The sequence below is a fragment of the Streptomyces sp. NPDC056361 genome (genome assembly GCF_042262805.1).
Taxonomy (GTDB): domain Bacteria; phylum Actinomycetota; class Actinomycetes; order Streptomycetales; family Streptomycetaceae; genus Streptomyces.
On the sequence record NZ_JBHJQI010000037.1, the window covers coordinates 1 to 57307 of the forward strand.

General features: G+C 72.0%; 48 protein-coding genes and 1 tRNA gene (1 of these 49 cut by a window edge). 25 read left to right on the plus strand and 24 right to left on the minus strand.

Going from position 1 to position 57307, the window contains the following annotated elements; all coding sequences use genetic code 11:
• Positions 1 to 408: 408 nt before the first annotated feature.
• Complete coding sequence (locus ACFCY7_RS14795) at positions 409 to 1320, minus strand: MBL fold metallo-hydrolase (RefSeq protein WP_376484748.1); 912 nt, start codon at positions 1318 to 1320, stop codon at positions 409 to 411.
• A gap of 151 nt (positions 1321 to 1471) precedes the next feature.
• Here ACFCY7_RS14795 and ACFCY7_RS14800 point away from each other — a divergent pair, with 151 nt between their 5' ends.
• Positions 1472 to 2401, plus strand: coding sequence for an NADP-dependent oxidoreductase (locus ACFCY7_RS14800; RefSeq protein ID WP_376484750.1), 930 nt, complete (start codon positions 1472 to 1474; stop codon positions 2399 to 2401).
• Positions 2402 to 2411: 10 nt separating this feature from the next.
• On the opposite strand, the gene ACFCY7_RS14805 is transcribed toward ACFCY7_RS14800, so the two are convergent.
• The 6 genes from ACFCY7_RS14805 to ACFCY7_RS14830 form a co-directional block, all read right to left on the minus strand.
• Positions 2412 to 3800, minus strand: coding sequence for an FAD-binding oxidoreductase (locus ACFCY7_RS14805; RefSeq protein WP_376484752.1), 1389 nt, complete (start codon positions 3798 to 3800; stop codon positions 2412 to 2414).
• Positions 3801 to 4154: 354 nt separating this feature from the next.
• Positions 4155 to 4472 (minus strand): DUF202 domain-containing protein, encoded by a 318-nt coding sequence (locus ACFCY7_RS14810; protein ID WP_376484755.1) that lies wholly within the window; start codon positions 4470 to 4472, stop codon positions 4155 to 4157.
• A complete protein-coding gene (locus ACFCY7_RS14815; protein ID WP_367820671.1) occupies positions 4469 to 4864 on the minus strand; it encodes a YidH family protein in 396 nt (131 codons plus the stop codon). The genes ACFCY7_RS14810 and ACFCY7_RS14815 overlap by 4 nt, the downstream gene beginning before the upstream one ends.
• A 24-nt stretch (positions 4865 to 4888) precedes the next feature.
• The gene (locus tag ACFCY7_RS14820; protein ID WP_376484758.1) at positions 4889 to 5422 is read right to left on the minus strand and encodes an NUDIX hydrolase; all 534 of its coding nucleotides are present in this window, start codon (positions 5420 to 5422) and stop codon (positions 4889 to 4891) included.
• A gap of 52 nt (positions 5423 to 5474) precedes the next feature.
• A complete protein-coding gene (locus tag ACFCY7_RS14825; RefSeq protein ID WP_033204942.1) occupies positions 5475 to 6239 on the minus strand; it encodes a glucose 1-dehydrogenase in 765 nt (254 codons plus the stop codon).
• 21 nt (positions 6240 to 6260) lie between these two features.
• The gene (locus tag ACFCY7_RS14830) at positions 6261 to 6890 is read right to left on the minus strand and encodes a TetR/AcrR family transcriptional regulator (RefSeq protein WP_376484761.1); all 630 of its coding nucleotides are present in this window, start codon (positions 6888 to 6890) and stop codon (positions 6261 to 6263) included.
• A gap of 94 nt (positions 6891 to 6984) precedes the next feature.
• Here ACFCY7_RS14830 and ACFCY7_RS14835 point away from each other — a divergent pair, with 94 nt between their 5' ends.
• Genes ACFCY7_RS14835 through ACFCY7_RS14845 form a run of 3 tightly spaced genes read left to right on the plus strand, consistent with a single transcriptional unit; the run spans position 6985 to position 12460 of the window.
• The gene (locus ACFCY7_RS14835; RefSeq protein WP_376484763.1) at positions 6985 to 8640 is read left to right on the plus strand and encodes an FAD-binding dehydrogenase; all 1656 of its coding nucleotides are present in this window, start codon (positions 6985 to 6987) and stop codon (positions 8638 to 8640) included.
• Between the two features lie 32 nt (positions 8641 to 8672).
• The gene (locus ACFCY7_RS14840) at positions 8673 to 9092 is read left to right on the plus strand and encodes a hypothetical protein (RefSeq protein WP_376484766.1); all 420 of its coding nucleotides are present in this window, start codon (positions 8673 to 8675) and stop codon (positions 9090 to 9092) included.
• Positions 9089 to 12460: a HEAT repeat domain-containing protein gene (locus ACFCY7_RS14845; RefSeq protein WP_376484768.1), complete on the plus strand. Its 3372-nt coding sequence runs from the start codon at positions 9089 to 9091 to the stop codon at positions 12458 to 12460. The genes ACFCY7_RS14840 and ACFCY7_RS14845 overlap by 4 nt, the downstream gene beginning before the upstream one ends.
• Here the strand turns inward: ACFCY7_RS14845 and ACFCY7_RS14850 are convergent.
• The 3 genes from ACFCY7_RS14850 to ACFCY7_RS14860 all read right to left on the minus strand — a co-directional run bounded on the left by ACFCY7_RS14850 (position 12448) and on the right by ACFCY7_RS14860 (position 14918).
• Positions 12448 to 12879 carry an ASCH domain-containing protein gene (locus tag ACFCY7_RS14850; RefSeq protein ID WP_376484769.1) on the minus strand — a complete coding sequence of 144 codons (432 nt, stop codon included), beginning with the start codon at positions 12877 to 12879 and terminating at the stop codon, positions 12448 to 12450. The genes ACFCY7_RS14845 and ACFCY7_RS14850 overlap by 13 nt on opposite strands.
• Before the next feature lie 55 nt (positions 12880 to 12934).
• Positions 12935 to 14332, minus strand: coding sequence for a gluconate:H+ symporter (locus tag ACFCY7_RS14855; RefSeq protein WP_376484771.1), 1398 nt, complete (start codon positions 14330 to 14332; stop codon positions 12935 to 12937).
• A gap of 61 nt (positions 14333 to 14393) precedes the next feature.
• On the minus strand, positions 14394 to 14918 hold the full coding sequence (locus tag ACFCY7_RS14860) for a gluconokinase (RefSeq protein WP_376484774.1): 525 nt from the start codon (positions 14916 to 14918) through the stop codon (positions 14394 to 14396).
• A 157-nt stretch (positions 14919 to 15075) separates the two neighbouring features.
• Here ACFCY7_RS14860 and ACFCY7_RS14865 point away from each other — a divergent pair, with 157 nt between their 5' ends.
• From ACFCY7_RS14865 to ACFCY7_RS14880, 4 genes are all read left to right on the plus strand, one after another.
• The gene (locus ACFCY7_RS14865) at positions 15076 to 15777 is read left to right on the plus strand and encodes a FadR/GntR family transcriptional regulator (RefSeq protein ID WP_376484775.1); all 702 of its coding nucleotides are present in this window, start codon (positions 15076 to 15078) and stop codon (positions 15775 to 15777) included.
• A gap of 154 nt (positions 15778 to 15931) precedes the next feature.
• A complete protein-coding gene (locus ACFCY7_RS14870; protein WP_376484776.1) occupies positions 15932 to 17392 on the plus strand; it encodes an amino acid permease in 1461 nt (486 codons plus the stop codon).
• Positions 17393 to 17513: 121 nt separating this feature from the next.
• The gene (locus ACFCY7_RS14875) at positions 17514 to 18599 is read left to right on the plus strand and encodes an S-(hydroxymethyl)mycothiol dehydrogenase (protein WP_376484777.1); all 1086 of its coding nucleotides are present in this window, start codon (positions 17514 to 17516) and stop codon (positions 18597 to 18599) included.
• The gene (locus tag ACFCY7_RS14880) at positions 18599 to 19228 is read left to right on the plus strand and encodes an MBL fold metallo-hydrolase (RefSeq protein WP_376484779.1); all 630 of its coding nucleotides are present in this window, start codon (positions 18599 to 18601) and stop codon (positions 19226 to 19228) included. Before ACFCY7_RS14875 ends, ACFCY7_RS14880 begins: the two co-directional genes overlap by 1 nt.
• On the opposite strand, the gene ACFCY7_RS14885 is transcribed toward ACFCY7_RS14880, so the two are convergent.
• Both ACFCY7_RS14885 and ACFCY7_RS14890 read right to left on the minus strand, forming a co-directional pair.
• Positions 19212 to 20138, minus strand: a complete 927-nt coding sequence (locus ACFCY7_RS14885; protein ID WP_376484781.1) for a pseudouridine synthase — start codon at positions 20136 to 20138, stop codon at positions 19212 to 19214. The two genes, ACFCY7_RS14880 and ACFCY7_RS14885, sit on opposite strands and share 17 nt — an antisense overlap.
• A 52-nt stretch (positions 20139 to 20190) precedes the next feature.
• Positions 20191 to 20278, minus strand: a tRNA-Leu gene (locus tag ACFCY7_RS14890).
• A gap of 209 nt (positions 20279 to 20487) precedes the next feature.
• Between ACFCY7_RS14890 and ACFCY7_RS14895 the strand changes: the two genes are divergently transcribed.
• The 3 genes from ACFCY7_RS14895 (at position 20488) to ACFCY7_RS14905 (ending at position 23132) form a co-directional block, all read left to right on the plus strand.
• Positions 20488 to 21813: a M20/M25/M40 family metallo-hydrolase gene (locus ACFCY7_RS14895; protein ID WP_376484782.1), complete on the plus strand. Its 1326-nt coding sequence runs from the start codon at positions 20488 to 20490 to the stop codon at positions 21811 to 21813.
• 140 nt (positions 21814 to 21953) lie between these two features.
• Positions 21954 to 22187, plus strand: a complete 234-nt coding sequence (chpH, locus tag ACFCY7_RS14900) for a chaplin ChpH (protein WP_015032475.1) — start codon at positions 21954 to 21956, stop codon at positions 22185 to 22187.
• Positions 22188 to 22325: 138 nt separating this feature from the next.
• On the plus strand, positions 22326 to 23132 hold the full coding sequence (locus ACFCY7_RS14905; protein WP_376484784.1) for a chaplin: 807 nt from the start codon (positions 22326 to 22328) through the stop codon (positions 23130 to 23132).
• A gap of 70 nt (positions 23133 to 23202) precedes the next feature.
• On the opposite strand, the gene ACFCY7_RS14910 is transcribed toward ACFCY7_RS14905, so the two are convergent.
• Positions 23203 to 23391 (minus strand): DUF5703 family protein, encoded by a 189-nt coding sequence (locus ACFCY7_RS14910; RefSeq protein WP_017241661.1) that lies wholly within the window; start codon positions 23389 to 23391, stop codon positions 23203 to 23205.
• A gap of 47 nt (positions 23392 to 23438) precedes the next feature.
• Between ACFCY7_RS14910 and ACFCY7_RS14915 the strand changes: the two genes are divergently transcribed.
• Positions 23439 to 24170, plus strand: coding sequence for a hypothetical protein (locus tag ACFCY7_RS14915; protein ID WP_376484786.1), 732 nt, complete (start codon positions 23439 to 23441; stop codon positions 24168 to 24170).
• A 115-nt stretch (positions 24171 to 24285) separates the two neighbouring features.
• Here ACFCY7_RS14915 and ACFCY7_RS14920 read toward each other — a convergent pair whose 3' ends face one another.
• A complete protein-coding gene (locus tag ACFCY7_RS14920; protein WP_376484854.1) occupies positions 24286 to 26700 on the minus strand; it encodes a helix-hairpin-helix domain-containing protein in 2415 nt (804 codons plus the stop codon).
• A gap of 32 nt (positions 26701 to 26732) precedes the next feature.
• Positions 26733 to 27710: an aldo/keto reductase gene (locus ACFCY7_RS14925; protein WP_376484789.1), complete on the minus strand. Its 978-nt coding sequence runs from the start codon at positions 27708 to 27710 to the stop codon at positions 26733 to 26735.
• A 129-nt stretch (positions 27711 to 27839) separates the two neighbouring features.
• Between ACFCY7_RS14925 and ACFCY7_RS14930 the strand changes: the two genes are divergently transcribed.
• Together ACFCY7_RS14930 and ACFCY7_RS14935 are read left to right on the plus strand one after the other, a co-directional pair.
• Positions 27840 to 28889: an LLM class F420-dependent oxidoreductase gene (locus ACFCY7_RS14930; protein WP_376484792.1), complete on the plus strand. Its 1050-nt coding sequence runs from the start codon at positions 27840 to 27842 to the stop codon at positions 28887 to 28889.
• Between the two features lie 251 nt (positions 28890 to 29140).
• Entirely contained in the window at positions 29141 to 29926 is a 786-nt protein-coding gene (locus ACFCY7_RS14935) for a ferritin-like domain-containing protein (RefSeq protein WP_376484795.1), read from the plus strand.
• A gap of 12 nt (positions 29927 to 29938) precedes the next feature.
• On the opposite strand, the gene ACFCY7_RS14940 is transcribed toward ACFCY7_RS14935, so the two are convergent.
• Complete coding sequence (locus ACFCY7_RS14940; RefSeq protein ID WP_376484797.1) at positions 29939 to 30931, minus strand: magnesium and cobalt transport protein CorA; 993 nt, start codon at positions 30929 to 30931, stop codon at positions 29939 to 29941.
• Positions 30932 to 31027: 96 nt separating this feature from the next.
• Between ACFCY7_RS14940 and ACFCY7_RS14945 the strand changes: the two genes are divergently transcribed.
• From ACFCY7_RS14945 to ACFCY7_RS14970, 6 genes are all read left to right on the plus strand, one after another.
• Positions 31028 to 31717, plus strand: coding sequence for a histidine phosphatase family protein (locus tag ACFCY7_RS14945; RefSeq protein ID WP_376484799.1), 690 nt, complete (start codon positions 31028 to 31030; stop codon positions 31715 to 31717).
• 67 nt (positions 31718 to 31784) lie between these two features.
• Positions 31785 to 32375, plus strand: coding sequence for a DUF3090 domain-containing protein (locus ACFCY7_RS14950; protein ID WP_376484801.1), 591 nt, complete (start codon positions 31785 to 31787; stop codon positions 32373 to 32375).
• Positions 32372 to 33178, plus strand: coding sequence for an SCO1664 family protein (locus ACFCY7_RS14955; RefSeq protein ID WP_376484804.1), 807 nt, complete (start codon positions 32372 to 32374; stop codon positions 33176 to 33178). Before ACFCY7_RS14950 ends, ACFCY7_RS14955 begins: the two co-directional genes overlap by 4 nt.
• A gap of 151 nt (positions 33179 to 33329) precedes the next feature.
• The gene (gene mshC / locus ACFCY7_RS14960; RefSeq protein ID WP_376484806.1) at positions 33330 to 34559 is read left to right on the plus strand and encodes a cysteine--1-D-myo-inosityl 2-amino-2-deoxy-alpha-D-glucopyranoside ligase; all 1230 of its coding nucleotides are present in this window, start codon (positions 33330 to 33332) and stop codon (positions 34557 to 34559) included.
• 114 nt (positions 34560 to 34673) lie between these two features.
• Positions 34674 to 37730 (plus strand): NPCBM/NEW2 domain-containing protein, encoded by a 3057-nt coding sequence (locus ACFCY7_RS14965; RefSeq protein ID WP_376484807.1) that lies wholly within the window; start codon positions 34674 to 34676, stop codon positions 37728 to 37730.
• A gap of 102 nt (positions 37731 to 37832) precedes the next feature.
• On the plus strand, positions 37833 to 38807 hold the full coding sequence (locus tag ACFCY7_RS14970) for a superoxide dismutase (protein ID WP_376484809.1): 975 nt from the start codon (positions 37833 to 37835) through the stop codon (positions 38805 to 38807).
• Positions 38808 to 38878: 71 nt separating this feature from the next.
• Here ACFCY7_RS14970 and ACFCY7_RS14975 read toward each other — a convergent pair whose 3' ends face one another.
• The 6 genes from ACFCY7_RS14975 to ACFCY7_RS15000 form a co-directional block, all read right to left on the minus strand.
• Positions 38879 to 39997 (minus strand): PAC2 family protein, encoded by a 1119-nt coding sequence (locus ACFCY7_RS14975; protein ID WP_376484812.1) that lies wholly within the window; start codon positions 39995 to 39997, stop codon positions 38879 to 38881.
• A 153-nt stretch (positions 39998 to 40150) separates the two neighbouring features.
• A complete protein-coding gene (locus ACFCY7_RS14980) occupies positions 40151 to 41212 on the minus strand; it encodes an LLM class flavin-dependent oxidoreductase (protein WP_376484815.1) in 1062 nt (353 codons plus the stop codon).
• 100 nt (positions 41213 to 41312) lie between these two features.
• The gene (locus ACFCY7_RS14985) at positions 41313 to 42917 is read right to left on the minus strand and encodes an FAD-dependent oxidoreductase (RefSeq protein WP_376484818.1); all 1605 of its coding nucleotides are present in this window, start codon (positions 42915 to 42917) and stop codon (positions 41313 to 41315) included.
• A gap of 6 nt (positions 42918 to 42923) precedes the next feature.
• Positions 42924 to 44450 carry a glycerol kinase GlpK gene (glpK, locus tag ACFCY7_RS14990; RefSeq protein ID WP_376484820.1) on the minus strand — a complete coding sequence of 509 codons (1527 nt, stop codon included), beginning with the start codon at positions 44448 to 44450 and terminating at the stop codon, positions 42924 to 42926.
• A 35-nt stretch (positions 44451 to 44485) separates the two neighbouring features.
• Positions 44486 to 45244 (minus strand): MIP/aquaporin family protein, encoded by a 759-nt coding sequence (locus ACFCY7_RS14995; RefSeq protein WP_376484822.1) that lies wholly within the window; start codon positions 45242 to 45244, stop codon positions 44486 to 44488.
• Positions 45245 to 45522: 278 nt separating this feature from the next.
• On the minus strand, positions 45523 to 46287 hold the full coding sequence (locus tag ACFCY7_RS15000) for an IclR family transcriptional regulator (RefSeq protein WP_376484824.1): 765 nt from the start codon (positions 46285 to 46287) through the stop codon (positions 45523 to 45525).
• A 244-nt stretch (positions 46288 to 46531) separates the two neighbouring features.
• On the opposite strand from ACFCY7_RS15000, the gene metH reads away from it, so the two are divergent.
• The 4 genes from metH to ACFCY7_RS15020 all read left to right on the plus strand — a co-directional run bounded on the left by metH (position 46532) and on the right by ACFCY7_RS15020 (position 54621).
• Positions 46532 to 50044, plus strand: coding sequence for a methionine synthase (metH, locus tag ACFCY7_RS15005; RefSeq protein WP_376484828.1), 3513 nt, complete (start codon positions 46532 to 46534; stop codon positions 50042 to 50044).
• Between the two features lie 161 nt (positions 50045 to 50205).
• Positions 50206 to 50904: an HAD family hydrolase gene (locus tag ACFCY7_RS15010; protein WP_376484831.1), complete on the plus strand. Its 699-nt coding sequence runs from the start codon at positions 50206 to 50208 to the stop codon at positions 50902 to 50904.
• Between the two features lie 466 nt (positions 50905 to 51370).
• The gene (locus tag ACFCY7_RS15015) at positions 51371 to 52963 is read left to right on the plus strand and encodes an ABC transporter substrate-binding protein (RefSeq protein WP_376484834.1); all 1593 of its coding nucleotides are present in this window, start codon (positions 51371 to 51373) and stop codon (positions 52961 to 52963) included.
• A 77-nt stretch (positions 52964 to 53040) separates the two neighbouring features.
• On the plus strand, positions 53041 to 54621 hold the full coding sequence (locus ACFCY7_RS15020; protein WP_376484837.1) for an ABC transporter substrate-binding protein: 1581 nt from the start codon (positions 53041 to 53043) through the stop codon (positions 54619 to 54621).
• Between the two features lie 84 nt (positions 54622 to 54705).
• On the opposite strand, the gene ACFCY7_RS15025 is transcribed toward ACFCY7_RS15020, so the two are convergent.
• Both ACFCY7_RS15025 and ACFCY7_RS15030 read right to left on the minus strand, forming a co-directional pair.
• Entirely contained in the window at positions 54706 to 55380 is a 675-nt protein-coding gene (locus tag ACFCY7_RS15025; protein ID WP_367820603.1) for a response regulator, read from the minus strand.
• Between the two features lie 64 nt (positions 55381 to 55444).
• Positions 55445 to 56347 carry a RecB family exonuclease gene (locus tag ACFCY7_RS15030; protein ID WP_376484840.1) on the minus strand — a complete coding sequence of 301 codons (903 nt, stop codon included), beginning with the start codon at positions 56345 to 56347 and terminating at the stop codon, positions 55445 to 55447.
• Between the two features lie 180 nt (positions 56348 to 56527).
• Between ACFCY7_RS15030 and ACFCY7_RS15035 the strand changes: the two genes are divergently transcribed.
• Positions 56528 to 57307, plus strand: the 5' portion of a protein-coding gene (locus ACFCY7_RS15035) for a site-2 protease family protein (protein ID WP_376484855.1). It continues 354 nt past the right edge of the window; the window shows 780 of its 1134 coding nt (coding positions 1-780); its start codon is at positions 56528 to 56530; the stop codon falls past the right edge of the window.

Sequence of the window (57307 nt, forward strand, 5' to 3'; positions counted from 1 at the left end):
GGGTTCAGGCGCGGAAGCCTAGGCCCGGCAGGGGGCGCCGTCCGTTGTGCCCACCCGTTCCGCCCCAGCGGAACGATTGCCCACAACGGGGTGGGGTGGGTGTGGTGGGCCCGCCCCAGCGGAACGAAGGCCCGCAACGGGGTGGACGGGGGCGCGAGGGCGGGCACCGCCCCAGCGGACCGATTGCCCGCAGCGGGCAGGGTGGGAGCCAGGGGGCGCCGTCCCGGTAGAACTATTGACCGCAGCGGGGGTGGGCGCCGGCGCAGCGGAAGGAGAGGCGGCTTCGGGCGCGGGCGGGAGCCCGTAACGGGGCGCGGGCGGATGTGCGGCGCATCGCGCTGGCAGGCGCCCGTAGCGGGCCCGGGCGCAGCCCCCCGGAAGGCGCCCGGGCGCAGCGGGCCGCATGGCCTACGCGTGGCAGGCCACCGGCACGCCCCCGTTCATCGCGGCCATGTCGCCAAACACGGCGACGGGGTCGAGGGGCGCGCCTTCGGGGAGCCCGTCGAGTTCGGCGTAGGCGCGGTGGAGGTTGGCGACGAGGCGCTCGCTCTCGCGCCAGGCGGCGAATTCTCCGAGGTCGGCGGAGCGGGCGGTTTCGAGGGGGCTCGCGCCCTTGGCGTGGCCGGTGGTGGCGAGGTCGCGCACCCAGAGGAGGTAGCGCTCGGTGGCGTCGTAGGAGGAGGGGTCGGTGACGGGGCCGTGGCCGGGGACGACGGTCGGCGCGTCGAGCGAGCGGAGGAGGTCGAGGGCGCGGAGGGAGCCGGCGAGGGAGCCCATGGGGAGGAAGGGGGTGCCGCCGTGGAAGACGAGGTCGCCGGTGAAGACGACGCCGTGGTCGGGGAGGTGGACGATGGAGTCGCCGGTGGTGTGTGCGGCGCCGGGGTGGATGACGCGTACCTCGATGTCCCCGACGTGGAGGGTGAGGCGGTCGTGGTAGGTCAGGGACGGCGGGAGGATGTCGACGCGTCCGAAGTCGGTCTGGGGCCACAGGAGGTGGAGTTGGTGGCCGGCGGTGAGCTGCTCGGAGCGGCAGTTCTCGTGGCCGATGATCCGCGCTCGGGGGTGGAAGACCCCGTTGCCGTAGGTGTGGTCGCCGTGGTGGTGGGTGGAGACGATGGTCGACGGCAGGGGCAGGCCTTCGGCGAGGACGGCGTCGCGGAGGAGGAGTGCCCGGCGCTCGGTGGCGGTGGTGTCGACGAGCAGGGATTCGCCGGCGTCGCCGAGGAATCCGGCGTTGTTGAGGCACCAGCCGCCGTCGGGCTGGACGTAGGCGTGGACGTTCGGCGCGAGCGGGACGACATAGGGATCGGTGGCAGACAAGGGATTCCCCCGGTTGAGAGCCCGATTGGACAGGAGGGAAGCGTGCCAGTCGCCCCCGACCGGGGGGAAGTCGGAACGGACGGGTCCGCAAGGGCCCGAGGACCCTTCCCCCGAGTTGCGGACATCCGGGGCCCCGTCGAGGGTCGGGGGTATGAAGGCGATCAGCTACAACCGGTACGGCGGTCCCGAGGTGCTGGAGTACGGCGAGCGGCCGGATCCCAAGATCGGACCGGACGCCGTGCTGGTCAAGGTCCGGGCGGCGTCGGTGAACCCGGTCGACTGGAAGTGCCAGGCGGGGTATCTCGACGGGATGATGGACGCGGTCTTCCCCGTCGTTCCCGGCTGGGACGTCTCGGGCGTGGTCGTGCGGCCCGGGGTCTCGGTCACGGAGTTCGCGGAGGGCGACGAGGTGATGGGGTACGTCCGGGAGGACTTCCTGTCCCGGGGCACCTTCGCCGAGTACGTCGCGGCCCCCGTCCGCACCCTCGCCCGCAAGCCGCGCACGGTCGGCTTCGAGGAGGCCGCCGCGCTGCCGCTGGTGGGTCTCACGGCCTATCAGGTGCTCCACCAGGCGCTGCTCGTCGGTCGCGGTGACACCGTGCTCGTGCACGCGGCGGCCGGCGGGGTCGGGTCGATGGCCGTGCAGATCGCCCGGCATCTGGGCTGCCGGGTGATCGGCGCGGCGCGGGAGGCGGGTCTCGAACAGGTGGCGGCGCTGGGCGCCGAGCCCGTCCGCTACGACGAGGCGACCTTCGCCGACCAGGTCCGGGCCCTCGCCCCGCTGGGCCTCGACGCGGTGCTCGACACCATCGGCGGCCCGTATCTGAGGCTGTCCGCCGGGCTGCTCGCGCCGGGCGGGCGGCTCGCCTCGATCGCCGACGGCGAGGTCCTCTCGCTCGGCGGCCGCTACTTCTGGGTCCGGCCGGACCCCACGGACCTCGCGGTCCTCGCCGACCTGGTCGACGAGGGCGTCGTGACGGTACGGGTGGCCAGGACCTTCCCCCTGGAACGCGCGGCGGACGCGCAGCGCGCCAACGCCGCGGGCGGCCTCAACGGCAAGGTCGTCGTCACGGTCCCGTAGCCGCTCGCGCTCACCCGCTCGGCGGGATGTTCTGGTTGCGGGAGAAGACGTTCCCGGGGTCGTACCGGTCCTTGAGGGCGACGAGGCGGGCGTACTTCTCCGGGCCGTACGAGGCCCGCAGGCGCGTGCCCTCGTCGCTGAGGATGAAGTTGGGCACCGAGGTGCCGGTCGTCCAGGGCCGCAGGGCGGTGTGGAGGTCGCGGGCCCAGTCGATGTGCCGCTGGCGGCCCTCGTCGCCCCACCAGACGGCCAGGCAGAAGTACACCCACTTCGTCGGGGGGACGGTGAGGGCCATGGAGTCCCCGTCGAGCCGGTCCATGGCGCCGCCGAGCGGGCAGAAGATGAGCTGGGTGAGCGGCGAGGTGATGGATTCGGCCTGGGTGACGGCGGTGTCGATCGCCCCGTCCGGGAACTCGGGCAGATAGTCGATCTTGAAGTACTCGCTGACGCCCACGGGGGTGCCGTCGTCCAGCATCTTCTGGAGGGCGGTGTACGGCATGGGCCGGACCATCCGCACCCAGGGCTCGCCCCATTCGACGAGCGGCCGCAGGACCTCCTCGCCGCGCGCGGGGTCGCCGACGTACGCGACGATCACGGCGCAGGCGGGCTCGCCCCGGGCCTCCTCGGGCACGAACTCCTCGGGAGGGGCGGTCACGAGGGCGAAGGCGCCGGTGACCTCGTCGGGCGCCTGTTCCTGGAAGTCCCGGTAGAACCGGGCGAGGGCGCCGGCGGCCGAGCGGGGGTGCAGGATCATCCCGGCGTACAGGAGCGGTCCGACGGGGTGGAGCCGGAAGCCGAACTCGGTGACCACGCCGAAGTTCCCGCCGCCGCCGCGCAGTGCCCAGAAGAGGTCGGCGTTCTCCTCGGCGTCGGTGTGGAGGATCCGCCCGTCGGCGGTCACGACCTGCGCGGAGACCACGTTCCAGGCGGACGGCCCGTACATCCGTTCCAGCCAGCCGGAGCCGCTGCCGAGCGTCAGGCCCGCGACCCCGGTGTCCGACACCCGCCCGCCGGTCACGGCCAGGTCGAACTCCGCTGCCGCCGCGTCCAGTTCGCCCCAGGTGAGGCCGGCGCCGAACCGGCCGGTCCGGGCCTCGGCGTCGATCTCGACGTGCTTGATCGGACTCGTGTCGACGACGAGGCCGCCCTCGCAGGACGCGAAGCCGGCGGTGGCGTGCCCGCCGCCGCGCACCGCGATCCCGAGGCCGTTCTCCCGGGCGTACCCGAGGGCGGCGCGTACGTCCTCGGGGCTCGCGCACCGCGCGATCAGGGCGGGATGCTGGTCGTGGTCCCGGTTGAAGCACCGGCGGACGGTGTCGTAGTCCGGGTCGGCGGGCCCGACGAGTTCGCCCTGGAAGCCCGGGATGCGGTCGGTGGGGGTGGGGCGGGTGGTGGTCATGGTCGTGGTCCCTGGTGAGCCGTCGACGACGGCGGCCGCATGACCTCGGGCGCGGGCACGTCCCGGCTCGACCGACGCGGCCCCCGGCCGCCCTGCTGTACGCCGTCAGTATGCGACCGGACCCACCGGTAGGCGATTCGGCCGCCGGCCGGACGGATGTGGGCCGTCGGCCGGACGGATGCGGGCCGCCGGGCGGGCGGATGCGGGCCGCCGGGCGGACCGAGGCAGCCTCCCGACGGATCGAGGGGGTGGCCACGAAGCGGACCGAGGCGGCCTCCCGACGGATCGAGGGGGTGGCCACGAAGCGGACCGACGCGGCCACGAAGCGGACTGAGAGACCCCCGACCAGCCCCCTCACCAGATCAGCGCCGCCCCGAAGACGGCCAGCGCGATCGTGCACCCCGCCGCGAGCAGCGCGCCCCGGTGCGAGAGGGGTCCCGGCCGTGCCGCTCCGAGGGCGCGGATCCTGCGGTGGGCCACGGCGAGGAACGCGACCCAGACGAGGGCGGAGAGCGCGAGGCCGGTCAGCTCCTTGGCCCCGATCTCGTCGCTGGCGGTCAGCTTCACGGCGAGGACCGCGACGACCGTGCACGACAGGGTCGTACGCCGCCACGCGAGCCGGGTCCGCTCCGGCTGGAGTCCGGGATCCCGGACCTCGCCGGAGGCGGTCACCGTCCGGCCCAGCCGAAGACGACGAGGACGACCATGGTGAGCGCCACTCCGGCCACGGCGAGGCTCAGCACCGCCGGGAAGCGGGAGCCGGGGAGGTCCTCGCCGCGGCGCATCGCCCGTTCGCAGAGCACCCAGTGGTTCACCGCGCGCAGGGCGCAGAGCACGCCGCCGGCGAGGAGCGCGAGCGCGAGCCCGACGCGCACCCCCCACCGGAGGTCGGGAAGGAACTGGTCGACGGCGAATCCGCCGCCGACGAGCGCGAGCGCGGTCCGGATCCAGGCCAGGAAGGTCCGCTCGTTGGCGAGGGAGAAGCGGTAGTCGGGGGTCTCGCCCTCGTCCCGGACCCGCTGCGGCGCGAACCAGAGCCGCAGGGTCTGCACGAAATCGCTCACACGTGCACCCTAACGGCCGGGTGATCAGCCCGCCCGGCCGCCCGTGGCGGCCTCACGGGCCCGGAGTTCCTCGTAGGCGGCGAGCCCGTCCGGCACCCATTCCCAGGTGCCGATCCGCTCGCTCACCTCGTCGTCCGTGAGGAAGTCGTGCCAGGCGACCTCCTCCACCTGCGGGTCGACCGGCAGGTCGCAGTGCACCTCGTACACGGCGGACCACCACTTGCCGGCGACGCCCCCGGAGTCGTACAGGAACTTCATCACCGGTTCGGGCCGGGGCAGCCCGGAGACGCCCAGTTCCTCCTCGGCCTCGCGGAGCGCGGCGTCGTCGTAGGACTCGCCCGCGCCGACGACACCGCCGACGAACATGTCGTACAGGGAGGGGAAGACCAGTTTGGTCGGCGTCCGGCGGTGGACGAACATCCGGCCTTCGGCGTCGCGGACGCGGATGAAGACGCAGCGGTGGATCAGGCCCTGTGCGTACACCTCACCGCGCGGGGCCTGTCCGACCACCCGGTCGTGCTCGTCGACGACGTCGAGGATCTCTTCAGCGGCACTCATGCCGCCATCCAACCAGGGCCGGACGCCGGACCGGCCGGGGGAAGCGGGTCCGTCACTGCCCCATGACGTACTTGACCGTCGGGCCGGTGGTCCAGCCGCCGTCGACCGCGAGCTCGGCGCCGGTCACGTACGAGGCGGAGTCCGAGAGCAGGAAGACGACCGCGCCGGCGATCTCGTCGGCCTCGCCGACCCGGCCCATGGGCGTGTTGGGGTACTTGCCCTCGCCGCGCTCGATGCCGACGGACGCCGTCATCGGGGTGTAGGTCATGCCGGGGTGGACGGAGTTGACGCGGATCTTGGCCGTGCCGAGCTCCACCGCCCCGATCTTGGTCAGTCCGCGCACGCCCCACTTGGACGCGCCGTAGCCGGCGGTGAGGGCGAGACCCATCAGGCCCGCGGCCGAGGAGATGTTGACGATCGAGCCGCCGCCGGCCTCCTTCATGGCGGGGATCGCGGCCTTCATGCCGATGAAGACGCCGGTCAGGTTGATGTCGAGGACCTTGCGGAAGTGCTCGACGGACTCGGTCTCCAGGAAGGCGCCGGTGGATATGCCGGCGTTGTTCACCAGGCCGTGCAGCCCGCCGAACTCCGCCACCGCGTAGGCGACGGCCGCCGCCCACTCCTCCTCGGAGGTGACGTCGTGGTGGAAGAAGCGCGCCCGCTCGCCGAGCGCGTCGGCGGTCGCCTTGCCGTCCTCGTCGAGGACGTCGGTGACGACGACGTTCGCGCCGGCGGCCACCGCCTGCCGGGCGGCCTCGGCGCCCAGGCCCCGGGCGCCGCCGGTGATGAGCACGGTCTTGCCGGTGAGGTCGTTCATGAAGGGTCCCTTCGGGGTGTTTCAGAGGCTCCGGGGCTGTGCGGCCCGGAGAAGAGCGGTGGTGGTCTCGACCAGATCGGCGAGGAAGAGCGCCTCGCCGGTGAGGGGCTCGGTGCCGTCGAGGTACTGCCGGGCCCGGTCAGCCATGGCCGCGCCCACCACGGTGAGCGCCAGGTCGAGGCGCTCCAGGAGGAGCGGCTCGGGCAGTCCGAGGGCGGCCAGGCGGTCGGCGACGCGCTCGATCAGGCGCCAGTAGGCGGTGCCGGCGAGCGTGGGATGGGGGGTGCGGGTGCGTACGCCGCTCTCGTGGCTGAGCTGGGCGGAGATCCGCAGGCAGCGGCGGCCGCGGTCGGTGCGCAGTTCGCTCGCCTCGGCGGTGACGAGGGCGGCGACCAGGGCCTTCAGTTCGTCGCCGGCGGCTTCGAAGAGGGGGGTGAGCACCTCTTCCGTACGTGCCTGGCGGCCGGCCATCACCGCGTCGAGCAGCCCGGCGCGCGAGCCGAAGTGGTACTGCACCGCGGAGGGGTTCGCCTGCCCGGCCAGGGCCACGACGTCCCGCAGCTGTGCGCCGTCGACGCCTCGGGAGGCGAAGAGTTCCTCCGCCGCGCGGATCAGTTTGTCCCGGGTCTCGGGCCCTGACGTCCTTGCCATACATCCATATTAATGCCCGACATTAGAAAACGGGAGGGCCCCGGACGGGGCGAAACGGTTGACTCGATACATCCGTGTATCCAAGATGCGGTCCATGTCCTACGACGCTGATGTGATCGTGATCGGGGCCGGCCTCGCCGGTCTCGTCGCCACCGCCGAGCTGGTCGACGCCGGCCGCACCGTGATCCTCCTCGACCAGGAACCCGAGCAGTCCCTCGGCGGCCAGGCCCACTGGTCCTTCGGCGGGCTCTTCCTCGTCGACTCGCCCGAGCAGCGCCGGATGCGCGTCAAGGACAGCCACGCCCTCGCCCTCCAGGACTGGTACGGCACCGCAGGCTTCGACCGGACCGAGGACCACTGGCCGAGGAAGTGGGCCGAGGCGTACGTCGACTTCGCCGCCGGCGAGAAGCGCTCCTGGCTCCACGCGCGCGGGGTGCGCTTCTTCCCCGTGGTCGGCTGGGCCGAGCGCGGCGGCTACGACGCCAACGGCCACGGCAACTCCGTACCCCGCTTCCACATCACCTGGGGCACCGGCCCCGGCCTCGTCGCCCCCTTCGAGCGGAAGGTCCGCGAAGGCGTCGCCCGCGGCCTCGTCCGGCTCCGCTTCCGCCACCGCGTCACCGGCCTCGGCCGCACCGGCGGCGCCGTCGACACCGTCACCGGCGAGATCCTGGAACCCTCCACCGCCGCCCGCGGCACCGCCAGCGGCCGCGAGGCCACCGGCACCTTCGAGCTGCGCGCCCAGGCCGTGATCGTCACCTCCGGCGGCATCGGCGGCAACCACGACCTCGTCCGCTCCCAGTGGCCCGCCCGCCTCGGCACCCCGCCCGCCCGCATGCTCTCCGGCGTCCCCGCCCACGTCGACGGCCTCATGCTCGGCATCGCCGAGAAGGCCGGCGCCCACCACATCAACCGCGACCGGATGTGGCACTACACCGAGGGCATCGAGAACTGGGACCCCATCTGGGCCCGGCACGGCATCCGCATCCTCCCCGGACCGTCCAGCCTCTGGCTCGACGCCACCGGCAAGCGGCTCCCCGTCCCGCTCTTCCCCGGCTTCGACACCCTCGGCACCCTCGAACACATCATGCGGACCGGCCACGACCACACCTGGTTCGTCCTCGACAAGCGGATCATCGGCAAGGAGTTCGCCCTCTCCGGCTCCGAGCAGAACCCCGACCTCACCGGCAAGTCCGTCCGCGACGTCCTCGGCCGCGCCCGCGCCGACGTGCCCGCGCCCGTCCAGGCCTTCATGGACCGCGGCGTCGACTTCGTCGTCGAGAACGACCTCTCCGCCCTCGTCCGCGGCATGAACGCCCTCACCGACGAGCCGCTCATCGACGAGGCCGCCCTCCGCCGCGAGATCACCGCCCGCGACCGCGAGATCGCCAACCCCTTCACCAAGGACCTCCAGGTCACCGCCATCCGCGGCGCCCGCAAGTACCTCGGCGACAAACTCATCCGCACGGCCGCCCCCCACCGCATCCTCGACCCCAAGGCCGGCCCGCTCATCGCCGTACGCCTCAACATCCTCACCCGCAAGTCCCTCGGCGGCCTGGAGACCGACCTCGACTCCCGTGTCCTCACCCCCACCGGCGACCCCCTCGCCGGCGTCTACGCCGCCGGCGAGGCCGCCGGCTTCGGCGGCGGCGGCGTCCACGGCTACCGCTCCCTCGAAGGCACCTTCCTCGGCGGCTGCATCTTCTCGGGCCGCGCCGCCGGCCGCGCGGCGGCGAAGGCGGTCGGCTGACGCGGAGCACTCCGCCGGGGCAAGATGACGAGGTGACAAAACGTCTGGTGTTCACGCTCGTCGGCGCTGTCCTGGCTCTGGGTGGCCTGGCGGCCTTCCTGGTCCTCCAGGGCCTGGACGCGGCGGACAAGTGGAGTAGCGTCCTCAGCCTGTTCTTCACGGTGGCGGGCTTCGCGCTGACCCTCGTGGGCCTCCTCAACCGGGGCCCCGCGCAGTCGGCGGACCACGCCGTCACCGGGGGATCGCTGCATCAGATCACCAACGTCAAGGGGGACGTGGCCATTACGTCCGGAGGCGGCGGCACGGGCAGCCCGCCGACGGCCGCCCCCGCCGAGGGACAAGGCGGCGGAACGCAGTCGGCCCACGGCGCCCGCACGGCGGGGGACCTCCACCAGATCGACGGGGTGGGCGGCTCGGTCCGCATCGAACCGCCGACCTCCTCCACGCCATGAGGGGCTTCTTCAAGCGCCGGAAGGCGCTCCAGACAGCGTCCGAAGCAACCGTCCAGGGGCCCCTCACCCAGATCAGCCAGGTCCGGGGCGACATCCACCTCACCATCGGATCCGTCCCGCCCCAGCCCGTCGCGCCGGAGATCGAGTCGGCCCGCGAGGCCTACGCCACCCGCGTCCGCCAGCGCTACGGCCGCCTCGACCTGGAGGTCCTCACCCCGCTCCGGGAGCAGGACGAGCGCCCGGTCCTGCAGCTGCGGGACGTCTTCGTCCCCCAGTCCGTACGGGCCGACCCGCCGCCCGTGGAACTGCCGCAGGAACTCCTGCGCCGTCTCATGGACCCGGCCGAGGTGGAGCTCCACGACCTGCCGCCCGGCATCGACCGCGAGACGGTCGACCGTGTCCGCCGCGCGTACAAGGAGCGGCCGCCGCTGCCCGTACTGGACGTCCTGACGACTCCCGAGCACGACCGCGTCGTCCTGCTCGGCAACCCGGGCTCCGGCAAGTCCACCCTGGCCCGCTACCTGGCACTCGTCCTCACCTCCCCCGAACCCCCCGAGGGCCTCGACGCCCTGCGCGGCAGCCTCCCGCTGATCGTCGAACTCCGGGAGTACGCGCAGCCCGCCTGGCGCGAGCGGACGTTCGAGGACTACCTCGCCCACCAGTACGCGACGGAGGGCCTCGGACTTCCGCCGGAGACGCTGACGACGCTCCTGGCGGGGGAGGGCCCGTACACCGCCCTCGTGGTCTTCGACGGCCTGGACGAGCTGTTCGAGAAGGACGTCAGGGATGCGGTCACCCGCCGCATCGCGGGCTTCGCGGCCCGCCACCCCCGGGCCCGGATCGTCGTCACCTCACGCGGCTACGGCTACCAGCGGGCCGTCCTGGACGGCGCGGGCTTCGGCAACTTCATGCTCCAGGACCTCGACCGAGCGCAGATCGGCGCGTTCGCGGACCAGTGGTTCGCCCTCGCGTGCCCGGACGAGCCGGACCAGGCCCGAAAACTCGTCGAACGCGTCACCACGGCCGTCGACGCGTCGACCTCGGTCCGCGAACTCGCGGGCAACCCCTTGATCCTCACGATCCTCGCCATCATCGGCCGCCGCCGCGAACTCCCGCGCGACCGGCGCACGGTGTACGAGCACGCCGTCGACGTCCTCGTGGAGCACTGGGACCCCAGCAAGTACCTCAAGGACCGCCAGGTGGAGGAGCACCTCCCGTACCTCGGCCCCGAGGACAAACGCGAACTCCTGCGTCTCATCGCCCGCCGGATGCAGGAGGGCCACGGTGGCATCTCCGGCAACCACATCGCGGGCCCCGACCTCCTCAAGAGCTTCGAGGAGTACCTGAGGGACCGGTACGCCCTCCCGCCGGACCGCGCGGCGCCGGCGGCCCGCGTGATGCTCGACCAGTTCCGCCACCGCAACTTCATCCTCAGCCGCTACGGCGGCGAGATCTACGGCTTCGTCCACCGCACGTTCCTGGAGTACCTGGCGGCGACGGACCTGGCCCACCGCTTCAACCAGGAACGCAGCCTGTCGGAGACCGACCTCCAGCACCTCTTCGCGGACAAGGTCCACGACCCGACGTGGCAGGAGATCCTGCTGCTGCTCGTGGGACTGCTGGACGAGCGGTTCGTGGCGGGGGTGATCGACCGGCTGCTGGCGCCGCGCGCCATCGCCGTGCCGTTGGGGGACCATGGTGACCGGGCGTTCGTCGAGGTGCTCTTCGTGGCGCGCTGCCTCGCGGAGGTGCGACGGCTCGGCGCGCTCGCCGCGCAGAGCAGGGCGATGGCGAGGGCGGTGATCCGGCTCTTCGACCTCGCCGGAGCACTGGGGGTCACCTTCTTCTACCCGTACGACTCAGTGGGCGCCTTGGGGCCGGTACTGATGGCCATCGGCGGAAACTGGGCCGGCAGGGACGAGTGCCTGCGGTGGCTCGGGAGCCGGAGCGGCCCCGAGTCGACCGACGGGGACAGGGTCCCGTCGGTCAACTCCACCACTCAGTTGGCCACGGAGATCTTCCTCTTCCTGGGAACGCCGGAGGGCACGCCGCACGGCGTACACCTGGCCGAGACGATGCGGACGAGCGGCGACCCCTTGCAGAGGATCGCCGCCGCCGGGCTGCTCCTCCTGAGGAAGGGCACCGAACGCGGACCCCTGGAGGCGATCGCGTGCCGTGCACGCGAGGACGCGAGCGCCACCGTGCGGGCGACCCTGCTGACGCGGCTGGGGTACGAGCGCGACGTCGACCCCGAGTGGATGTCGCGGCTGGCGGCCGAGCGCCTGGCCCACGACGCCTCCCCCCGGGTGAGAGTCGCGGCCCTTCAATGCCTGGCCCGCCACGCGCGGGACACCCCCGACGTACGCGCCGCGTTCGAGCGAGCCCTCGACGACCCCTACCCCGCGGTGCGTCAGCAGGCCGCCGGCCGGCTTCTCGCACAGCCCGAAGGCTCGGCTCGGGTCATGGCGATGCTGCGGGACGACCTCCGGGACGAGGATCCGGACACGCGCGTCAGGGCGCTGTCCGCTCTGGAACAGGGTGCGGCCGACGATCCGGCCGCCCGGGCGCTCGTGTGGGACCGACTGGTGAGCGACGAGAGTCCTCACGTCGTGGCCGCCGCCGTCGATGCCGTCGGTTCGATCGGGTCGGACGCCCCCGGCGCGCACGCGCTCCTGGGCGAACTCGTGGGACACCCGGCCCCCGAGGTCAGGATTGCCGCGCTGCGCTGCCTCGCGGCGGGTGACCGCGACGAGAGACTCTCCGAACTGGTGGCGGACCGCTTGGCGCGCGACGAGGACGACGACGTCCGGGAGTTCGCCCTGACGCTCGCCGTGCGGTTCGCGGATGACGTCCCGGCGATGCGGGACATCCTCGTCGAGAGGCTCCGTAACGATCCGAGCGAGGAGGTCCGGGCGCATGCCCTGTACACGCTGATGGACGTGGATCCCGACAGCACACGGGACCTGCTCATCGACCGGGCGATGAACCATCCCGAGGGAGACGTCAGGGCCGGGACGTTCTACTGGCTCGTGGCGAGGTACGGCGATGATCCGGAGGCCGTGGGCGTGGTCTTCGACCGCGCCGTGCACGACGAGAACTCCGACGTCCGGCTCGCCGCCCTCCAGGACCTCGTCGAAGCGCTCCGAGGGGGTTCCCGAGGTCCGGACATCGCTGCCACGGCCCAGGACCGCTTCGACCACGACTCCGACACGGAGGTCCGGCTCACCGCCCTCCGCGTCCTCGCCGACCTCCGCCGCGACGACCCCGAGTTCCTCTCGCTCCTCCGCCGAACCGTCGAGAGCGACGACCAGGTGATCCGCGACTGCGCCGCGACCCTTCTCACCGTCCTCGATCGTCAGTTCCCCTGAAGCCGCTCCACCACCCGGAACCGCTCCACCACCAGCATCGTCGCGTCGTCCACGGTGAAGTCCGGGTCCCCGAGTCCCTCGCGCATCTCGTCGCTGTGCCAGAAGTCCTCGTGCGCGGCGCGCCACTGGGGGACCGACAGGTAGCCCTCGCCCTCGTCGAGGGCGAGCTGCAGGTCGGCCTCGGCGAGCGGCAGGACCCGGACCTCGGTCACCTCGACGACGGCGACCTCGCGGCCGTCGGAGTCGACGAGCGCCGAGCGTTCGCCGGGCTCGGGCAGGTCCTCGCCCTCGATGAGCCACTCCGCGAGGAGCCCGGTCGTGGCGACCTTCTCGCCGGAGAGGACGGCGGCGACGAGCCGGTCCCGGAGCGGGCCGGGGAAGGCGAGGAGGAAGGGCTTGAGCGCGTGAGGGCCGGTCATGGCCGACAGTCTGTCAGCCGTGACCGGCCCTCGGGGCCGTACGCGAGGAGCCCGGCTACAACACCAGCGACAGCAGCAGCACGATCACGATGCCGACGACCGAGATGATCGTCTCCATCACCGACCAGGTCTTGACGGTCTGGCCGACGCTCATGCCGAAGTACTCCTTCACCAGCCAGAACCCGGCGTCGTTGACGTGGCTGAAGAAGAGCGAGCCGGCGCCGATCGCGAGGACGAGCAGCGAGACCTCACCGGTCGACATGCCCTCGGCGAGCGGGGCCACCAGGCCGGCCGCGGAGATCGTCGCCACGGTGGCCGAGCCGGTCGCGAGCCGGATCGCGACCGCGATCAGCCAGGCGAGCAGCAGGGCCGGGATCGACCAGCTCTTGGAGAGGTCGAGGATCATCTGGCCGACGCCGATGTCGATCAGGGTCTGCTTGAAGCCGCCGCCCGCGCCGACGATCAGCAGGATGCCGGCGATGGGGGCGAGGGACTTCTCGACGGTGGAGGAGATCCGCTCCTTGGTGAAGCCGGCGGCCCGGCCCAGCGTGAACATGCCGACTATGACGGCCGCGAGGAGGGCGATCAGCGGCGAGCCGATGACGTCGGTGACCTTCTGCACGCCGTTCTCGGGGTCGTCGACCACGATGTCGACGAGCGCCTTGACCAGCATCAGGACGACGGGCAGCAGGATGGTCGCGACGGTGGCGCCGAAGCTCGGGCGCTTCTCCAGGTCCTCGGAGGGCCGCGCCGGGATCATGTTCTCGGGGGCCTGGATGTCCACCCAGCGGGCGGCGTACTTGGAGAAGACCGGACCGGCGATGATCACCGTCGGGACGGCGACGACCAGGCCGAGCGCCAGCGTCACGCCCAGGTTGGCGCCGACCGCGTCGATCGCGACGAGCGGGCCGGGGTGCGGCGGGATCAGGCCGTGCATCACGGAGAGGCCGGCCAGGGCCGGGATGCCGATCCGCATCAGCGAGTAGTTGCCGCGCTTGGCGACCATGAGCACGACCGGGATCAGCAGGACGATGCCGACCTCGAAGAAGAGCGGCAGGCCGATCACCGAGGCGATCAGGACCATCGCCCACGGCATGGCCCGCTTGCCGGTCTTCGCCAGGATCGTGTCGACGATCTGGTCGGCGCCGCCGGAGTCGGCGAGCAGCTTGCCGAGGATCGCGCCGAGCGCGATCAGCACGCCCACGCCGGCCACGGTGTTGCCGAGTCCGGTGCTGAACGACTTGATGGTGGCGGCGAGCGGCGCACCGGCGAACGCGCCGAGCGCGAGCGACCCGATGGTCAGCGCCAGGAACGCGTGCATCTTGAACTTGGTGATGAGCAGGACGATGACGGCGATGCCGGCGAGCACGGCGATCCCGAGCTGGGCGTTGCCTGCCGAGGTGATCGGTTCGGCGGCGTCCGCTGCCAGGGTCTCGACACTGAGACTGGTCACGGTGGGTCCTTCGTACGTGCAGGAGAGCGGGGGGGACGGGAGTACGGGGGTACGGAAGAGGTCAGCCGGGCAGGCCGCGCAGCGCGGTGACGGCGCGGACGGTGATCTCCTCCGGGGTGCCGGAGACGTCGACGGCGACGCCGGCCTCGTCGTCCTGCAGCGGCTGCAGGGTGGCGAACTGGGAGTCGAGGAGCGCCGTGGGCATGAAGTGGCCCTTGCGTGCGGCCATCCGCCCCTCGATCAGGTCCCGGTCACCGGTCAGATGCAGGAAGACGACCCCGGGGGCGGCGGCACGGAGCCGGTCCCGGTAGGTCCGCTTCAGCGCGGAGCTGCTCACCACGCCGCCGAGCCCGGCCCGGCCGTGCGCCCACTCCCCGATGGCGTCGAGCCAGGGCCCCCGGTCCGTGTCGTCCAGCGGGACGCCGGCCGACATCTTGGCGACGTTGGCCGCCGGGTGGAAGTCGTCGCCCTCCGCGTACGGCAGGCCGAGGGCCTCCGCGACCAGCGGACCGATGGTGGTCTTGCCGGTCCCGGCGACGCCCATGACGACGACGACCGGGGGTGCGGTGAGGGGGGTGGTGCTCATGGGGGGTGCCTCGCTGTCTTCTTCGACATCGATTCGGTGAATCCGTCGCGCTCATGAAACCCATTGAGTACGACGTATTCAAGAGGCTGTGACATAAAAGTCGTACTTTTAATTCCCGGGTGTGATCACCGGCACCCGCGCGCATAGGCTTGCCACCATGACGACACCGGCCCAGGGGCTCCACTCCCACGTCCTCGCCACCCTGGGCCTCGCGATCACCGCGGGGGAGTACCCGCCCGGCACCGTGCTGCGCACCGACGAGCTCGCCCAGCGCTTCGACGTCTCCCGGACCGTGGTCCGCGAGGTCGTCCGCGTCCTGGAGTCCATGCACCTCGTCGAGTCCCGCCGCCGGGTCGGCGTGACCGTGCTCCCCACCGCCAGCTGGAACGTGTACGACCCCCAGGTCATCCGCTGGCGCCTGGCCGGCGCGGACCGCCCCCGCCAGCTCCGCTCGCTCACCGTGCTCCGCTCGGCCGTCGAACCCGTCGCCGCCGGCCTGGCCGCCCTCCACGCCACCCCCGACCAGTGCCGCGAGCTCACCGAGCAGGCCCTCGGGATGGTCGCCACCTCGCGGGGCCGGCGTCTGGAGGAGTACCTCGTCCACGACATCGCCTTCCACCGGGTCGTGCTCAACGCCTCCGGGAACGAGATGTTCGCCCGCCTCGGCGACGTCGTCGCCGAGGTCCTGACCGGCCGCACCCACCACCACGTGATGTTCGAGGACCCCGACCCGGCGGCCGTCACCCTCCACGTCCAGGTCGCCGAGGCCGTGCGGGAGCGGGACGCGGCCCGCGCCGAGGAGCTCACCCGGCAGATCGCGGTCGGCGCCCTCCAGGAACTGGACGTACTGGCTCCGTAAAGCTCTGAACTAGCTCAAATAAGGGCGTTCAGTGACATGCGCCACTGTCATCGTCACTCCCTGCCGTGAGGATGTGCGCTGGCCGTGCCGGGGAAACCCCCACCGGGCACGGCCGGGCACCGCACCGTTCCCCCTCACGAAGGCGAACAACTCCATGACTGACCGCGTCACCGCGGCCGAGCCGCTGTCCGCCGCGCCGGCGAACCCGGCCGCCGCCCCCCACGTCGACGCAGGCGACGCCGGATACCGCAAGGACCTCAAGTCCCGGCACATCAACATGATCGCCATCGGCGGCGCGATCGGCACCGGCCTCTTCCTGGGCGCCGGCGGCCGGATGTCCCAGGCCGGCCCGTCCCTCTTCATCGCCTACGCGGTCTGCGGCCTCTTCGCCTTCTTCGTGGTGCGCGCCCTCGGCGAGCTGGTGCTCTACCGCCCCTCCTCCGGCGCGTTCGTCTCCTACGCCCGTGAGTTCATGGGCGAGAAGGGCGCCTACACGGCCGGCTGGCTCTACTTCCTCAACTGGTCGACCACCGCCGTCGCCGACATCACCGCGGCCGCCACCTACGCCCACTTCTGGTCGATGTTCAGCGACGTCCCCCAGTGGATCCTCGCCCTCGTCGCCCTCGCGGTCGTCCTCGCCGCCAACCTCATCTCCGTGAAGTACTTCGGCGAGATGGAGTTCTGGTTCGCGATCATCAAGGTCGCCGCCCTCGTCGCCTTCATGCTCGTCGGCATCTTCCTCATCGTGACCTCGCACGACGTCGGCGGCCACACCCCGGGCCTCGCCAACATCACCGACAACGGCGGCATCTTCCCCCAGGGCGTGATGCCGATGCTGCTGCTCATCCAGGGCGTCGTCTTCGCGTACGCCTCCGTCGAACTGTGCGGCGTCGCCGCCGGCGAGACCGAGAACCCCGAGAAGATCATGCCGAAGGCGATCAACTCGATCATGTGGCGCGTGGGCCTCTTCTACGTCGGCTCCGTGATCCTGCTCGCCGTGCTCCTGCCGTACACGGCCTACTCCGGCGACCAGAGCCCCTTCGTCACCGTCTTCGACAAGCTGGGCATCCCCGGCGCCGCGGGCGTGATGAACCTCGTCGTCCTCACCGCCGCCCTCTCCAGCCTCAACTCGGGCCTGTACTCCACCGGCCGCATCCTGCGCTCCATGTCGCTGTCCGGCTCCGCGCCCCGGTTCACCGGCGTCATGAACAAGGGCGGCGTGCCCTACGGCGGCATCCTGCTCACCGCCGGCTTCGGCGTCCTCGGCGTCGCCCTCAACTACGTCATGCCCGGCGAGGCCTTCGAGCTGGTCCTCAACCTCGCCTCCATCGGCATCATCGGCACCTGGGCCATGATCATGGTCTGCTCGCTGCTCTTCTGGCGCAGCGCCGAGCAGGGCAAGCTCACCCGCCCCGGCTACAACCTGCCCTGGGCCCCGTACACCCAGATCGTCACCCTGGGCTTCCTCGCCTCCGTCCTCGTCCTCATGTGGATGGACGGCGGCATCGGCCGCACCACCGTGAACCTCCTGCCGCTCATCGCGGCCGCCCTCGTCGGCGGCTGGTTCCTGGTCCGCCGCCGGGTCCGCACGACCGCCGCGACGCACCGCGACTGACCTCCCGTCACGGGAACGGCGGGACCCCCGCGGGCACGGCCTGCGGGGGTCTCGCCTTTTGTCAGGAGATAGTGGTACGCAGGAGCCTTACAAGATCCGTTCGGAGAAAAGGAAGTTCGCGATGCCGCAGCACGTCCAGGGAGTCATCGCCCCCGGCAGGAACGAACCGGTACGGGTCGAGACCATCGTCATCCCCGACCCCGGCCCCGGCGAGGCCGTCGTGAAGATCCAGGCCTGCGGCGTCTGCCACACCGATCTCCACTACAAGCAGGGCGCCATCAACGACGACTTCCCCTTCCTGCTCGGCCACGAGGCCGCCGGAATCGTCGAGTCGGTCGGCGAGGGAGTCACCGACGTGACCCCCGGCGACTTCGTGATCCTCAACTGGCGCGCCGTGTGCGGCACCTGCCGCGCCTGTCTGCGCGGCCGCCCCTGGTACTGCTTCGCCACCCACAACGCGAAGCAGAAGATGACCCTGCTCGACGGCACGGAGCTCTCCCCGGCCCTCGGCATCGGCGCCTTCGCCGAGAAGACCCTCGTCGCCGCCGGCCAGTGCACCAAGGTCGACCCCGCCGTCGCCCCCGAGGTGGCCGGCCTCCTCGGCTGCGGCGTCATGGCCGGCATCGGCGCCGCCATCAACACCGGGAACGTCGGCCGCGGCGACACCGTCGCCGTCATCGGCTGCGGCGGCGTCGGCGACGCGGCGATCGTCGGCTCCCGCCTCGCCGGAGCCGCCAGGATCATCGCCGTCGACATCGACGACCGGAAGCTGGAGACGGCCACGGCGATGGGCGCCACGCACACCGTCAACTCCCGTTCCACCGACGCCGTCGAGGCGATCCGCGAGCTCACCGGCGGCTTCGGCGCCGACGTCGTCATCGAGGCCGTCGGCCGCCCGGAGACGTACCGCCAGGCCTTCTACGCCCGCGACCTCGCCGGCACCGTCGTCCTCGTCGGCGTCCCCACCCCCGAGATGCAGCTCGAACTGCCCCTCCTCGACGTCTTCGGCCGCGGCGGCGCCCTGAAGTCCTCCTGGTACGGCGACTGCCTGCCGTCCCGCGACTTCCCGATGCTCATCGACCTGCACCAGCAGGGCCGCATCGACCTCGCCGCCTTCGTCACCGAGACCATCGGCCTCGGCGAGGTCGAGAAGGCCTTCGCCCGCATGCACGAGGGCGACGTCCTCCGCTCGGTGGTGGTGCTGTGATGACCGCCCGCATCGACCACCTCGTCACCTCCGGCACCTTCAGCCTCGACGGCGGCACCTGGGACGTCGACAACAACGTCTGGATCGTCGGCGACGACACCGAGGCCATCGTCATCGACGCCGCCCACGACGCCGACGCCATCCTCGCCGCCCTCGACGGCCGCGCCCTCCGCGCGATCGTCTGCACCCACGCCCACAACGACCACGTCGACGCGGCCCCGGCGCTCGCGGCCGCCACCGGCGCCCGCATCCTGCTCCACCCCGCCGACCAGCCCCTCTGGAAGCAGACCCACCCCGACCACAGCCCCGACGGCGACCTCGCCGACGGCCAGGTCCTCACCATCGCCGGCACCGACCTCACGGTCCTCCACACCCCGGGTCACGCTCCCGGAGCGGTCTGCCTGTACGCCCCCGACCTGGGCACCGTCTTCACCGGCGACACCCTCTTCCAGGGCGGCCCCGGCGCCACCGGCCGGTCCTTCTCCGACTTCCCGACGATCGTCGACTCGATCCGCGAGAAGCTCCTCACCCTGCCCCCGGAGACCGTCGTCCGCACCGGCCACGGCGACCCGACCACGATCGGCGCCGAGGCTCCCCACCTCCAGGAGTGGATCAACCGAGGCCACTGAGAGCCAGCCGGCTCTCGAAACGCATCGCCACACCCGTGAACGGGTCGGTGAACTCCAGCGTTCGCGCCAGCAGTTGCAGCGGCCGCCCGAAGTCCTCCGGCCCGTCCTCACGCACCACCGGATACACCGGATCGTGCAGGATCGGCAGCCCGAGCCCGTTCATGTGCACCCGCAGCTGATGCGTCCGCCCGGTCACGGGCAGCAGCCGGTACCGCCCGAGACCGCCCGCGTGCTCCACCAGCTCGATCCGGCTCTCGGCGTTCGGCTCGCCCGCCACCTCCCGGGCCGCCATCACCCCGCGCTCCTTCTCCATCCTGCTCCGCACGGTCACCGGCAGCTCCACCCCCGGGACGTACCCGGCCACCGCCTCGTACTCCTTGCGCACCACCCGGTCCCGGAACAGCGTCTGATACGCCCCCCGGTCCTCCGGCCGCACCACGAACAGCACCAACCCCGCCGTCAACCGGTCCAGCCGATGCGCCGGTTGCAGGAACGGCAGCCCCAGATCCCGCCGCAGCCGCGCCAGCGCCGTCTCCGTCACATGCCGCCCCCGCGGCATCGTCGCCAGGAAATGCGGCTTGTCCACCACCACGATCTGCTCGTCGCGATGCACCACCCCGACCGGGAACGGCACCTCCCTCTCCACGGGAAAGTCCCGGTGGAACCACACGTACCGCCCCACCGCGTACGGCTCGTCCCCACCCACCGGCCCGTCCACCCCGACGAACCGGCCCCCCGCCAACATCTCCTCGACCCGCCCGACCCCGATCGCCCCGCCGTACCGCGCGACCAAATGCTCCCCGACCGTCCCCCAGACCCCCTCGGGATCCTCCGGCAACCGCACCCGTACGGGATCGATCCCGTTCCGCTGGGGGAGGGGAGAAGAAGGGGCCTTGGATCTGCGTCGCACCGGGACCTACCGCCGTAACGAGAAAGACCCCACATGATGTGGGGTCTTTCGTTGGTGTCCGAGGGGGGACTTGAACCCCCACGCCCGATAAAGGGCACTAGCACCTCAAGCTAGCGCGTCTGCCATTCCGCCACCCGGACTAGGTGTTTTGTCTTCTTGGCCGCTCGGCCCTTCCGACGAACAGAACAATAGCAAAGATCTGAGGGGGTCGATCACCACCCCCTCTCGGCCGCTGTCATGTGACAGCCGCATGTCGGCCGACGGGCGCCCTTGGGGGGTGAGGGGGGCGCGCGGGAGGATGGGGGCGACCACCAGCAAGCACGTGGGGCACGTAGTGGGAGGAAGCAGCGTGAGCGAGTCGAAGACGGCGCAGGGCGTCAGGGGCGAGGACGAGGTCGTCGACCTCTGTCGCGATCTCATCCGCATCGACACCAGCAACTACGGCGACCACTCGGGCCCGGGTGAGCGGGCGGCGGCCGAGTACGTCGCGGAGAAGCTCGCGGAGGTCGGACTCGAGCCGAAGATCATCGAGTCGCACAAGGGGCGGGCCTCCACCGTCGCCCGCATCGAGGGCGAGGACCCGTCGCGGCCGGCCCTGCTCATCCACGGCCACACCGACGTCGTTCCGGCCAATGCCGAGGACTGGACCCACCACCCCTTCTCCGGCGAGGTCGCCGACGGGTGCGTGTGGGGCCGCGGGGCCGTCGACATGAAGGACATGGACGCGATGACCCTCGCGGTCGTACGGGACCGGCTGCGCAGCGGCCGCAAGCCCCCGCGCGACATCGTCCTCGCCTTCCTCGCCGACGAGGAGGCCGGCGGCACGTACGGCGCCCGGCACCTCGTCGACAAGCACCGGGACCTGTTCGACGGGGTCACCGAGGCGATCGGCGAGGTCGGCGGCTTCTCGTTCACGGTGAACGAGAACCTGCGCCTCTACCTGGTCGAGACGGCCCAGAAGGGCATGCACTGGATGCGGCTGACCGTCGAGGGCACCGCGGGCCACGGCTCGATGACCAACGACGACAACGCCATCACGGAGCTCTGCGAGGCCGTGGGCCGCCTCGGACGCCACCAGTGGCCCGTGCGGGTCACCAAGACCGTGCGGTCCTTCCTGGACGAGCTCTCGGACGCGCTGGGCACCCCGCTCGACCCCGAGGACATGGACGGCACGCTCGCCAAGCTCGGCGGCATCGCCAAGATGGTCGGCGCCACCCTGCGGAACTCGGCCGCCCCGACCATGCTCGGCGCCGGCTACAAGGTGAACGTGATCCCCGGCCAGGCCACGGCGCACGTCGACGGCCGCTTCCTGCCCGGGTACGAGCAGGAGTTCCTGGCCGACCTCGACCGGATCCTCGGGCCCCGCGTGAAGCGCGAGGACGTGCACGGCGACAAGGCCCTGGAGACCAGCTTCGACGGCGCCCTGGTCGACGCCATGCAGCTGGCGCTGGGCGCCGAGGACCCGATCGCCCGCGCCGTGCCGTACATGCTCTCCGGCGGCACCGACGCCAAGTCCTTCGACGACCTCGGCATCCGCTGCTTCGGCTTCGCCCCGCTCCAGCTGCCGCCGGAGCTCGACTTCGCCGGCATGTTCCACGGCGTCGACGAGCGGGTCCCGGTCGACGGCCTGAAGTTCGGCGTCCGCGTCCTGGACCGCTTCATCGACGCCTGCTGAGGAAGGCCGCCGAATTCGTCCGTGCGTTTGCGTGTGACCGGAAAGAGTGAATGACCACGGGGGCTCGTAGCCCCCACCATTCCCCCTCGTTACAGGTGTGCGGTCCGCGGCTGGGGCCGCATTTCCAACTAGGAGGAATAATGATCAAGAAGGTCGTCGCTGCTGCGGCTGCCACGGGCGGTCTCGTTCTCGCGGGTGCGGGCATGGCCGTTGCCGACGCGGGTGCCCAGGGTGCCGCCATCGGTTCCCCCGGTGTCCTCTCGGGCAACGTCGTCCAGGTGCCGGTTCACGTCCCCGTGAACGTGTGCGGCAACACGGTCTCCGTGATCGGGCTGCTGAACCCCGCCTTCGGCAACACCTGCGTCAACGCCTGACGTTGTGCCTCGCCCCGTGAGGGTGTGAGCCGGTCCGGCCCCGGAGTGCGTGCCATGCACTCCGGGGCCGGTGGCCATTTCCGCCCCGGGTGTTCCGCCCGGTGGCACTCTTTCGAAGCCGAGCAGCAGGGAACAGCTATGCGACAGGTCACGCGCAAGGGCCTTATCACCGTGGCAGCCGCCGGAGGCGTTTTCGCCGCCGTCGGCGGCGGTTATGCGCACGCCGATTCCGGAGCCAACGGTACGGCCACGAATTCCCCGGGCGTCGCGTCCGGCAATTCCGTCCAGATCCCGGTGCACGCACCGGTGAACGCCTGCGGAAACACCGTCAACGTCGTCGGACTGCTGAATCCGGCGATGGGCAACAGGTGTGCCAACACCTCCCGCCCCGGCAGCGGCTCCTCCGCGGGCGGCCACACCAGCGGCTCTCCCGGTGTGGGCTCCGGTAACACCGTCCAGGTGCCGATCGACGTCCCGGTCAACGTGTGCGGCAACAGCTTCACCGGCGTCGGCCTCGGCAACGCCGTCGCCGACAACGACTGCGGCAACGGCGGCGGCGGGGACGGGGACACGGGATACGGCGAGGAGGAGCCGGGTACCCCCGGTACCCCGGGAACCCCTGGCACTCCGGGAACCCCTGGTACGCCTGGCACTCCGGGAACCCCTGGGAATCCGGGTACTCCCGGCACTCCGGGAACGCCCGGTACGCCTGGCACTCCGGGTACGCCTGGCACCCCGGGTACTCCTGGCACTCCCGGCACCCCTGGTACTCCCGGGACCGACGGCGGTCCGAACACGCCCGGTACCCACGGCATCACGCCGCCCCGGCCCACCGAGGAGCTCGCCGAGACCGGTGCGGGGCCGCTCGGTGTGATCGTCCCGGCCGGTGCGGGACTGCTGCTGGCGGGCTCGCTGATCTATCGCCGGACGCGCGGCGCGGCCTGAGTCGTCGCTCTCCGCGCACCGCGCACCACGCACAGGGGCCCCGCACACCGCGGGGCCCCTTCTCGTCCGCCTACCAGGTCGCCCGGATCTGGCGGATGATCCGCCGCTTGAGCCGCACCCTGCGGCTTCCGTCCCGGTGCAGGCTGAGGCGGTCCAACTCCCAGTGTCCGTACTCGGCATGGTCGGTCAGCAGCCGCGTCGCCTCCTTGCGGGAGACACCGCGCGGCACGTACACATCGACAAATTCGTATTCCGGCATCGCATCTATTGTGCGGGCACCGGCCCGGTACGGATAGCGTCTGTCCCATGTCTGATGCTGCGCAGCCCACCGCTGCCGAGGTACGTGCCGCCGCCGAGGCGGTCAAGACCGCACTGGACCGTCACCTCGCGGCGGTCGAACTCCGCACGGGAGACGACGACACGGCCGTCTACGAGGCCTTCAACGCCCTGGCCGCGGCGGCCGAGGCGTACGACGAACTCCTCTACGACCGCTACGACGAGGTCACTCCCTTCGAGATCCCCGGGGCGGACGGTGCCCTGCCGCCGTACGCCGGACCTGACGAACCCCATGCCCTCAGCCTGCTGATCCGCCGCGATTACGCGGTGGCCGAACCGCAGCGCCTGCTCGCCCAGGCCAGGCGCGTCGCCGAGCTCGACGCCGACGAGCAGACCACCGGGGCGGCCGCCAGGGCGGGCGCGTCGCCGCTCGCCGCGCTCGGGGTGCTCTTCGGCGAGTACGAGCCGGACGAGATCGCCTCCCGGCACAAGGAGTTCGGTTTGGAGGAGGGCGACTCCACGCTGTGGGTCACCGCCTCCGACGAGCTCCCGGAACCGGGGGAGTGGCTCAACGCCCCCTTCGACCACGCCGACCCCGAGCGGATCGTCTGCCGCTTCGACGTCAGCTCCGTCTTCGACGAGGACGAGGACGAGGACGACGAGGGGGACCGGGACGGGGACTTCGAGGGCGGGGCGGACGACGGGCCCGGCGGGCGGAGGGCCGTCGCCGGCGCCGACCAGCACGCGGGAGCCGGTTCCTGAGAGCCGGCTCCTCAGGCGGTTCCCGGGCCGGTTCCCAGGAGGACGACGGAGGGCCGGGTCACCGCTCAGTGCGGTGGCCCGGCCCTCCGGCCGTTCCCGGTGCGGTTTCCCGGTGCTACTCCTCGGGGGTGGCGAGCAGCCCCTCCAGGAGCGGCCGCAGTCGGGTCGTACGCTCCGGGGCCACCCCCTCGGCCACCGCGCGGGCCAGGGCCTGGTCCACGCCGTGCACGACCGACAGGTGGCGCTCGGCGCGGCCGAAGGCCGTGTACACCCAGGGCCGGCTCAGGCCGCCGGCGGCGTCGCCGGGCAGCACCACGACCACCGCGGGCCACCGCGTCCCGGCGGCCTGGTGCGCGGTGAGCGCCCAGCCGTGCCGCAGCGTGGCCTCCACCTGCTCCTTCGGTACGAGGACCCCCTCGTCGCCGCACCGCAGGCGCAGCCCCTCGGCGTCGGCCGACAGCACGGTCCCCGTCACCGTCCGGCCCGGAGCCGGCGCGTACGCGACCCGGTCGCCGGGGTCGTAGCCGCCGAACCGGCCGGGGCCGGGGTTGAGCCGCTGCTTGAGGGCGGCGTTCAGCGCGCGGGTGCCCGCGGAGCCGCCGTGGCCGACCGTGACCACCTGGGTCTGCTCGGACGGGATTCCGATCGCCCGGGGCACCGAGTCGGCGACCAGCTGGACCGTGCGGTGCACGGCCTCGCCGGCGTCCCGCACGGGGACGATCACGACCTCCTTGCCGGGGGCCTCCACCTGGTTCAGCTCGCCCACGCCGATGCCCGAGACCAGCTCGCCGAGCGGCCCCGGGTCGGGCAGCCGAGAGGCGATCCGGGGGCACACCCGGGCCGCGAGCGCGTCGGTGAAGACCCGCCCGGCGCCCGGTGCCCCCAGGACCTCGGGGTCGCCGCTCAGGACCAGGCGGCAGCCGTCCGGCAGGGACTCCACCAGCATCGCGGCCGTCTCCACGTCCAGCTGCGGCGCGTCGAGCACCACCAGCAGGTCGAGGGCGAAGGCGCCGTCCTCGTCACGGCCCGGACCGGCCGCCCCGGAGAGCAGGCCGCCGACCGTCACCGCGGCCGCCCCGGCGTCGCCGAGCGCGGACCGGCCGGCGTCGCCGTGCACGGCGACCAGGGCGCGGAGCCCCCGCGCGCGGGCCGCCTCCGCGAGCGCGACCGGCTCGGCCCGGGAGGCCTCGCCGCCCGTGTGCAGGACGAGCCCGTGCGCACCGGCGGCGCGTTCGAGTTCGGAGCCCTCCCACGGCTCGGCCGTCGCGGTCTTGACCAGGCGGGCGAGACCGTCCGCGAGGCTCTCCTCCGCGAGGGCGTACCGGTCGAGCCCGAGCAGCACGGGCGAGGCGGGCTCATCCGCGGCGGGCCGCTCCGGCTCCTCGGCCGGTTCCCCGTCCTCGTCGGGCTCGGGCTCCGCCGTCTCCTCCTCCTGGAAGACGAGGACCGCCGCCTCGGAGACGGCCGTCTCGACGGCCTCCTCCGGGTCGGGCACCCCGTGCCCGGCCAGTCCGGCGCGCACGGCCTGGATCTCCAGCGCGGTGTGACCCTGGAGCGCGGCCCGCTCCAGCAGCCACACGGTCAGCGCGACCGTCCGGCGCGGGTCGCCGGGGCCGCACGCGGCGCCGAGGAGCGCCCGCGCGAAACCGTCGGCCTGCTCGGGGCGCACCCCGGGCACCGCGAGCAGCTGCCAGGGGTCCTCGCCCAGGGCCGCCGCCGCGTTCTCGCCGAGCGCGGCGGCGACCCGGCCGGCCAGCGCCTCGGGCGCGCCGCCCTTGGCCAGCACCTCCCGCACGGCGGCCGTGGTGCCGGGTGCCGGCGCGGAGGCCCGCTCGGGCGCGGGGGGCCGTACGGTCGGGGCCGGGGCCGCCTCGGGGGCGGGGCGCCGGGGGGCGGGCTCCGGGGTCTCGTAGAAGGTGCTGCCCGAGGCAGCGCCGCCCTCCACCGCCCGTACCGCCGCGAGCAGGTCCGCCGCGGTGCCGCTCAGCTTGGCACCGCTCGCGACCGTGCCCTCCTTCTCCGCCTTCCGCGCCTCGATCCTCGCCCGCAGCTCCCGCTGCGCGGCGAGCTCGGCCTGCGCGTCGCTCAACTCGGGCGCGGCGGCCGCGTCGGCCGTCCCGTCGCCCCCGGCCCCGCCGGCGGCCTCCCCGGCTGCTCCCGGCTCCTCGGCCGCGCCGGACCCTGCGGAAGCGTCGGGCTCATCGGAAGCGCTTGGGGCCTCGGAGGCGTCCGCCCCCTCGGCCGCGCCGGGTTCCTCACCCGCGCCGGACCCGTCGGAAGAGCCCGACCCGTCGGAAGCACCCGGGGCCGCTGAGGACTCCGACCCCTCGGCCGCGGAGGACTCCGACCCCTCAACCGCGCCGGGTTCCCCACCCGCGTCCGGCTCTGCGGAAGCGTCCGGCTCCTCGGCGTCGCCCGGTGCCTCGTCCGTGTCCGCCGCGGTGGGCTCCTCGGAGGTGGCAGGTGCCTCGGCAGGGGCCGGGGGGCGGGCTTCGGCGGTGGCCTTCTGCGCGTCCTCGGTGGGTTCCACGGCCTCGGGCGCGGTCTCCCCGGAAGGCTCGGTCACAAGGTGCTCCAGTCGTGATCCGGATAGCGGTGCACGGGCGCCGACACATCGTCCAGCGCCCGACAGATCTCGTCAGGAAGACTAAGGGTCTCCACCGACAACGCGGCCGTGAGCTGCCGTGCCGTGCGCGCGCCGACGATCGGGGCGGTCACGCCGGGCCGGTCGCGGACCCAGGCGAGGGCCACGTGGAGGGGGGTCGTCGCGAGGCCGTCGGCGGCCGTCGTGACCGCGTCGACGATCCGGCTCGCGGCGTCGTCGAGATACGGCTCCACGAACGGCGCCATGGTCTCCGAGGCGCCCCGGGAGTCCGTCGGGGTCCCGGCGCGGTACTTGCCGGTGAGGACCCCGCGGCCGAGCGGTGACGAGGGCAGCAGGCCTATGCCGAGGTCGAGGGCGGCCGGCAGCACCTCGCGCTCGACGCCGCGTTGGAGGAGCGAGTACTCCAGCTGGGCCCCGGCGAGGCGGGTGCGGTCGCCGGCGAGCTGCCAGGTGCCGGCCTTGGCCAGCTGCCAGCCGCAGAAGTTCGCCACGCCCGCGTACCGGGCGCGCCCGGTGCGTACGGCGATGTCGAGGGCCTGGAGGGACTCCTCCAGGGGCGTGTACGGGTCGAAGGCGTGCAGCTGCCACAGGTCCACGTGGTCGGTGCCGAGCCGGTCGAGGGAGGCGTCGAGCGCGGCGAGCAGGTGGCCGCGCGAGCCGTCGGTGCGCCGGTCGGGGTCCGGCACGCTGCCCGCCTTGGTGCACAGGACGAGGTCCTGGCGGGGCACGAGCCGGTCCATCAGACGGCCGAGCAGGTACTCCGCCTCGCCCCCGCCGTACACGTCGGCGGTGTCCACGAGCGTGCCGCCCGCGTCCCAGAACGCCTTCAACTGCTCGGCGGCGTCGTGCTCGTCGGTGTCCCGGCCCCAGGTGAGGGTGCCGAGTCCGATGCGCGACACACGCAGGCCGGTACGTCCGAGATGCCTCTGCTCCATGGGCGCGAGATTACTGGCCAGGGCACCACGCGGAGAGAGCCTGTGGACAACCGTGCCCTGACGGATGCCCCGGGCGCGCGCTAGAGTCCGGCCCACAGAGACGTTACTGATGGGTAAGAGGTGTGTGGAATGCGGCTCGGCATCAACCTCGGCTACTGGGGCGCCGGAATGGACGGCGACAACCTCGCCGTCGCCCAGGAGGCGGACCGCCTCGGCTACGACGTCTGCTGGGCCGCGGAGGCGTACGGCTCCGACGCGCCCACCGTCCTCGCCTGGGTCGCGGCGAAGACGGAGCGGATCGACGTGGGCTCCGCGATCATGCAGATCCCGGCCCGGCAGCCGGCCATGACGGCGATGACCGCCGCCACCCTCGACTCGCTGACCGGCGGACGGTTCCGCCTCGGTCTCGGCGTCTCGGGACCGCAGGTCTCCGAGGGCTGGTACGGCGTGAAGTTCGACAAGCCGCTCGCCCGGACCCGCGAGTACGTCGAGATCGTCCGCAAGGCCATGACCCGCGAGCGCCTCAGCTACGACGGCGAGCACTGGACCCTGCCGCTCCCGGGCGGCCCGGGCAAGCCCATCAAGCTGACCGTCCACCCGCAGCGCGAGCACATCCCGCTCTACATCGCCGCGATCGGCCCGAAGAACCTGGAGCAGACCGGCGAGATCGCCGACGGCGCGCTGCTGATCTTCCCCTCCGCCGACCACCTGGAGGAGACCGCGCTCCGTCATCTGCGGGCGGGCCGCGAGAAGGCCGGCCTGACCATGGACGGCTTCGACGTCTGCCCCACCCTGCCGCTGGCCCTCGGCGAGGACGTGAACGCCCTCGCCGACGTGTTCCGCCCGTACACCGCGCTGTACGTCGGCGGCATGGGCAGCCGCAAGCAGAACTTCTACAACCAGCTCGCGCAGCGGATGGGGTACGAGAAGGAGGCCGCCGAGATCCAGGACAAGTACCTGGCCGGCGACAAGGCCGGGGCCGCGGCCGCCGTTCCGCACTCGCTGATCGACCAGACCACCCTGCTCGGCTCCGTCGAGCGGATCGCCGAGCGGATGACGGCGTACGCCGAGGCCGGGGTCACCACCCTCACCCTCGCCCCGGCCGGTTTCACCCTCGACGAGCGGCTCGCGGCCCTGCGGGCGGGCGTCGAGGCGATGGAGCACGCGGGCCTGGCGTAACGCCGAGGCGGCACCCGGTGCGAGAGCACCGTCAGGGATGAGTGGTCTGCGGCCGTGGTGGGGGCTCGGGGGTCTTCCCCGCCACGGCCGTCATGCAGCACAACGCCTTCGCGGGGCCCCCGGTTACGCCTCCGGGCCTCACTCTTTCGGCCGAGCCGTCGGCCCCTGCTGTTGCCCGTCGTGCGGGACCGGACTTGACTCGTTCTTCCCGGACGTACCGGAGTACGGGCGTCCGCACGGAGGTGGCGGCGATGCTCACGGCCAAGGGCCTGTTCCAGGAAATCATCGACAACGACGAGTCCTTCCGGCTGTTCTGTTCCATCGCCGCGAGCGGCGAGGCCCAGGGCGGCTGGGAGAACGCCCGGATCGCGGCCCTCGTCGCGCCCGGGATGCGGGACCTCACACCCAAGATCACCCGGCACGGTGCCGACGAGGACAAGCACGGCCGGATCTTCAACGCGTTGATGAGGAAGCGCGGCCTCGAACCCGTTCCGGTGCCGCCCGACACCGACTACACGATGCTGCTCGAAGAGCGCGGCATCGGCCTCGCGCACGACAAGCTCCGGCGCGACGAGCCGCTGACCGAGGAGGACGTCGTCGTCTACCTCGCGCACAGCAGGGTCACCGAGGAGCGCGCCGCCGAGCAGATGCAGCTCCTGGTGAAGCACTTCGGGGACCATCCGGAACTCGGCAAGGCGATCCGGATGATCTGCAACGACGAGGACAACCACCTCGCCTACTGCCACGAGGAGCTGCTCAGGCTCGCCCGCGCGGGCCACGGCCGGCTCATCCAGCGGACCCTGCGCGAGTCGGCGCTGGCCGAGATCCAGGTCTACCGGGACGTCAGCCTCGCGGTGATGCGGCACATGGGACGGATCCTGGAGTGGCCCCGGGCGAAGTCGGCCGTCCTCGCCGCAGGGATCCACGGCGTGTACGCGTACGACCGGGCGGCCGGGTGGCACCGGATGGTCGGCCTGCGGATGCCGGAGCGGCTGGACGCCCTCGGCGGCCCCCCGGTCCCCGCACCCGCCTTCTGAGCCCGCCGCGCGTCACATCCAGCCGCGGCGCTTGAAGAGCCGGTACAGCGTGACGACGATGCCCGTCATCACGACGATCACGACCGGGTAGGACCCCACCCACCGCAGCTCGGGCATGTGCTCGAAGTTCATGCCGTAGATCCCGGCGACCATCGTCGGGACCGCGGCCATGGCGGCCCACGCGGAGATCTTCCGCATGTCGTCGTTCTGCCGCACGCCCATCTGCGCGAGATGGGCCGACAGCACGTCGGAGAGCAACCGGTCGAGGCCTTCCACCTGTTCGTTGGAGCGCAGCAGGTGGTCGTTGACGTCACGGAAGAAGGGCTGCGCCTCCTCGTTCACGAAGGGCACCGCGCCGGCCGTCAGTCGGGCCATCGGTCCGGTCAGCGGACCGCTGGCCCGGCGGAACTCGAGGACCTGGCGCTTGGCCGTGTAGATCCGCTCGGCGGTGTTCGCCGGATTGCCCCCGGAGGGCGCGAAGACGTCGGCCTCCAGTTCCTCCAGGTCCACCTGGAGCTCGGCCGCCACCTCCAGGTAGTGGTCCACGACCGCGTCGCTCACCGCGTACAGCACGGCGGTCGGCCCGTGCTTCAGGACCTCCGGGTCGGCCTCCAGGCGCTTGCGCACCGCCATCAGGGGCGCGCCTTCGCCGTGCCGGACCGTGACCACGAACGAGTCGCCGATGAAGAGCATCAGCTCGCCGGACGAGACCCGGTCGCTCTCCGGCTCGTACACGACCGGCTTGAGCACCACGAACAGCGAGTCGTCGTAGACCTCCAGCTTGGGTCGCTGGTGGGCCTTCAACGCGTCCTCGACGGCCAGCGGATGCAGCGCGAACTCCGAGGCCACGTGGTCGAACTCGGCCTCCGTGGGCTCGTACAGCCCCACCCACAGGAAGGCGTCCCCGGTCGCCCGGGCCAGGTCCAGGGCGTCGGAGAGGTCGGCGGGTCCGTCCGTGCGGCGCCCGTCGCGGTAGATGGCAGAGTCCACGATCACGCGGCGCATTCTCCCCCGAACGGTCCCGGCACGCACGCGTGCGGCGGGCTCCCGGAGGGCCGGAGCCCGGCCGGACCGGTGGGACGCCCCCGTAGGCTGGCCCGCATGGCCACGCTGATCCTCGTCCGGCACGGACGCTCCACCGCCAACACCTCCGGGGTCCTCGCCGGGCGCACGCCCGGGATCGCGCTCGACGAGAGGGGGGCCGCTCAGGCCGCCGCCCTGCCGGGCCGCCTCGCGGGCGTCCCGCTCGCCGCCGCCGTCTCCAGCCCCCTCCAGCGCTGCCGGGAGACCCTGCGGCCCCTCCTGGACGCCCGCCCGGAGCTCCCCCTCCACGTCGAGGACCGGATCAACGAGTGCGACTACGGCGACTGGTCGGGCCGCAAGCTGGCCGAGCTCAACGACGAGCCCCTGATGGACGTCGTCCAGGGGCACGCCTCCGCCGCGGCCTTCCCCGGCGGCGAGTCGATGCGCGCCATGCAGAACCGGGCCGTCGAGGCCGTACGCGACTGGAACGCCCGGATCGAGGCCGAGTACGGCGAGGACGCCACGTACGTCATGTGCTCCCACGGGGACATCGTGAAGTCGATCGTGGCCGACGCCCTCGGCCTCCACCTCGACCTCTTCCAGCGCGTCCACGTCGACCCCTGCTCGGTCACCGTCATCCGCTACACGCGCCTGCGTCCCTTCCTCCTCCGCCTCGGCGACACCGGCGACTTCGCCGGACTCGCCCCCCGCGAGCACCCCGACAGCAGTGGGACCGCGGAGGTCGGGGGTGGTGCGGGCGCGGCGTGATCCCCTTGCGCAGTAGGGTGGACGCGCCGCTGTAGTACGACCGTCGAGACGCAAGGGAGTCGGGAACGTGTCCCGTCAGGTGTTCCTCTACGACCCACCGGAGCGTTTCGTGGCCGGCACGGTCGGGCTGCCTGGCCGCCGTTCGTTCTTCCTCCAGGCGTCCGCGGCGGGCCGCGTCACCAGCGTCGCCCTGGAGAAGACCCAGGTCGCCGCGCTGGCCGAGCGCATCGACGAGCTCCTCGACGAGGTCGTGCGCCGCACCGGGGGCAACGCCCCGGTTCCCGCCGTCGCCCCGGCCGAGATCGCCGACACCGCGCCGCTCGACGCCCCCGTCGAGGAGGAGTTCCGGGTCGGCACCATGGCGCTCGCCTGGGACGGCGAGGAGCAGCGGATGATCGTCGAGGCGCAGGCCCTCGTGGAGCTCGACGCGGACTCCGAGGAGGACCTCGCCGAGGCCGAGGAGCGGCTGCTCCAGGACGAGGAGAACGGTCCTCCGATGCTCCGGGTCCGCCTCAGCGGGGCCCAGGCACGGGCCTTCGCGAAGCGGGCCCTGGACGTCGTCAACGCCGGCCGGCCGCCGTGCCCGCTGTGCAGCCTGCCGCTCGACCCCGAGGGGCACGTCTGCCCGCGCCAGAACGGATACCGCCGCGGAGCATGAGCAGCAGCCCTTCGACCCCGACGGACGCCGAGCTGCTCGCCCGCGGTGAGCTGACCGTGCGCGGCCGGGTCCGCGAGGCGTCCAACGCCGTGCTGTACTGCTCCGTCGCGTACGGGGGCCGCGAGGCGGCCTGCGTGTACAAGCCCGTCGCGGGGGAGCAGCCGCTGTGGGACTTCCCCGACGGGACCCTCGCACAGCGCGAGGTCGCCGCGTACGAGCTCTCCGAGGCCACCGGCTGGGGGCTGATCCCGCCGACCGTGCTCCGCGACGGGCCGTACGGGGAGGGCATGGTCCAGCTGTGGATCGAGGCGGACCCCGGGGCGCGGCTGCTCGCCCTCACGGAGGACGACGAGGCCGGCGAGGGCTGGAAGGCCGTGGGGCCCGCCCAGGTGGACGAGGACCGCACCGCGCTGCTCGTCCACGCGGACACCCCTGAGCTGCGGCGGCTGGCCGTCCTGGACGCCGTCATCAACAACGGCGACCGGAAGGGCGGGCACCTGCTGCCGGCGCCGGACGGACGTCTGTACGGGATCGACCACGGCGTCACGTTCCACGTCGACGACAAGCTGCGGACCCTGCTGTGGGGCTGGGCGGGCGAGGAGCTGCCCGCGGAGGCGGCCGGGGTGCTCGACGGCCTCGACCGCTCCCTGGCCCCGGGAGCGCCGCTCGCCGCCCGTCTGGCGGAGCTGCTGACCGGCGCCGAGGTGGCGGCGGTACGCGCCCGCGTGGGGGCGCTGCGGGCGACCGGACGCCACCCGGAGCCCTCGGGGCAGTGGCCGTCGATCCCCTGGCCGCCGGTCTGAGCACGGGCCGAAAGGTTTCGGCCATGGCGCCGGAGCGGGCGTGCACCCCTGGGGGGTATGCACGCAAGCCTCCGACCCGCAAGACCGCCTAATCGGTCAAGATCCCGGATCCGGTTCGTATCCGGAACACCTGTCCGGTTACGCTCGGGTCATGCATGCCTGGCCCGCTTCTGAGGTCCCCGCCCTTCCCGGCAAGGGCCGCGACCTCCGGATCCACGACACCGCGACCGGCGGACGAGTCACCCTCGCCCCCGGCCCCGTCGCCCGTATCTACGTCTGCGGCATCACGCCGTACGACGCGACCCACATGGGTCACGCGGCGACCTACAACGCGTTCGACCTCGTTCAGCGCGTGTGGCTCGACACCAAGCGGCAGGTGCACTACGTCCAGAACGTGACGGACGTGGACGACCCGCTCCTGGAGCGCGCGATCCGCGACGGCATCGACTGGGTCGGCCTCGCCGAGCGCGAGACCGCCCTGTTCCGCGAGGACATGACCGCCCTGCGGATGCTGCCCCCGCAGCACTACATCGGCGCCGTCGAGGCCATACCGGGCATCGTGCCGCTCGTCGAGCGCCTCCGGGACGCGGGCGCCGCGTACGAGCTGGACGGCGACATCTACTTCTCCGTCGACGCCGACCCGCACTTCGGCGAGGTCTCGCACTACAGCACCGAGCTCATGCGCCACCTCTCCGCCGAGCGCGGCGGCGACCCGGAGCGCCCCGGCAAGAAGAACCCGCTCGACCCGATGCTCTGGATGGCCGCCCGCGAGGGCGAGCCGAGCTGGGACGGCGGCAGCCTGGGCCACGGCCGCCCCGGCTGGCACATCGAGTGCGTCGCCATCGCCCTCGACCACCTCGGCATGGGCTTCGACGTGCAGGGCGGCGGTTCCGACCTGATCTTCCCGCACCACGAGATGGGCGCCTCCCACGCCCAGACCCTCACCGGCGAGTACCCGATGGCCAAGGCGTACGTCCACGCCGGCATGGTCGCGCTCGACGGCGAGAAGATGTCCAAGTCCAAGGGCAACCTGGTCTTCGTCTCCAAGCTGCGCAAGGACGGCGTCGACCCGGCCGCGATCCGGCTCGCGCTCCTCTCCCACCGCTACCGCGACGACTGGGAGTGGACCGACCGGGTCCTCCAGGACGCCGTGGAGCGTCTCGGCCGCTGGCGCGCCGCCGTGTCCCGGCCCGACGGCACGCCTGCCGACGCCCTGGTCGAGGAGCTCCGCGAGGCGCTCTCCGACGACCTCGACACCCCCACGGCGCTCGCCGCGGTGGACCGCTGGGCCGCGCTCCAGACGGCCGAGGGCGGCGACGACGAATCCGCCCCCGGGCTCGTCTCCCGCGCGGTCGACGCGCTCCTGGGTGTCGCCCTGTAGCAGCCGTCCGGCGCAACTCGCTTGTGCGGAACCGCCCTTGGACTTCTTCACGAAGTTCGAGGGCGGTTCCTTTTTGCCCTGTCGCGATGCTCGAAGGTGCGCTAAATAAGCTTCATGCAATCATCAATGCGCATGAGAGCTGCAGTCGTCGGTGCACTCCTCGGGTTCGTCGCCACCCTCGCGGGACCCGGTGCCACCGCCACGGCCGATCCGTCCGACACCACCGTCGGCGACGTCACCGGCTTCGCCGCCGACGGGCCCGTCTACCGGCTGACCGCCGGCCACGCCGAGGCCCGCGTGTCCTTCGTCACCGCCGACACCTTCCGCATCGAACTCGCCCCCGACGGCAAGTTCACCGACCCCACCGGCACCGACATCACCCTGCCCCAGGGCCCGGCGCCGACCACCACCTGGCGCGACCTCGGCGACCGGTACGAACTCGGCACCGCCGACGTGACCCTGCGCGCCTACAAGGCGCCGCTCCGCTTCGCGGCCGTACGCGCCGACGGCACCCCCCTCTGGTCCGAGACCCAGGGCCTCACCTGGAACCAGGACCGCACCGTCCAGACCCTCGCCCGCGGCGCCACGGAGCAGTTCTACGGCGCCGGCATGCAGAACGGCCGCGGCAACACCTCCCACCGCGACAAGACGGTCGAGGTCGGCGTCGACTACAACTGGAACGACGGCGGCCACCCCAACTCCGTCCCGTTCTACCTCTCCTCCGCCGGCTACGGCGTCTACCGCAACACCTACGCCCCCAACACGTACGCCTTCACCGAGCCCGTCACCACCACCGCGAAGGAACGGCGCTTCGACGCCTACTACTTCACCGGCACCGGCGCCGACGCGGCCAAGGACGTCATCGGCCAGTACACCCGGCTCACCGGCAAGCCCTTCATGCCGCCCGTGTACGGCCTGGAGATCGGCGACGCCGACTGCTACCTCCACAACGCCAACCGCGGCGAGCGCCGCACCCTCGACGCCCTGAAGGTCGCCGACGGCTACGTCGAGAACGACATGCCCAACGGCTGGATGCTCGTCAACGACGGCTACGGCTGCGGCTACGAGAACCTCGCCGAGGCCTCCACCGGACTCGGCGAGCGGGGCATGAAGCTGGGCCTGTGGACCGAGGACGGCATCGCCCGGCTCGGCGAGCAGGTCAAGGCCGGCCAGCGGGTCGCCAAGCTCGACGTCGCCTGGGTCGGCGAGGGCTACAAGTTCGCCCTCGACGGCTGCAAGGACGCCCACGCCGGCATCGAGGCCAACAGCGACGCCCGCGGCTTCACCTGGGCCCCCGAGAGCTGGGCCGGCGCCCAGCGCTGCGGCGTCCAGTGGTCCGGGGACCAGTCCGGCAGCTGGGAGTACATCCGCTGGCAGATACCCACCTACGCGGGCGCGTCCATGTCCGGCCTCGCCTACACCACCGGAGACGTCGACGGCATCTTCGGCGGCAGCGCCAAGACGTACACCCGCGACCTCCAGTGGAAGACCTTCCTGCCCGTCACCATGACCATGGACGGCTGGGCCGCCAACGACAAGCAGCCCTTCCGCTACGGCGAGCCCCACACCACGATCAACCGCGCCTCCCTCAAGCTCCACGAGGCCCTGCTCCCGTACGTCTACAGCCACGCGTACCGGGCCACCAAGACCGGTGTCGGCCTCGCCAGGCCGCTGGCCCTGGAGTACCCGGACGACCCCAAGGCCGCGAGCGACGCCGCGAAGTACGAGTTCCTCAGCGGCGAGGACTTCCTCGTCGCCCCCGTCTACCAGGACGCCGTCGAACGCGACGGCATCTACCTCCCCCGGGGCACCTGGATCGACTACTGGAACGGGCGCACCTACGAGGGCCCGGTGACGATCGACGACTACAGCGCGCCGCTCGACACCCTGCCCCTCTTCGTACGGGCCGGGGCGACCGTCCCGATGTGGCCCGGCGGCATCCGCTCGTACACCGACCGCGCCCCCGGCGACCCGCTCGCCTGGGACGTCTACCCCAAGGGCAGCTCCTCCTTCGAGCTGTACGAGGACGACGGCGTCACCCGCGAGCACCGCACCGGCCGGTACGCCACCCAGCGCGCCGAGGTCAGCGCCCCGAACGCCGGCCCCGGTGACGTCACCGTCCGCGTCGGCCCCAGCACCGGCACCTACACCGGCAAGCCGGCCGCCCGGCCGTACGCCTTCACCGTCCACACCGGCGACGCCCCCGACGGCGTCCGGCTCGACGGGCGCAGGCTGCCCGGCCTCACCTCCCGCGCCGCCTTCGACGCCGCCGCCGAGGGCTGGTGGTACGACCGCGACGAGCGCGGGGGAGTGGTCCGGGTCAAGACCAAGGCCCTGTCCACCGGCCGCGGCTTCGAACTGCGGCTGACCGCCACCAGCGCGGTCGGCGGCGCCGTACCGGGCGCCTCCGCCGCCCTGGCCGCACCCACCGGGCAGGAACTCGGCGCGGGCACCCCGAGCACGGTCGCCGTCGACGTCACGGCCGGCTCCCGGGACGCCACCGACGTCCGGGTCTCCCTGGACGTCCCGGCCGGCTGGCAGGTCACCCCGGCCGCGCCGCTCACCCGCGTCCCGGCCGGCACCACCCGCCGGGTCGAGGTCGCCGTCACGCCCGCGGCGGACGCGAAGACCGGCGAGGCCACCCTCACGGCGACCGCCCGCCACCGCTCCGCCGGCACCGACCGGACCGCCACCCAGCGGCTCGCGGTCGGCGTGATGCCCCCGGCGCCCACCGGCGACGCCTGGGCGAGCGACCTGGTGTGGCTGCGCTCCACCAACGGCTGGGGACCGCCCGAACGCGACCGCTCCAACGGCGAGTCCGGCGCCGCCGACGGACGGACCCTCACCCTCGCCGGCACCACCTACGAGAAGGGGATCGGCGCCCACGCCGACTCCGACATCGAGGTCTACCTGGGCGGCCGCTGCACCGCCCTGACGGCCGACGTCGGCATCGACGACGAGATCAACGGCTACGGGGAGGTGGCCTTCTCCGTCGAGGCCGACGGCCGGGTCCTGTGGACCTCGCCCCGGCTGACCGGAGCCTCCGCGACCCTGCCCGTGAACGTCGACGTGACCGGGGCGCGCCACCTCCGGCTGCGGATCACGGACACCAACGGGTCCAAGAGCGGCGACCACGGGGACTGGGCGGCGGCCCGTCTCCGCTGCGGCTGATCTTCGCCTCGCACCCGCGAGATCCGGCCAAGTCCCGTGAGGGATGAGCGTGTTGTGATGGGCTGTGCGTGCCAATAGACCGTTTGTACGAAAGGGCACTCAGTGCAGCAGCGTCTCGCACGCAGAGGATTCCTGGGAGCCGCCGCCGCCCTCGGCGCGGCGGCTCTCACCGGCCCGCTCGCCGCGGGCACGGCACAGGCGGCCGCACCCGGCGGGCGGTGGCCCACCGGGATACCGCTCCCGCTGGGCTTCCAGCCGGAGGGCATCGCCATCGGCCACAGCCCGTACGCCTACTTCGGCTCGCTCGGCAACGGCGCCGTCTACCGGGCCTCGCTGGCCACCGGCGAGGGCCGGATCGTCCACCAGGGCCTCGGCGACGGGCACTCCACCGTCGGGCTCAAGATCGACCGCGCCGAGCGGCGGCTCTTCCTCTCCGGCGGCTGGAGCCGGGAGATCCGGGTCGTCGACGCCCGCTCCGGCGCGCTCCTGCGCCACTTCACCGGGCTCGGCGCCGACACCACCATGGTCAACGACGTCGTCCTCACCCCCGGCGCCGCCTGGTTCACCGACTCCTTCCAGCCCCAGCTCTACCGCCTCGCCCTCGACCGCACCGGCGAACCCGGCCGCGAGGTGACCACCGTCCCGCTCGGCGGCGACTGGACGCAGGGCGCCGACTTCACCGCCAACGGCATCGAGCGCACCCCCGACGGCCGGGCACTGCTCGTGGTCAACGTCTTCCGCGACGGCGGTACGCTCCTGCGCGTCGACCCGCGCACCGGCACCGCCCGCGCGGTCGACCTCGGCGACCTCCGGATCCCGCACGGGGACGGCCTGCTGCTCCTCGGCCGCGACCTGTACGTCGTCCAGCAGGCGATCAACCAGATCGACGTGGTCCGGCTCGACGCGACCGGCTCGCGCGGCACCGCCATCGCCCGGATCACCGACCCGGAGCGGTTCCGCGTCCCCACCACCGCAGCGGCCTGGGGCGACCGGATCTACCTGCCCAACGCCCGGTTCGGCCTGGACCCGGACCCCGCCACCGTCGCCTACGACGCGGTGTCCGTGCCGCGCGTCTGATCCGCGGTCAGGGCCGAACGGGCCCGGAAAGCCGAACGGGAGGGGCGGCCGCGCCACCCCTCCCGTACCGGTCACTCCTCGGCGTCGCCGCCCGCGCCCTCGACGGGCGGCTCGGGCTCGGGTCCCGGGTCCTTCGCCGACTCGGCGCCCGACTCCTCACCCGGCCCGCCGGCCGCCTCCGCACGCGGCTCGGCGTCCGGCCGCGACGCGGGGTCCGCCTGCTCCGCGCCCGGTACGGCCTCCGGCCCCGGCTGCTCCGGCTTCGGCGGCCGTGTCCGGCCGCTGCCGGCGTCCCGCAGGAACGGCGAGTCGCCGCCGTCCGTCGCCACGCCGGGACCCGGACCGGTGCCGGGCTCGCGCCGCCTCAGGTACCGCTCGAACTCGCGGGCGATGGCCTCGCCCGAGGCCTCCGGCAGCTCCGCCGTGTCCCGCGCCTCCTCCAGGGTCTGCACGTACTCGGCGACCTCGCTGTCCTCGGCGGCCAGCTGGTCCACGCCCACTTGCCAGGCCCGCGCGTCCTCGGGCAGCTCGCCCAGCGGGATGCGCAGCCCGATCAGGTCCTCCAGGCGGTTGAGGAGCGCCAGGGTCGCCTTCGGGTTCGGCGGCTGCGACACGTAGTGCGGCACCGCCGCCCACAGGCTCACCGCCGGCACGCCCGCGTGCGTGCACGCCTCCTGGAGGATGCCGACGATGCCCGTCGGGCCCTCGTACCGGGTCTCCTCCAGGTCCATCGTCCGCGCCAGGTCGGGGTCGGAGGTGACCCCGCTGACCGGGACCGGCCGGGTGTGCGGGGTGTCCCCGAGCAGCGCGCCCAGGATCACCACCATCTCCACGCCCAGCTCGTGGGCGAAGGCGAGGATCTCGTTGCAGAAGGAGCGCCAGCGCATCGACGGCTCGATCCCGCGGACCAGCACCAGGTCACGGGGTTTCTCGCCGCCGACCCGGACCACGGAGAGCCGGGTCGTCGGCCAGGTGATCTTCCGGACGCCGTTGTCCAGGAAGACCGTGGGCCGGTTGACCTGGAAGTCGTAGTAGTCCTCGGCGTCGAGTGCCGCGAAGACCTCGCCCTTCCATTCCCGGTCCAGATGGGCGACCGCGGTGGAGGCGGCGTCGCCGGCGTCGTTCCAGCCTTCGAACGCGGCCACCATGACCGGGTCGATCAGCTCGGGTACCCCCTCGAGCTCGATCACCCAGCGCCTCCTTTTCGAAGTTCCTGTCGTACGGACCAACCTTACGGCTTTCCGGTGGCCCGTCCGCAGCCCCCGGACATCCCCGAAAACCCGTGCGGCCTTGATCGACTACCCAGGAACTCCCCTCCGCACACGGCGGCCCCGCACCTCCCCTCACTCCTCCCAGAGCGGGCTCGGAGCCTCCCTCCGCACCACCGGCGCGATCTCCTCCGCGAAGCGCTGGAGCGTCTCGGCCTGCTCGGCCGTCGACTGGCCGAAGGCGTCGACCGTCACCGACTGCAGGTCGTGCCCGTAGTGCGCGTGATAGCCGAGGATCTTGTCGATGATCTGCTGCGGCGAGCCGATCAGCTGGGGACCGCCCGCGATGGCGTCCTCGATCGTGCGGAACGGCGTGTTGTACCCGGCCTTGCCCTCCAGGTGCGGCCTGAAGCTCTGCCTGACCCTCGCCTCGTACAGGTCCTTGTAGCGGGAGACCGCCCGCTCGGCCGTGTCCGCGATGAGCAGGCCGCCGGAACCGGCCGCCACGCGCGCGTGCGCCGGGTCGTGGCCGTACTCCTCGAACTTCTCGCGGTAGTGGGCGATGAGCTTCGCGTACGCCTCGCGCGGCTGGATCGCGTTGGCGGTGAAGAGCGGATCGCCGTGCTTCGCCGCGAGCTCGGGGGAGTTCAGGCTGGTGGCCGAGCCGTGCCAGATCCGGGGCGCGCCGGCGTAGGGGCGGGGGATCGTGGTGACGTTCTTCAGCGGGGGACGGAACTCGCCCTCCCAGTCGACGCCCTCCTCCGTCCAGAGCCGGCGCAGGAGCTCGTACTTCTCCTTCTGGAGGTCCCACTGCCGCTCCTCGTCCAGGCCGAAGAGGTCGAAGTGCCCGGCCTCCGCGCCCTTGCCGACGACGAGTTCGAGCCGGCCGCGGGACAGCTGGTCGAGCGTGGCGAAGTCCTCGGCGACCCGGACGGGGTCGAGGATCGCGACCACCGTGACGCCGGTGAGCAGCCTGATCCGGGTGGTGCGCGCGGCGAGCGCGGCGAGCAGGACGGTCGGGGCCGAGGAGAGGAACGGGCCCGCGTGCCGCTCCCCGACCGCGTACGCGTCGAAACCGAGGCGCTCGGCGGTCTCGCCGAGCGAGACGACCTGCTCCAACCGGTCGGCGGCGGTGAGCAGTTCGCCGGTGAGCGGGTGCGGGGAGTGAGGGACGATCGAGAGCACCTGAAACTTCATGCCCCCACTCTGCGCGCCGAGTGTTGCGGCCGTGTGGACGGCGCGTGGCACGCCGCGGGGGCGGCCCCTCGAAGAGGAACCGCCCCCGGGTGCACGGGTGTTACTTCCGCAGCATCGACTCGACGCCTGCGCGGACCTCGTCCGTGGCCAGGCCCCGGATCGTCAGCGTCGTACGGCGGCGCAGCACGTCGTCCGCCGTCTCGGCCCACTCGTGGTCGCGGGCGTAGGCGACCTGCGCCCAGATCTCCGGCGCGTCCGGGTGGATCCGGCGGGCCAGGTCCGGGTTCTCGTTCGCCATGCGGGCGATCTCGAAGGACAGCGAGCCGTAGTGCGTCGCCAGGTGCTTGGCGGTGTCGGCGGCCATCCGGGGGCCGGGCGCCGGGCCGTCGACGAGCAGCCGGTGCGCGACCGCGTTCGGGTTGGCTATGCCGGGCAGCGGCAGCCGCTTCGGCAGCGCGGACACCGGCTCGTAGTCCTCGCCCAGCGGGTGGCCGGGGAGCTGCTCCAGCTTCTTCATGACCGTACGGCCGATGTGGCGGAAGGTCGTCCACTTGCCGCCGGCGACCGACAGCATGCCGCCGCGGCCCTCGGTGACGACCGTCTCGCGCTTCGCCTTGGAGGTGTCGCCGGGACCGCCCGGGAGCACCCGCAGGCCGGCGAAGGAGTAGGTGATGAGGTCGCGCGACAGCTGCTGGTCGCGGATGGAGAAGGCGGCCTCGTCCAGGATCTGGGCGGTGTCCTTCTCGGTGACCTCGACCTGGCCCGGGTCGCCCTCGTACTCCTCGTCGGTGGTGCCGAGGAGCAGCATGTCCTCCCAGGGGAGGGCGAAGGTGATGCGGTACTTGTCGATCGGGGTGGCCAGCGCGGCCTTCCACGGCGAGGTCCGCTTGAGGACCAGGTGCGCGCCCTTGGAGAGGCGGATGGAGGGGGCCGCGTTCGGGTCCTCCATCTTGCGCAGGTGGTCGACCCACGGGCCGGTCGCGTTGAGCACCAGGCGGGCGGTGACGCCGAACTCGTCCCCGCTGGTGCGGTCCTTGAGCTCGGCGCCGGTGACCCGGCCCCGGGTGAAGCGCAGCCCGGTGACCTCGGCGTGGTTGAGGACGGTGGCGCCGGCGTCGACCGCCGCGCGGACGGTCATCAGGGCCATCCGGGCGTCGTTCATCTGGTCGTCGCCGTAGACGGCCACGGCCTTCAGGTTGTCCGTCCGCAGCTCCGGCACGTCCTGCGCGGCCTTGGCGGGGGAGAGCAGGTGCCCGACGCCGTCGCCGAAGGCCGAGAGGGCGCTGTAGGCGAAGACGCCGGCGCCGAGCTTGGCCGCGCCGTGCGGGCCGCCCTTGTAGACGGGCAGGTAGAAGGTCAGGGGGTTGGCGAGGTGCGGTGCCACCTGACGGGAGACCGCACGCCGCTCGAAGTGGTTCTCCGCGACCAGCTTCACCGCGCCGGTCTGCAGGTAGCGCAGACCGCCGTGGAGGAGCTTCGAGGAGGCGGAGGAGGTGGCGCCGGCGAAGTCGCCGGCGTCCACCAGGGCCACCCGCAGGCCCGACTGCGCGGCGTGCCAGGCGGTGGAGATGCCCAGGATGCCGCCGCCGATCACCAGGAGGTCGTACGTCGCCTTGGAAAGCTGGTCCCGGGTCTCGGCGCGGCTCGGCAGGGAGCCGGACGCCGGGTGCGTCCCGAGGGCAGGGACGCTCTGCAGGGTGGTCATGTCGATCTACTCCTCGTCCTCGATCCAGCCCATGGTCCGCTCGACGGCCTTGAGCCAGCTCTTGTACTCGCTGTCACGCCTGTCGGCGTCCATGCGAGGGGTCCATTCCGCGGCACGGCGCCAGTTGGCGCGCAGCGCGTCGGTGTCCGGCCAGAAGCCGACGGCCAGGCCGGCGGCGTAGGCGGCACCGAGGCAGGTGGTCTCGGCGACCATCGGACGCACGACGGGCGCGTCCAGGAAGTCCGAGAGGGTCTGCATCAGCAGGTTGTTGGAGGTCATGCCGCCGTCGACCTTGAGCGCGGTCAGCTCGACGCCGGAGTCCTTCGTCATGGCGTCGGTGATCTCGCGGGTCTGCCAGGCGGTGGCCTCGAGGACGGCGCGGGCGATGTGCGCCTTGGTGACGTACCGGGTGAGGCCGGCGATCACACCGCGGGCGTCGGAGCGCCAGTACGGGGCGAACAGGCCGGAGAAGGCCGGCACGAAGTAGGCGCCGCCGTTGTCCTCGACCGAGGACGCGAGGGTCTCGATCTCGGCGGCGGACTTGATCAGGCCCATCTGGTCGCGCATCCACTGCACCAGCGAACCGGTGACGGCGATCGAGCCCTCCAGGGCGTAGACCGGCTTGGCCTCGCCGATCTGGTAGCCGACCGTGGTCAGCAGGCCGCTGTAGGAGTTGATGATCTTGTCGCCGGTGTTCATCAGCATGAACGTGCCGGTGCCGTACGTGGACTTGGCCTCGCCCTCGGCGAAACAGGTCTGGCCGAAGAGGGCCGCCTGCTGGTCGCCCAGCGCGGAGGCGACCGGGATGCCGTCCAGGGCGCCGCCCTTGACCTGGCCGTAGACCTCGGCGGACGAGCGGATCTCGGGCAGCACGGCCGCCGGGATCTCCATGGACTGGAGGATCTTGTCGTCCCACTCCATGGTGTGCAGGTTCATCAGCATGGTGCGCGAGGCGTTGGTGACGTCCGTGACGTGGACGCCGCCGTCGACGCCGCCGGTCAGGTTCCAGATGACCCAGGAGTCCATGGTGCCGAAGAGGATCTCGCCGCGCTCGGCGCGCTCGCGGAGCCCCTCGACGTTGTCGAGCAGCCAGCGGACCTTCGGGCCGGAGAAGTACGAGGCGAGCGGGAGGCCGGTCTCGCGGCGGAAGCGGTCCTGGCCGACGTTGCGGCCGAGTTCCTTGCAGAGCGCGTCGGTGCGGGTGTCCTGCCAGACGAGGGCGTTGTGGACGGGCTCGCCGGTGTTCTTGTCCCAGAGCAGCGTGGTCTCGCGCTGGTTGGTGATGCCGATGGCCTTGACGTCGGAGGCGGCGATGCCGCCCTTCGTCAGGGCGCCGGCGACGACCTCCTGGACGTTGGTCCAGATCTCGGCGGCGTCGTGCTCCACCCAGCCCGGCTTCGGGAAGATCTGCTCGTGCTCCTTCTGGTCGACCGAGACGATCCGGCCGTCCTTGTCGAAGACGATGCAGCGCGAGGAGGTGGTGCCCTGATCGATGGCCGCGATGAACGGGCCGGAGGTGTGTGCGTCGGTCACGGTGTGCTCCAAGGGAGGTCTGGAAGAAGGACGGCTCAGGCGAACGCGATGTTGTAGATACCCGCGGCGATGGCGCCACCGATCAGCGGACCGGCGACCGGGATCCAGGCGTAGCTCCAGTCGGAGGTGCCCTTGTGCGGCAGCGGGAGCAGGGCGTGCACGATGCGCGGGCCGAGGTCACGGGCGGGGTTGATCGCGTAACCGGTCGGGCCGCCGAGCGAGAGGCCGATGGAGACCACGACGAACGCGGTGATCAGGGCGCCTATGACGCCGAGGCCCTTGCCGCTGTCGTTGAGGCCCTGGGTGAGCACGGCCAGGACGAGCACGACGGTGCCGATGATCTCGGTGGCCAGGTTCTGCCAGGTGTTCCGGATCTCGGGGCCGGTGGAGAAGACGCCGAGCACCGGGCCGGGGCCCTCGATCGGCTTCTTGCCGGAGGCCTCGGGGTCGGCGAGGTGCGCCTGGAACTGGCCGTAGTAGGCCACCCAGACGAGCGCCGCACCGATCATGGCGCCGAGCATCTGGCCCGCGATGTAGACGGGGACGTTGCCCCACTCGCCGTCCTTGATCGCGATTCCGACCGTGACGGCGGGGTTCAGGTGGGCGCCCGAGAGGGAAGCCGTCATGTAGACGGCCGTCATGACGGCGAAGCCCCACCCGAAGGTGATCGCGAGCCAGCCCGCGTTGCGGGCCTTGGAGCCCTTGAGCGTCACGGCGGCGCACACGCCGCCGCCGAGCAGAATGAGTACGGCGGTACCGATGGTCTCGCCGAGGAAGATGTCGGAGCTGGACACCCGCGACTCCTTTGTCCTTCGTCCAGGGGAAGGCGAACCCCGGGTCCCTCCGGTGGTTCGCGCCCTCGTGTTGAGGGCGTTACCGGCCCTTGGCGCTGCCACACTCTAGCGTGTATTGCCGTTAGGTGTTCGGCATTGCCGACCGATGAACGGAAGTTTTGCCCCCGGGTTAACAGCACGTCAAGGGTCCGGGGCGCGAAAAACCCGCCGATAACGCGATCGTTACCGACGGGTTCAGTCGTGTTCGGGTGCCGTGGGGGGCGTACCTCCCGGGCGTGTCAGAAGCGGCCGGCCCCCAGGTCCCGCGACACCGCGCGGGCGCAGTCCCGCACCGCCGCCACCAGCTCCGGACGCAGCTCCCCGCCCGGGCAGAGGCGCTCCACGGCGCCCGTCACGGCCACCGCGCCCACCGGCATCCGCCGGCGGTCGTGGATCGGCGCGGCCACCGAGGCCACGCCCTCCCACGTCTCCTCGGCGTCCGCCGCCCAGCCGCGGGCCCGCACCAGGTCGAGCAGCTCCTCGAACTCCCCGGGCGCCGTGGTCGTCCGGGGCGTGAACGCCTCCCGCTCGACCTCCAGCACCTCGCTGTGCGCCACCGGGTCGTACGCCGAGAGGACCTTGCCCAGTGCCGTGGAGTGCAGCGGCTGCATGGCCCCCACCTCCAGGACCTGGCGGCTGTCGTCCGGTCGGAAGACGTGGTGCACGATCAGGACGCCGCGCTGGTGCAGCACCCCCAGGTGGACGCTCTCGCCGCTGGACCGGGCCAGGTCGTCCGTCCAGACCAGGGCCCGCGCCCGCAGCTCGTGCACGTCCAGGTAGCTGTTGCCGAGCCGCAGCAGCTCGGCGCCCAGCTGGTAGCGGCCGGAGGCCGGCTCCTGCTCCACGAAGCCCTCCGCCTGGAGGGTGCGCAGGATGCCGTGCGCCGTGCCCTTGGCCAGTCCCAGCGAGGACGCGATGTCGGACAGTCCGAGCCGGCGCTCGCCGCCCGCGAGCAGTCGCAGCATGGCCGCCGCCCGTTCAAGCGACTGGATGTTCTTCGCCATCGCCCGGCCCCTTATCCCTCTCACGCTGTTCGACAATGCTGAACACTATCGGTCGATGCCGACCTTGCGTTACACCTGACAGTGTCGGACAAGAACGGGTCGGACCGGGAGTCCCCGCACACAGGATGCCGTCCGCCCCGTGGGACGCCGTGTCCACCCCGGGCCGAGCGCGGTTACGCTGGCCACGTGCATCCTCCACCGAGGGTGCAAAGCCGACAGCCGTCGCATCCCAGGGAGCTCATCCATGGCCTCGTTGCCGACCCCTTCCGCTGACAGCCGGACCCGTGCCGCCGCCCTTCGCGAGGCGCTCGCGAGCCGGGTCGTCGTCGCCGACGGAGCCATGGGCACCATGCTCCAGGCACAGGACCCCACCCTCGAGGACTTCCAGGACCTCGAAGGCTGCAACGAGATCCTGAACGTCACCCGCCCCGACATCGTCCGCTCGGTCCACGAGGCGTACTTCGAGGCCGGCGTCGACTGCGTCGAGACGAACACCTTCGGCTCCAACCACTCGGCGGCGGGCGAGTACGAGATCGCGGACCGCATCTTCGAGCTCTCCGAGGCCGGCGCCCGGATCGCCCGCGAGGTCGCCGACGCGTTCGGCGCCCGGGACGGCCGCCAGCGCTGGGTCCTCGGTTCCATCGGCCCCGGCACCAAGCTGCCGTCGCTCGGCCACACCTCGTACGACGTACTGCGGGACGGCTACCAGCAGAACGCCGAGGGCCTGCTGGCCGGCGGCTCGGACGCCCTGATCGTGGAGACCACGCAGGACCTGCTGCAGACCAAGGCGAGCCTGATCGGCGCCCGCCGCGCGATGGACGCCCTGGGCCTGGACGTGCCCCTGATCTGTTCGCTCGCCTTCGAGACCACCGGCGTCATGCTGCTCGGCTCGGAGATCGGCGCCGCGCTGACCGCCCTGGAGCCGCTCGGCATCGACATGATCGGCCTGAACTGCTCGACGGGCCCGGCCGAGATGAACGAGCACCTCCGTTACCTCGCCCGCCACTCGCGCACGCCGCTCATGTGCATGCCGAACGCCGGCCTGCCCATCCTGACCAAGGACGGCGCCTACTTCCCGCTCACGCCGCCGGAGATGGCCGACGCGCAGGAGAACTTCGTCCGCGACTACGGCCTCTCGCTGGTCGGCGGCTGCTGCGGCTCGACGCCCGAGCACCTGCGCCAGGTCGTCGAGCGCGTCCAGGGCCTCACGCCCCCGGAGCGCGCCCCGCAGCCCGAGCCCGGCGCCGCCTCGCTCTACCAGACCGTGCCGTTCCGCCAGGACACCTCGTACATGGCGATCGGCGAGCGCACCAACGCCAACGGCTCCAAGAAGTTCCGCGAGGCCATGCTGGAAGGCCGCTGGGACGACTGCGTCGAGATGGCCCGCGACCAGATCCGCGAAGGCGCGCACATGCTCGACCTGTGCGTCGACTACGTCGGCCGCGACGGCGTCGCCGACATGCAGGAGCTGGCCGGCCGCTTCGCGACCGCCTCCACCCTGCCGATCGTCCTCGACTCCACCGAGGTCGACGTCCTGCGCGCCGGCCTGGAGAAGCTCGGCGGCCGCGCCGTCATCAACTCCGTCAACTACGAGGACGGCGACGGCCCCGACTCCCGCTTCGCCAAGGTGACCCGCCTGGCCCAGGAGCACGGCGCCGCGCTGATCGCCCTGACCATCGACGAGGAGGGCCAGGCCCGCACCGTCGAGCACAAGGTCGCCATCGCCGAGCGGCTCATCGACGACCTCACCGGCAACTGGGGCATCCTCGAGTCGGACATCCTCATCGACACGCTGACGTTCACGATCTGCACCGGCCAGGAGGAGTCCCGCAAGGACGGCATCGCGACGATCGAGTCGATCCGCGAGCTGAAGCGGCGCCACCCGGACGTCCAGACGACCCTGGGCCTGTCCAACATCTCCTTCGGCCTCAACCCGGCCGCCCGCATCCTCCTGAACTCCGTCTTCCTCGACGAATGCGTCAAGGCCGGCCTCGACTCGGCGATCGTCCACGCCTCGAAGATCCTGCCGATCGCCCGCTTCGACGACGAGCAGGTCACCACCGCCCTCGACCTGATCTACGACCGGCGCGCCGAGGGCTACGACCCGCTGCAGAAGCTGATGGCGCTCTTCGAGGGCGTCAACACCAAGTCGATGAAGGCCGGCAAGACCGAGGAACTCCTCGCCCTGCCCCTCGACGAGCGCCTCAAGCGGCGCATCATCGACGGCGAGAAGAACGGTCTGGAAGCCGACCTCGACGAGGCCCTGACGACCCGCGCGGCCCTCGACATCGTCAACGACACCCTCCTCGACGGCATGAAGGTGGTCGGCGAGCTGTTCGGCTCCGGCCAGATGCAGCTGCCGTTCGTGCTCCAGTCCGCCGAGGTCATGAAGACCGCGGTGGCCCACCTGGAGCCCCACATGGAGAAGTCCGACGCCGAGGGCAAGGGCACGATCGTCCTCGCCACCGTCCGCGGCGACGTCCACGACATCGGCAAGAACCTCGTCGACATCATCCTCTCCAACAACGGCTACAACGTCGTCAACATCGGCATCAAGCAGCCCGTCTCCGCGATCCTGGAAGCCGCCGAGGAGCACTCCGCCGACGTCATCGGCATGTCCGGCCTCCTCGTGAAGTCCACCGTGATCATGAAGGAGAACCTGCAGGAGCTGAACCAGCGCGAGCTGGCCGCCAAGTACCCCGTCATCCTCGGCGGCGCCGCCCTGACCAGGGCCTACGTCGAACAGGACCTCCACGAGATCTACCAGGGCGAGGTCCGCTACGCCCGCGACGCCTTCGAGGGCCTGCGCCTCATGGACGCCCTCATCTCCGTCAAGCGGGGCGTCCCCGGAGCCGCGCTCCCCGAGCTGAAGCAGCGCCGCGTCGTCAAGCGCGACACCGCCGCCCTCCAGGTCGACGAGCCGGAGCCCGGCGGGCGCTCCGACGTGGCCACCGACAACCCGGTGCCGACCCCGCCGTTCTGGGGCACCCGGGTCGTCAAGGGCATCCCGCTGAAGGACTACGCCTCCTGGCTCGACGAGGGCGCCCTCTTCAAGGGCCAGTGGGGCCTCAAGCAGAACCGCGCCGGCGACGGCCCCTCGTACGAGGAGCTCGTCGAGTCCGAGGGACGGCCGCGGCTGCGCGGCTGGCTGGAGCGCCTCCACACGGAGAACCTCCTGGAGGCGGCCGTCGTCCACGGCTACTTCCCGTGCGTCTCCAAGGGCGACGACCTGATCATCCTGGACGAGGCCGGCAACGAGCGGACCCGCTTCTCCTTCCCGCGCCAGCGCCGGGGCCGCCGCCTCTGCCTCGCGGACTTCTTCCGCCCGGAGGAGTCCGGCGAGACCGATGTCGTCGGCCTCCAGGTCGTCACCGTCGGCTCGAAGATCGGCGAGGCCACGGCCAAGCTCTTCGCGTCGGACTCCTACCGCGACTACCTGGAGCTGCACGGCCTCTCCGTCCAGCTCGCCGAGGCCCTCGCCGAGTACTGGCACGCCCGCGTCCGCGCCGAGCTCGGCTTCGCCGGCGAGGACCCGGCGGACGTCCAGTCCATGTTCGACCTCAAGTACCGCGGCGCGCGCTTCTCCCTCGGGTACGGCGCCTGCCCCGACCTGGAGGACCGCGCGAAGATCGCCGAACTCCTCCGCCCGGAACGGATCGGCGTCCACCTCTCGGAGGAGTTCCAGCTCCACCCCGAGCAGTCCACCGACGCCATCGTGATCCACCACCCCGAGGCGAAGTACTTCAACGCACGGTGACCGCCGGGCGGCGCCCGGCGACCGACGTGACGGACGCGTGGATCAAATCCGCGCGTCCGCGATGATCCGGACGTACACTTGTCGGTCCAGTGCAGGCCGGTCTTCCTCCCCGTACCGGGGAGGGGGGCCGGCCTTCTCGTCCCTCCATGGAGGTGTGCCGGATGACCAGTACGGTCCCCGCGTCCCTGTTCCGTACGAACGGCAGCTCCGCCCTGCAGGCGGTCTTCCTCGACATGGACGGGACCCTCGTCGACACGGAGGGGTTCTGGTGGGACGCGGAGGTCGAGGTCTTCGCCGACCTCGGACACCGGCTCGACGAGGCGTGGCGGGACGTCGTCGTCGGCGGTCCGATGACCCGCAGCGCGGGCTACCTCATCGAGTCCACCGGCGCCGACATCACCATCGAAGAGCTGACCGTGCTGCTCAACGAGAAGTTCGAGCAGCGCATCGACCGGGGCGTCCCGCTCATGCCGGGCGCCGAACGGCTGCTCGCCGAACTGGCCCGGCACTCCATCCCGACCGCCCTGGTCTCCGCCTCGCACCGGCGGATCATCGACCGGGTCCTCGACTCGCTCGGCCGCGACCGCTTCACCCTGACCGTCGCCGGCGACGAGGTCGTGCGGACCAAGCCGCACCCGGAGCCGTACCTGACGGCCGCCCGCGGGGTCGGGGCCGACCCCACGCTGTGCGCGGTCATCGAGGACACGGCGACCGGTGTGGCGGCCGCGGAGGCCGCCGGCTGCCGGGTCGTCGCGGTCCCCTCGGTCGCCCCGATCGCGGCCTCCGCGGGCCGGGTCGTCGTGCGCTCCCTCGAAGAGGTCGACGTGCCTTTCCTGCGTACTCTGATCTCCGGAATCTGAGCTATATCTGAGCTTTCCCGGGACCTAATGCGCTTTCCCGGGAGGGAATCCCGCGGGCCATTCACCGAGACGGCATTCTCGTGACCTTCGTCACGCAGAGTGCCCGGCGGTGGGTGGCCCGCGTGCGTTTCCCGTCCGAAATGGGCGTGTTCTGTTGCCCTCATGTGTCCCGATTCGCTCACGCGCGTCCCTGTCGCGGCATCGCATGACTATCGGGAACCGCGCATTCATGCTCACGGTGCGGCAGCCCCCGGCGCCGACGGCGGTCCGGCAATAGCGGCGCCGCCCACTAATCTTTCGCGAGTACTTCGCCGTATAACCGCGTGCACCGGCGCACACCCAAGCCGCCGTCCGCACAGGACCGATCGCAACACCCGGCCCGATCGCTCCCGCCCCGACCGGGCGGCCGGCGGCGGAGTTCCCACTGACCGCTGTATCCCAGTGCCGGATGAGGAGATCGTCCCTGATGAACCGCAAGACCCTGGTGCTGCCGGCCGTGGCCGGACTGCTCGCCCCTCTGCTCGCCGCCTGTGGAGGAGCGGAGGACGGCGCCGCGGCCATCGTCGTCGGCACCACGGACCAGTTCATCGCCACCGAGGACGCGCCCGCCCCGCTCGACCCGGCCTTCGCCTACGACACCGGCGCCTGGAACATCCTCCGGCAGACCGTCCAGACCCTGATGCACACGCCCCGCGGCGGCGGCGAGCCCGTCCCCGAGGCCGCCCAGAGCTGCGGCTTCACCGACAAGGCCAGCGAGAGCTACCGCTGCAAGCTCCGCCCCGGCCTCACCTTCGCCGACGGCACCCCCGTCACCGCCGAGGACGTCAAGTACTCCATCGAGCGCGTCCTGAAGATCAAGTCGGACAACGGCACGGCCGCGCTCCTCGCGAACGTCGACGCCGTCGAGACCCAGGGCACCGACGGCGTCGTCTTCCACCTCAAGAGCCCCGACGCCACCTTCCCGTACAAGCTCTCCACCCCCGTCGCCGGCATCCTCAGCAAGGACAAGTACGCCGCCGACCAGCTCCGCGACGGCTTCGACGTCGACGGCTCGGGGCCGTACACCCTGAAGGTCGAGCGCGACGGCGAGAAGGCCACCCGGTTCGTCTTCACCAAGAACCCGTCCTACAAGGGCGACATCACGCTGCGCAACGACAAGGTCGAGCTGCGTCCCTACGCCGACGCCGGCGCCATGGGCGCGGCCCTGGAGAGCGACGACATCGACATGATGGCCCGCTCCCTGTCGCAGAAGCAGATCAAGGACCTCACCGAGACGCCCAAGGACGGCATCGAGGTCACCGAGGTCCCCGGTCTGGAGATCCGCTACCTCGGCTTCAACACCAAGGCCCCCTCCGTGGAGGAGAAGGCCGTCCGCCAGGCGATGGCCTCCGTCGTCGACCGCGGCGCCCTGGTCAACCTCGTCTACGGCCCCACCGCCGAGCCGCTGTACTCGCTGATCCCCTCCAGCATCACCGGCCACGCCACCCCGTTCTTCGACGAGTACGGCGAGCCCGACCCCGCGCGCGCCGCCAAGATCCTCAAGGACGCGGGCGTCAAGACCCCGGTCAAGGTGACCCTGAACTACACCACCGACCACTACGGCGCCGAGACCGCCCAGGAGTTCGAGGCGATCAAGAAGCAGCTCGTCGCCTCCGAACTCTTCGACGCCACCGTCAAGGGCTCCGAGTGGTCGAAGTTCCGCACCGCCCAGAAGCGCGGCGACTACGCCGTCTACGGCCTCGGCTGGTTCCCGGACTTCCCGGACCCCGACAACTACGTCGCGCCCTTCCTCGACAGCGACAACTTCCTCAACACGCCCTACGTGAACAAGGTCGTCCGCGACCAGCTCATCCCGCGCTCGCGCCGCCTCGCCGACCGCACCGCGGCGACCCCCGTCTACGCGCAGATCCAGAAGATCGTCGCCCAGGACGTGCCCGTCCTGCCCCTGTGGCAGGGCAAGCAGTACGTCGCCGCGCGCAACGACCTCAACGGCGTCGAGTACGCCCTCAACACCTCCTCCGACCTGCTCCTCTGGGAACTGGGCCGCGGGACCGCATAACCCCTTGTCCCGATCGGTGGTACCGGCCGCGCACCAGGGCGCGGCCGGTCTGACATAGAGATCACGAGGCACGTTCTGTGAAGGCACACTCCAAGTGGCTGACGGCCCCGCTCGCCGCGGGCCTGTCCGCCGCGCTCCTCAGCGGCTGCGGCACCGAACAGGGCGGCTCCGGCGCCTCCGGTGACGGCGTGCGCGTCGGCATGTCCGACGAGATCCTGGCCACCGATCCGGCCGCGGGCTACGACCCCGGCTCCTGGCTGCTGTTCAACAACGTCTTCCAGTCGCTGCTCGCCTTCCCGAAGGGCGGCTTCGAGCCCGAGCCCGAGGCCGCCGACAAGTGCGGCTTCGCCACCGGGAGCAAGGTCTACACCTGCACCCTGCGGGACGGCCTCACCTTCTCCAACGGCAACAAGCTCACCTCGGAGGACGTCAAGTTCTCCTTCGAGCGGGCCCTCAAGATCGACGACCCCTCCGGTCCGGCGCCGCTGCTGTCCACCATCGACAAGATCGAGACCCCGGACGAGCGGACCGTCGTCTTCCACCTCAAGGTCCCCGACGCCACCTTCCCCAGCAAGATCGCCTCCGGCGCCGGCTCCATCGTCGACCACCGCGAGTACCCCGCCGACGCCCTGCGCACCGACGGCAAGGCCATCGGCTCCGGCCCGTACAAGCTGGAGTCCATCAGCGACACCGCGGCCACCTTCTCCGCCAACTCCGGCTACCACGGCCTCGCCCGGCCCAAGAACAGCGGGATCACCCTCAAGCTGTACCAGGGCGACCGCGCCGCCCTGGCCAAGGCCCTCGCCGACGGCGACGTGGACATCGCCTACCGAGGCCTCTCCGCCGACGACATCGCCGCCCTCGAGACCTCCGACACCACGGACGACAAGGGCATCGAGGTCATCCAGGGCAGCAGCGCCGAGGTCCAGCACCTCGTCTTCAACATGAAGGACCCGGTCGTCGGCAAGCTCGGCGTCCGCAAGGCCATCGCCCACCTCGTCGACCGCGAGGCCCTCGTCGAGCACGTCTACAAGTCGACGGCCACCCCGCTCTACTCGATCGTCCCGACCGGCATCGCCGGCCACAACACCGCCTTCTTCGACACCTACGGCACCCCCGACGCGGCGAAGGCCAAGAAGGCCCTGCGCTCCGCCGGGATCACCGAGAAGGTGAAGCTCACCCTCTGGTCCACCCCCAGCCGCTACGGCCCGGCCACCGACCAGGAGCTGAAGGCCATCGCCGGCCAGCTCAACGACAGCGGCCTCTTCGACGCCGACGTCAAGTCCGTCGCCTACGACCAGTACGAGAAGGACATCGAGGCCGGCAAGTACGGCGTCTACGTCAAGGGCTGGGTCCCCGACTACCCCGACGCCGACAACTTCACCTCGCCGTTCTTCGGCGAGGGCAACGTCCTCGGCAACCACTACGAGAACGCCGAGATCACCGGCCGCCTCCTCCCGGAGACCGCCGCCATCACCGACCGCGCCGGAACCGGCGACGAGTACGGAAAGCTCCAGAACCTCGTCGCCGAGGAGCTCCCGATGCTCCCGCTGTGGCAGGGCAAGCAGTACGCCGTCGCCCGCGACGACATCACCGGCCTCGAATGGACCCTCGACGCGTCCACCGTCTTCCGCTTCTGGGAGATCCGGAAGGGCTGACACCGGGCGCCGCACGGCACACGGGAAGGGCCCGGCACGCACCGCGTGTCGGGCCCTTCCCGTGCCCCTGCCGGGGCGGGTCGGCTACTGGCCGGCGCCCGGCCGCACCAGACCGCTCTCGTACGCGTACACCGCGGCCTGCACCCGGTCGCGCAGCCCCAGCTTCGTCAGCACATGGCCCACGTGCGTCTTCACCGTCGTCTCGCTGACGAACAGGTCCGCCGCGATCTCCGCGTTCGACAGGCCCCGAGCCACCAGCTTCAGCACCTCCACCTCGCGGTCGGTCAGGGTGCTCAGCGTGTCCGGCATCCGCTCCTCGCCCGTCGGCAGGTGCGCCGAGTACTTGTCGAGCAGCCGGCGCGTGATCGAGGGCGCCAGCATCGCCTCGCCCGCCGCCACCACCCGGATCGCCTGCACCAGCTCGTTCGCCGGGGCGTCCTTGAGCAGGAAGCCGCTCGCCCCCGCCCGCAACGCCTCCACCACGTACTCGTCCAGATCGAACGTGGTCAGCACGAGCACCTTCGCCGGACCGTCCCGGCCCGGACCCGTGATCTGCCGGGTCGCCTCGACCCCGTCCATCCGCGGCATCCGGATGTCCATCAGCACCACGTCCGGCTGGAGCGCGCGCACCTGCTCCTGCGCCTGGAGACCGTCCCCGGCCTCACCCACCACCGCGATGTCCTGCTCCGCCTCCAGAATCATCCGGAAGCCGGTGCGCAGCAGCGGCTGATCGTCGACCAAGAGGACGCGGATCGTCACAAGGGCTCCTTCACGGGGCGGGCCGGGCACACGACGGCGACCCGGCTCACGGTGCGGGCAAGGCTCACGGTGCGGGCGGGGCCGGGTCCATTCTGCCCTGACCCGATTCACCCGACTCCGGCGGGCGCGCGGAGACGATCTTCAGCGGATACACCGGGGGAGTGCCCCCGAACTCCGGACAGACCGCCTGGTGGTCGCACCAGCCGCACAGCTTCGTCGGACGCGGCCGCCAGTCGCCCGTCTCCGTCGCCAGCCGGATCGCGTCCCACAGGGCGAGGAGCTTCCGCTCCACCCGCACCAGGTCCGCCTCCACCGGGTCGTACGTCAGCACGTCCCCACTGCCCAGATAGACCAGCTGGAGCCGGCGCGGCAGCACCCGCCGCAGCCGCCAGATCACCAGCGCGTAGAACGTCATCTGGAACAGCGCGCCGTCGCGGTACTCGGGCCGGGGCGCCTTCCCCGTCTTGTAGTCCACGATCCGCACGTCACCCGAGGGCGCCACGTCGATCCGGTCGATCACACCGCGCAGCCGCAGCCCCGAGTCCAGCTCCGTCTCCACGAACAGCTCGCGCTCGGCCGGCTCCAGCCGCGACGGGTCCTCCAGCGTGAACCACCGCTCGACCAGCCGCTCCGCCTCGCCCAGCCAGCTCGCGAGCCGCTCCCCGTCGGGATCCTCCGCGAACAGCTCGCCCAGCTCCGGCTTCGACTCGAGCAGCCGGTCCCACTGCCCCGGCACCATCGCCTTCGCCCGCGGCGCCGTCCGGTCCGCCGCCGGATCGTCGAAGAGCCGCTCGAGCACCGCGTGCACCAGCGTGCCCCGCGTCGCCGCCGGACTCGGCTTCTCCGGCAGCCGGTCGATCACCCGGAACCGGTACAGCAGCGGACACTGCATGAAATCGCTCGCCCGCGACGGCGACAACGACATGGGCGCCCGGGGCTCCGCCGGCACCTGCTCGCTCGTACTCATGACGAAGACCCTACGACCCGCCACCGACATCGCGCGGAATACCATCGACCCGGGACCCCGTCGCACTGCATGATCGAACCGTGACGCACCGACGCGGGTCACACCACGCGACGAGAGGAACCCGTGAACCAGGACGAGCCCAAGCCGCAGCGGACCGAGGAGCCCGGCGGCGGCATCCTCATGGGCCGCCCCTTCGGCGTGCCCGTCTACGTCGCCCCCAGCTGGTTCCTCGTCGCCGCCCTCATCACCTGGGTCTTCGGCGACCAGATCGAACGCGTCCTGCCCGAACTCGGCGCCGCCCGCTACCTCGTCTCCCTCTTCTTCGCCGTCGCCTTCTACGCCTCCGTGCTCGTCCACGAACTGGCGCACACCGTCGCCGCGCTCCGCTTCAAGCTCCCGGTGCGACGCATCCAGCTCCAGTTCTTCGGCGGCGTCTCCGAGATCGAGAAGGAGAGCGAGACCCCCGGCCGCGAGTTCGTCCTCGCCTTCGTCGGCCCCCTCCTCTCCCTCGTCCTCTCCGGCGTGTTCTACCTCTCCCTGTACGCCGTCGAGCCGGGCACCGTCCCCGGCGTCCTCCTCGCCGGCCTGATGATCTCCAACCTCATCGTCGCCGCCTTCAACCTGCTCCCCGGCCTCCCGCTCGACGGCGGCCGGATGCTCCGCGCCGTCGTCTGGAAGATCACCGGCAAGCCCATGAGCGGCACCGTCGCCGCCGCCTGGGTCGGCCGCGCCCTCGCCGTCCTCGTCCTCGTCGGCCTGCCGCTGCTCACCCGCACCGGCCTCCTCGGCAACTCCACCGAGGACATCAGCGGCTTCACCACCGTCACCGACGCCCTGCTCGCCGCGATCCTCGCCGCCATCATCTGGACCGGCGCCGGCAACAGCCTCCGCATGGCCCGGCTCCGCGAGCACCTCCCCGAGCTCCGCGCCCGCGTCCTCACCCGCCGCGCCATCCCCGTC

Excerpts from the sequence above, each read along its gene's own strand:
- ACFCY7_RS14800 (WP_376484750.1), top strand. The coding sequence starts at position 1,472 with ATGAAGGCGATCAGCTACAACCGGTACGGCGGTCCCGAGGTGCTGGAG.
- ACFCY7_RS14805 (WP_376484752.1), bottom strand. The coding sequence starts at position 3,800 with ATGACCACCACCCGCCCCACCCCCACCGACCGCATCCCGGGCTTCCAG.
- ACFCY7_RS14820 (WP_376484758.1), bottom strand. The coding sequence starts at position 5,422 with ATGAGTGCCGCTGAAGAGATCCTCGACGTCGTCGACGAGCACGACCGG.
- ACFCY7_RS14825 (WP_033204942.1), bottom strand. The coding sequence starts at position 6,239 with ATGAACGACCTCACCGGCAAGACCGTGCTCATCACCGGCGGCGCCCGG.
- ACFCY7_RS14830 (WP_376484761.1), bottom strand. The coding sequence starts at position 6,890 with ATGGCAAGGACGTCAGGGCCCGAGACCCGGGACAAACTGATCCGCGCG.
- ACFCY7_RS14835 (WP_376484763.1), top strand. The coding sequence starts at position 6,985 with ATGTCCTACGACGCTGATGTGATCGTGATCGGGGCCGGCCTCGCCGGT.
- ACFCY7_RS14845 (WP_376484768.1), top strand. The coding sequence starts at position 9,089 with ATGAGGGGCTTCTTCAAGCGCCGGAAGGCGCTCCAGACAGCGTCCGAA.
- ACFCY7_RS14850 (WP_376484769.1), bottom strand. The coding sequence starts at position 12,879 with ATGACCGGCCCTCACGCGCTCAAGCCCTTCCTCCTCGCCTTCCCCGGC.
- ACFCY7_RS14860 (WP_376484774.1), bottom strand. The coding sequence starts at position 14,918 with ATGAGCACCACCCCCCTCACCGCACCCCCGGTCGTCGTCGTCATGGGC.
- ACFCY7_RS14865 (WP_376484775.1), top strand. The coding sequence starts at position 15,076 with ATGACGACACCGGCCCAGGGGCTCCACTCCCACGTCCTCGCCACCCTG.
- ACFCY7_RS14870 (WP_376484776.1), top strand. The coding sequence starts at position 15,932 with ATGACTGACCGCGTCACCGCGGCCGAGCCGCTGTCCGCCGCGCCGGCG.
- ACFCY7_RS14875 (WP_376484777.1), top strand. The coding sequence starts at position 17,514 with ATGCCGCAGCACGTCCAGGGAGTCATCGCCCCCGGCAGGAACGAACCG.
- ACFCY7_RS14880 (WP_376484779.1), top strand. The coding sequence starts at position 18,599 with ATGACCGCCCGCATCGACCACCTCGTCACCTCCGGCACCTTCAGCCTC.
- chpH (WP_015032475.1), top strand. The coding sequence starts at position 21,954 with ATGATCAAGAAGGTCGTCGCTGCTGCGGCTGCCACGGGCGGTCTCGTT.
- ACFCY7_RS14905 (WP_376484784.1), top strand. The coding sequence starts at position 22,326 with ATGCGACAGGTCACGCGCAAGGGCCTTATCACCGTGGCAGCCGCCGGA.
- ACFCY7_RS14910 (WP_017241661.1), bottom strand. The coding sequence starts at position 23,391 with ATGCCGGAATACGAATTTGTCGATGTGTACGTGCCGCGCGGTGTCTCC.
- ACFCY7_RS14915 (WP_376484786.1), top strand. The coding sequence starts at position 23,439 with ATGTCTGATGCTGCGCAGCCCACCGCTGCCGAGGTACGTGCCGCCGCC.
- ACFCY7_RS14925 (WP_376484789.1), bottom strand. The coding sequence starts at position 27,710 with ATGGAGCAGAGGCATCTCGGACGTACCGGCCTGCGTGTGTCGCGCATC.
- ACFCY7_RS14930 (WP_376484792.1), top strand. The coding sequence starts at position 27,840 with ATGCGGCTCGGCATCAACCTCGGCTACTGGGGCGCCGGAATGGACGGC.
- ACFCY7_RS14935 (WP_376484795.1), top strand. The coding sequence starts at position 29,141 with ATGCTCACGGCCAAGGGCCTGTTCCAGGAAATCATCGACAACGACGAG.
- ACFCY7_RS14940 (WP_376484797.1), bottom strand. The coding sequence starts at position 30,931 with ATGCGCCGCGTGATCGTGGACTCTGCCATCTACCGCGACGGGCGCCGC.
- ACFCY7_RS14945 (WP_376484799.1), top strand. The coding sequence starts at position 31,028 with ATGGCCACGCTGATCCTCGTCCGGCACGGACGCTCCACCGCCAACACC.
- ACFCY7_RS14955 (WP_376484804.1), top strand. The coding sequence starts at position 32,372 with ATGAGCAGCAGCCCTTCGACCCCGACGGACGCCGAGCTGCTCGCCCGC.
- mshC (WP_376484806.1), top strand. The coding sequence starts at position 33,330 with ATGCATGCCTGGCCCGCTTCTGAGGTCCCCGCCCTTCCCGGCAAGGGC.
- ACFCY7_RS14965 (WP_376484807.1), top strand. The coding sequence starts at position 34,674 with ATGCAATCATCAATGCGCATGAGAGCTGCAGTCGTCGGTGCACTCCTC.
- ACFCY7_RS14980 (WP_376484815.1), bottom strand. The coding sequence starts at position 41,212 with ATGAAGTTTCAGGTGCTCTCGATCGTCCCTCACTCCCCGCACCCGCTC.
- ACFCY7_RS14985 (WP_376484818.1), bottom strand. The coding sequence starts at position 42,917 with ATGACCACCCTGCAGAGCGTCCCTGCCCTCGGGACGCACCCGGCGTCC.
- ACFCY7_RS15000 (WP_376484824.1), bottom strand. The coding sequence starts at position 46,287 with ATGGCGAAGAACATCCAGTCGCTTGAACGGGCGGCGGCCATGCTGCGA.
- metH (WP_376484828.1), top strand. The coding sequence starts at position 46,532 with ATGGCCTCGTTGCCGACCCCTTCCGCTGACAGCCGGACCCGTGCCGCC.
- ACFCY7_RS15010 (WP_376484831.1), top strand. The coding sequence starts at position 50,206 with ATGACCAGTACGGTCCCCGCGTCCCTGTTCCGTACGAACGGCAGCTCC.
- ACFCY7_RS15015 (WP_376484834.1), top strand. The coding sequence starts at position 51,371 with ATGAACCGCAAGACCCTGGTGCTGCCGGCCGTGGCCGGACTGCTCGCC.
- ACFCY7_RS15030 (WP_376484840.1), bottom strand. The coding sequence starts at position 56,347 with ATGAGTACGAGCGAGCAGGTGCCGGCGGAGCCCCGGGCGCCCATGTCG.